Consider the following 57671-nt stretch of genomic DNA (forward strand, 5'->3'; position numbering starts at 1 on the left):
TAAAGTCCATATCCACAAAAGTGTCTATTTCCCTTAATAAATCACTTAAAAACATAACGGCACCTCTCAAAACACATATAACGAGGGGATTTTTATCTTTATAATCTTCCGTCAAAATACTTCCCAGTTCCTTTACTTTAGCTTTAAGCTCCTCTTCTGTAATAAGAATTTCTTTGATATCTTCTTTCATTTTTTACCTCTCACAATTTTTATAATGTATATTTAATATTTTTTTTGTATCCATATTTGCTTTATACTTATCGCTTATATCATAACCCAAAACAGCTATAATATTTTCTTCATCGGTCAGTAAAAGAATTTCGTCTCTTTTTTCTTTCGGGATTTTTTTATCAATAAAATATTTCTTTATACTTTTACTTCCCTTTAATCCTAAAGGAGAAAATACATCACCGCTTTTTCTATTCCTGATAGAAAGATTCCCTACTATTTTATCATAATCAATGTATTTATCATCACTGTTTTTGTCTGAATAATTTATTTTTTCCAATTTAATAATATATTTGTCATTATTAAATTCAAAACTTTCATTATTTTTGACAGGAAAATAAATATCTTTTTTCTCTTTATTATATTTTTCTTTATATGAAAAATATAATTTGTCATATCTTCTTCTGGCAACAATACCTCCTACCAAATTTACATCAAATGAAGTATTATCTTTATCTATTAAATCGATTATTTTGTTTATATGTTTTCCGCTTATATCTTTTTTTATGTTCATCTTTTCAAACATATTGAACAACACCTGTTTTTTTACCGCAATATGCAAAGATTTAAATTCATTCAATGTTATATATATATCATCTTCACTTTTAAATATCTCAACATTTGAAGATAAAGAACAGAGCAAATCGTCAACTTCCTTTGCAACAAGGGAAATATCATAAAAATGAGAATATGCCTTTGTATTTATCTCTTCCAAATGAGGAAGAATATTATGGCGAATGTTGTTTCTGCTATATTCGGTATTAAAATTTGTAATATCAGTAACATATCTCAAATTATTACATTTTATATAATCCATTATTTCCGATTTTGTTAAAGTCAACACTGGTCTTATTATATTCTTGTACCTTACGCCTATTCCCCTAAGTCCTTTTATTCCGCTTCCCCGCACCAAATTTAAAATAATACTTTCACAGTGATCCAGTAAATGATGGGCTGTTGCCGTTTTATCTATACCATTTTCTGCCATTATATTATCTATGAGTTCATATCTTTTTATTCTGCTTAATTCTTCAAGTCCTAAATCTGTATCTTCTTTTAAAGAAGGAATATCCACATGTTCAGAAAACAACTTGACATTATATAAAGAACATATTTCTTTTACAAATTTTTCATCATTAACGGCTTCCTGCCTAATATGATGATTTAAATGAAAAGCAAAAAGTTCAAAGTCAAGTTCTTCCTTTAACTTATTTAGTATATGAAAAAGACAGACAGAATCACTTCCGCCTGACAATGCAACAAGAACCTTATCATTTTTTTCTATTAGTTCATTGTCCAAAATAAAATTTTTTACTTTATTTCTTATATAGTCGGATCTGTTTTCCATATTATACATTTTAATAGACAGGATAACAATTATCAAGGTAAATAAACGAAATATTGTTTATTATAGTAAAATTATGATATACTATCATAAAATCTAAATTATAAATAAATTTATATAATTATAATTGCAAAAATGATTTTTTCTGTTAAAATAAAGAGCTGATGTTTTTATAAAAATTTTACAATAATTTTAAATATAATATAATTAAATTCCACACTTTGAAAAAATTATTTTAAATATAACTTTTATAATTTATAAAAAACAATTATTAATAAAAATTTAATATGCCAATAATAATTTAATAATAAAATTATTTTATTATATATAATATATGAAAAACTTTATAGAAATATCTAAATAATAAAGTTTTATAAAACTAATATTAATTTGAGGTTTAATATGGGTAAAATCATAGTAAAAAGAGCCGACGGAGAAATCATTAAAATAGATGAAAACGAGGCTTTGGGGGAACTTAGAAAAATAAGAAACAAAGAACAAAACAACAGAAAACGAAATGTAAGAAAAAAAAGACCTACTAATAACAGCAATCAAAAGCGACGACCTGACCCACCACAAAGAAGAAGACCAAACAGAGATTATATTGATAGGGAACAAATAGCAGATAATTCAAGAAAAAGAAAAAAAAGAAGAAAACAAAAAAAACCGTTGATAAAAAAATTAAAGAAAATAGCCGTTTTTGTATTAGTTGCTTTAATTATAGTATCAGCATTTGGATATTATCAGGTTAATCAAATCTTTGCAAAAATGAATACAGTCGAGTTTCCTACCAGTGACAGTGAACTCGGAATATCTCCTTATGTAAATGATTATTACAGAAAGGAAAATAAATATATAAAAAATTATGCTTTATTCGGAGTCGATTCAAGAGGTGAAGAAAGCGGAAGAACAGATTCACTCATGATTTGCTCCGTAAATACCAAAACCGGTGAAATCTCACTGACTTCGGTACTTAGGGATTCTTATATAAAAATTGCACAAGTCGACGATAAAGACTACGGTTTTGATAAAATAAATGCCGCTCATTCATTTGGAGGGCCAATAATGACGGTAAAAACATTAAACGAAAATTTCGATCTTAATATACATGACTATGTAGAAGTAAACTTTAAAGCAGTTGCTGATATAGTAGACGCCTTAGGCGGAATAACCGTAGATGTAAAAGAAGATGAAATTGAAAATTTAAACAAATATATAAGAGAAAACAACCGTCTGCTTAAGGGAAAAGCTTCTAAAGAACTTACAAAATCAGGAAAACAAACACTGGATGGTAAACAAGCTTTATCTTACTGCAGAATCAGATATGCAGGAAACGGAGACTACCAAAGAACGGCACGACAAAGAATCGTAATGGGTAAAATATACAATAAACTTAAAAAGAGTAGTCTACTTACACAAAAAAAAGCATTGGAATCGGTTCTTCCTCACATAACGACTTCTCTTAAGTCAAAAGATATGTGGCCTATAATATTTGCCTACCTAAAAAGTGAAAGCGGTCCTAAATCTCAATCTTTGACAAATGAAGATATTGTTAAATCTGGAACAATCAACGGAGGATGGTGCTTAATATTCGATGACCTCAAAAGCAATGTACAATATTTGCATAAGTTAATATATAAAAACGAATATACAGTATCACCTACAGTGGAAGAAAGAAATAATGCTTACGCAGAAAAAACCATGTATACAACAAAATATGCAATAGATTCAAAAGTATACACAAAATAATAATAAAAATAAAACAGCTTTTAAATAATATAAAGCTGTTTTATTTTAATTGAACTATTAAATAACATAATTATAATATTCTTCGGTAAATTAATTTATTTTACAACAAAAAAAGAGCATGAAATTCATGCTCTTTAAATTATTCTGTTGTATATGGTAACAATGCAGCATTTCTTGCAATATTAACTGCTTGTGTAACACCTCTTTGATGTTTTGCGCATGTACCTGTTACTCTTCTCGGTAAAATCTTGTATCTTTCAGATACATATTTTCTAAGAACTTTTATATCTTTATAATCAATGTGTTCTATTTTGTTTTCGCAGAAATAGCAAACTTTTTTTCTTCTTCTAAATCCGCCGTTAGATCCACCTTGTCTTTGCATAGCTTTTCTCCTTCTTTAATTATTTAATTAAAATGGCATATCGTCATCATCCATTTCGCTAAATCCATCCATTGGAACACCAAATTCGTTGTCCATACTAGAAGCGTTATTGCTTCTGGTCATACCGTCATTTTTTGATCCAAGGAACGTTACCTCTTCAGCAACCACTTCAGTTACATATCTTTTACTACCATCATTTGCATCGTAGCTTCTTGTTTGAATTCTACCTGCAACAGCCGTTTGTCTTCCTTTACTTAAATACTGACCGCAAAGTTCAGCGGTTTTACCCCAAGCTACAATCGGAATAAAATCAGTACCTCGTTCTCCGTCTCTCGACTTAAAAGTTCTGTCAACGGCTAATGTAAATGTGCTGACACTCGAACCGGATGTTAATACTCTGGTTTCGGGATCTCTTGTCAGACGTCCTATCAATACTACTTTATTTAGCATTTTTATCTCCTAATTAATATCTTTTTACGATAATGTCTCTTAAGATATCTTCTGTAATTCTGTAAACGTGGTTTAATTCATCAAGGCAAGCTTTATCAGCTTCGAAGTTAATTAAAGCATAGTATGCATCACGATATTTATTTCTAATTTTATACGCTAATTTTTTCATGCCCCATTCTTCAACTTCTTCAACTTTACCACCATTGTTTGTGATTACGTTTTGAATTTTTTCTATTATACCTTTTATTTCTTCTTCAGACATATCAGGTCTAACAGCTAAAAGTGTTTCATATTTTTTCATATCTTTCACCTCCTTATGGACTTATGGGGAAAATTTAATATTATATTTTCCCAAGGATGTGACTACTTTGTCACAGTTTGTTAATTATACCATTATAAAAGTATTTTTGTAAAGCCTTTTATATAGTTTAAACACAAAAAATTTCGCTTTTTACTTAATATGAATAAAAAAGAACAAATTATCTTGAATATTCAGAATATATTGAAAATAATAAGAGATTATGGTATTATACTTAAATATACTCTAATCTTCAATTAATATAAATGTAATATATAGGAGGAATTTTATTATGTCAGATGTTAAACAACCCGCAAGTGCATTATCATCACCTAGATTTTGCAACATGGGAACCTTTATGAGAATGGAAAAAGTAGATTCGGCGAAAGGATTGGATTTCGTTATTGCAGGCGCACCTTTCGATACCGCAAGCTCATTTAGATCAGGCTCCCGTTTTGGGCCGAATGCAATACGTAACATATCGGCAATGATGAAACCAAACAACGTATTAATGCAAGTTAATATAATGGAAAACTTAAAGGGTGGAGACATTGGCGACTTTCCTGTAATTCCGGGATATATACATCCAACTTATAAAGCAATAGAAGAAGGAATATCAAATATAATAAAAGAAGATGCTATACCGATAACTCTTGGAGGAGACCATTCCATTACACTTGCAGAGCTAAGAGCCGTAGCAAAAAAACATGGTCCGGTAGCATTGGTTCACTTTGACTCTCATTCAGACCTCTGTGATGAAGTATTCGGGGAAAAATACAACCACGGAACACCTTTCAGAAGAGCTTTGGAAGAAGGACTTATCGACCCTTCCCATTCAATTCAAATCGGAATGAGAGGCTCTTTATATGATCCGGATGAACATAAAATGGCTGCCGATCTCGGCATGTTATTAATCCCTGGACATAAAGTAAGAAAAAACTCATTGAAACAGTACTTGAAAGAGTCGGAGATAAACCTTGCTTCTTAACATTTGATATAGATTTTGTAGATCCTGCTTATGCACCTGGAACAGGCACACCAGAAGTAGGAGGATTCACATCTTGGGAAACTCTTGAAATGGTCAGAGGAATAAAAGACCTTAATTTTATAGGTATGGATTTGGTAGAAGTATTACCTGCATATGACCACGGAGAAATTACAGCATATTTAGGTGCAAATATAGTATTTGAATTCTTATCTATACTTGCTACCCAAAAGAAATAAAAACAAAGATAGATAGAGAGAATATATGGAAAACTACACAGCAAAAACAAAATACGATCCGGACATGCCATCCAATGAATTGGACAATATACATTTTTCAAAAGATAAATTCACAAAAAGCTTTATTAAACTAGCCATTTGCTCAATTATAGGTATTTTAGTATTTTTCGTATCTGTACCACATAACGGAGAGAGCGAAATAATATTCAGTATTATATATAATTGGCTTGTCGGTTTAATGGGTAATTTCGCATATTGGGTAATAACCCTTATTGTCGGCGGCAACTTATTCGCCCACATATACTTTAAATACATAAAAAAGGGAAAATGCCAATCAGCTTTTGCGGATGTATATCAAAACGATAACTTAATACATACATTTCTTTATACCATAGGATTTATATATGTATTTTTATATGCAATGAAAATGAATATACCTGGGTTCGTTGGTCCGGAGTTTATAGTCGGAGATGCAACCGGAGGAAGCGTTGTTCCGCCTATAGTACTAGGAGTACTCGGCATTATATTGGTAGGAGCAATATTTATGCCATTTCTGTTAAACTATGGAATACTAGAAATCGTAGGTGCATTACTGGAACCATTAATGAGACCTTTATTTAAAGTACCGGGTAAAGCGGCACTGGATGCCGTTGCATCTTTCGTAAGCTCATCTTCACTGGGGGTACTGATTACAAACCGCTTATGGAAGAAAAATGCATATACCGACAAAGAAATGGTAGCAATAATGACAGGATTCAGTGCGGTCAGCATCGGATTTGCATATCTTGTTATAAATACCGCAAACTTGGGACATTTGTTTTTAAAAATATATGCGATAAGTTTCGTGCTTGTATTTATAATGGAAATGATTATGGTCCGCATACCTCCTATATCAAGGAAGAAAAATACATACTTTAACGGAAGAGAGCAAACGGAAGAGGAAAGAAAAGAAGGAGCCAAGTTAAGTTTATCATTATTTAAAATAGGTTTTAACAGAGCAGTTAAAAGAGCAGGAATTTCAAACAGTATAAAAAAAGATATGAAATTAAGTTTAAAAGACAGCTTCTTAATTTTACCTCAAGTTTTAACCATGCTTTCTGCCATAGGCGTAAGCGCTCTAATTTTAGCCGAATACACCCCTTTGTTTCAATGGTTGGGGAATATATTTAAACCATTGCTTATGCTATGTCAAGTACCTGACATAAACTTGATAGCACCGTCAATTCCGGTTGGAATAGCCGAAATGTTTCTTCCTGTACTTGTTATGGGAACTAAAATAAGTATAATAAGTGAACCGGCAAGAGTATTTGTAACTCTTGTATCAATAGTACAGATTATTTTCTTCTCAGAAACCGCAACCGTTATGCTTGCCACAAAATCACCTATTAAATTTTGGGAAATAATAGTATGTTTCTTGGAAAGAACAGTTATTGCAATCCCTCTGGCAGCTCTTGTAATTCATTTCTTATTTTAATTTTAAAATAATTAAAAAATATACATTTATAAAAAAGACTTAAGAATATATTCTTAAGTCTTTTTTATTTACTCTAGAATAATGAAACAATCATTAAAATTTAATTAATAAGATATAAATAAATAAAAAATATGTTACAATAGGTATCATTTTGCTGAAAGCCAATATTATTTGATAATTTGATAAAAATAATGTAAATTTTAAGGTTATTTTTATAAAGGAAAGGTACAATATAAAATAATATAAATGGATAAAATAAACTGTATTTAAAATACTCAAAACTTACATAAACAACTATTGAGGGAAATTACATGAATAAACTATTACAAAAAATCAAAAAAACAGATATACGAATTATACTACTCATAATAATATTAATTTTGTCTTCGATGGCTTTTATAAAAATAACATTAACACCACTAGTATTAAAAAATGCCAGTATAGATACACAGATAAACTCTACAATAAATGCAGAAGACAATATAAAACATGTGTACTTCGGCTCAAAAAAAGACGTAAAAATAGATACCAGCAAAGTAAATACAAAAAAACTGGGTCAATACGATTTAACATATACTTATAAAGATAAAAATTATCAAATAAAAGTTAATGTCATAGATACCATACCTCCTGATTTTGATGTTAAAAGTTACAAAAGCGAAGTCGGTGCAGAAATAAATCCCAAAAAGCTCGTTAAAAACATAAAAGACGAAACACAAACAAAAGTATATTTTAAAATGCACTATTTATTCGATAAAGAAGGTAATTTTGATGTTTGTGTAATTGTTGAAGACGAAGGAGGAAACAAGACAGAAAAAAATACTACAGTAACCTTAGTAAAGGACGAAGAAGGCCCTAAGTTTATAGATACACAACCTATCAATATTGTTAAAAACGGCAATCTAAAGGCTGAAGAAAAAACCGAGGTAAAAGATAATTTTGACCCTTCACCGAGTGTATCTGCAGATATGAGCAATGTAGACATAAGCAAACCAGGCAAATACCAGATAACCTATACCGCTACAGACAGAGCAGGCAACATAACGGTACAAAAAAGAGAAGTTAATGTAGTAGAAAAGATCGGCAGTAAAAAAGAAAGCAAAGAAAAAATAGTATATTTGACTTTTGATGACGGGCCATCTGAAAATACCATAAAGATTCTAAAAATATTAGACAAATATGATGCAAAAGCAACCTTTTTTGTAACAGGAAATAACCATGAATATAACTACCTTTTAAAAAGAATGAGTAATGAAGGCCATACAATAGGGCTTCATACATACACTCACGACTACGCAAATATATATAAGTCTAAGGAGAATTATTTCAAAGACTTAAATAAAGTAGGTAATATGGTAAAAAGTTATGTAGGATATTTCCCACGATATATCAGATTCCCGGGAGGCTCATCGAATACAATAAGCAGAAGCTACAAAAAAGGTATTATGACAAAGTTATCAAAGGAAGTAATTAACAGAGGTTTTCAATATTATGACTGGAATTGTGATTCAACCGATGCATCCGGAAATAATGTAAGTACAAAGAAAATAGTAAAGAATGCAACTTCATGTAAAGAAAAAAATATCAATATACTATTTCATGATACTGATGCAAAAGATACAACAGTAAAGGCTTTGCCTAAAATAATAAAATATTATAAATCAAAAGGATATGATTTCAGAGCAATAGATGATTCATCTTATGCTCCCCACCACGGAATAAATAACTAAAAGACGAATATTAAATATTCGTCTTTTTTATTAAAGCATACTTGACATGGAGTTAACTTCAAAGAGTATCATTATGTGTGCAGTAAGTAATAATTATAAAAAACGCAGTATTACAAATATATATCAAATGTTTTTTATATAAAAACTTATAAGAAAATAATAAATAAAAAGGAAGGAAAAAATGGATAAAAAAGAATTCGAAAAAGAAAATATATTTGGAAAAGGAAATCCCAATGAAGCTTTCGCTGAATATTTCACAGGAAATAGTTATTTAAATCCTTTGGTAGACGCGAAAACCAGCCCTTTATTTTTAGCGAATGTAACATTTGAACCGGGATGCAGAAATAACTGGCATATACATCATGCAACAAAAGGAGGAGGACAGATACTTATTTGTACCGCAGGTTATGGTTGGTATCAAGAAGAAGGAAAAAGAGCAGAATCTTTAGAGCCCGGAAAAATAATTGTAATACCGCCAAATGTAAAACATTGGCACGGAGCAAAAAAAGATTCTTGGTTTTCTCACATATCTATAGAAGTACCCGGAGAAAAAACATCTAATGAATGGCTAAATAAGGTAGATGAAAAATTATATGGGAAATTATAATACTGCATCTAAAACAATATAATATTAAAAATAGCCAATAAGAATATAAATTACAAGAAACAATTAAACTTTAAAAGTATCAATAATATGTTAAAATAAATATAAATAAAACAAATTTAAATATATTGATAAAGAGGCAAAATATGAACCCCATTAAAGTACATGAAACCAAAATCCCTTTAGTAGTGGGAGGTATCTGCAGTATTATTTTTTTGATTATGTTTATACTTTCTCTTATAAGCGCTATAACCAATAAAGATACTGTACTTATAATAATAAGCATCCTGGTATTTGGAGGATTCACCTTACTGGGAATCTATTTGCTTTTTGATTATTTCAGACGTAGCCTGATATTATACAGCACCCATATAACATACACTCCTGCAATAGGAAAGACCAAAACGTTTTACTATAACGAAATAACTTCTGTAAAGTTTATGGCTAAAGGAACGACTCTTCAATACAGAATTTATTCAAATGAAAATATACTGGCGTCCTTTGAGCTCAACATGAAAAATGTTGAACTAGCCCTGGAATATTTTGAACAGAGAAATATTACAATTGAAAAAGCAGACGTTTTTAAATACGGAAATAAACTGGACAAAATCAAGGAAAATCTTCAACGAAACAAAGAAAATGAAGGAAATTACATAAAAAATACATGGAGCAAAGAAAGATTAAATAAAGAACATCGTATAATCAAAATCATAAGATACCTTATACCACCGTTAATAATCCTTTCTTTTTTCCTTTCTGCAAAAGTATCCTTTATATTATTAATTTCTTTATTATTAATTATTTGGATAATGTATATAATTCTATATCCAAAGCTGGCATTTGAAGTATCCGAAAAAGATAAAGCATCAAATTTAAGATTTCAATTCCCTTTTATATCATCGGCAATTATTGTAGTGATACTTTTAAAATCAACAGATGTCATAAATGAAACCAACAAAGAATTTTTCGGATATATAATTATATTTTCAATAATATTGATGATATCTTATTTTGTCATGCTTTTTATAAAAAGAAGAAAGGAAAATACAGGCAAAATACTTTTGGTATTGCTGGGAACTTTCATAATATCCATTTCTATTGTACGTCCCATAAACTACGTTTTAACAACAGGTGTAATAGGACACAAAACAGTTAAAATATCAGACAAATCCATTTACAATTCAAAAAACGGCACCGACTATACTTTGGAAGTAATCCTAAAAAACAATACTCGAGAATCAATGAATGTATCCAAATCTTTATATAATTCAGTGGATATAAATGACAATGTAAAAATATGCAAGAGAAGAAGCTTAATCGGATATGATTATTGCACACTTCATAAATAATTATATCATTTAGTAAAAATACATTTATACAGGCGAATATAAAAACAAACATAATATTAACAGGAGTTTATAAATATGGATATATTCAATATTTTTAGGAATAACAGAAATGAAGAAAATGCAATCAAAATGAGTAAATATTTAAAAAACCAATTTGAATTTTTAGGAATCAAAACTCCTCTTCGAAGAAAGTTGGAAAAAGAATACTTTAAAAGCATAAAAAATGAAAAATTTATAAATAAAGATTTTATAAAAAAATGTTATGACGAAAAATACAGAGAATTTCAATATCTTGCGATAGATTATTTAAAAGAAAAAATCAATTTTCTAGATAAAAACAATATACCCTTAATTAAAAAATTAATAACCACAAAATCATGGTGGGATACAACAGACAGCTTAGATGAGATAATCGGAACAATTGCACTTAAAGACAAAAGTACAAACGATATATTGTTAAAGTGGAGTAAAGATAAAAACATATGGCTTAGAAGAGTAAGCATAGATCATCAACTATTAAGAAAAGAAAAAACCGATACAGAACTGTTAGAAAAAATAATTGTAAATAATTTCGGCAGCAATGAATTTTTTATCAATAAAGCAATAGGTTGGGCTTTACGAGACTATTCAAAAACAAATAAAGAATGGGTCAGTAACTTTATAAAAAAATATAACAATAATCTTTCCTCTTTAAGCATACGAGAAGGAAGTAAATATTTATAATTTTAATTTATCTTTAATTTAACATTATTATCATAAAAAATAAAAACTTAAAGTAAAGGAGCAGTATATGAGAATTCTTGTTGTTGAGGATGAAAAGAATTTAAACCAACTAATCGTTAAAAGATTAAAGAGTGAAAAATATACCGTGGACAGTTGTTTTAACGGAGAAGATGCAGTATTTTACATAGAAAGTACACAGTACGACGTAGTAATTCTGGATATAATGATACCTAAAATAAACGGCTTTGACGTAATAAGAAAAATCAGAGATAAAGGAATCGAAACATATATTATAGCCCTAACGGCCATGGATTCCACAGAAGATATTGTAACAGGATTAAATCTTGGGGCAGATGATTATATGGTAAAACCTTTTTCTTTTAGCGAACTTATTGCAAGGATATATGCCGTAACAAGAAGAAATTCAAAGAATAAAACAAATGTATATAAAGTAGCAGACTTGGAAGTAGACTGTAATGCAAAAACAGTAAAGAGAGCAGGAAAAGAAATAGAACTTTCCAGCAGAGAATATGGGATACTGGTTTTTCTTATAAAAAACAAAGGTATGATTTTATCAAGAGAACAAATTGAACAAAATGTATGGAATTACGACTATGAAGGTACGTCAAATATGATAGACGTATATATTAGATATTTAAGAAAAAAAATGGATACGGGCTATGATAAAAAATTAATCCACACAAAAAGAAATATAGGATATGTATTAAAGGAAGAATAATGAAAAATTTATCATTAAAAACTAAACTTAATTTTTGGTATATATTTGTAATAGCTCTTATACTTATTTCAACTCTTGTATTTTTATCCATAAGTATGGGAGGATTTACGAATATAACATTAAAACAGACCTTACAGGAAGAAATAAACGAATGTGTGGAAGATATAAACGATGAAGGGTTTGAAGAAATATACGATGATGATTTTGAGTTTTATAAAGATGGAGTGGAAATAGCTATATACCAAAACGGTGATTTGTTTAGAGGTAATGTTCCTTCCGATATAGATTTAAAACATCTTTCTTATTCTGATGGATTTAACGAATATAAAGGAAATTCAAACAACTGGTATGTTTATGATAAGATGACAAATATTGACGAAGTTTTTATAAGGGGATATATGTCTATATCTACTATTGAAACTTTTAATACTTTTATCATAAAAATATTTATAATAATTATACCTATCCTTTTGATTATTTCAGCCTTGGTCGGATACTTTATAACAAAGAGAACTCTGTCCCCTATTGATAAAATAGTGGACACTGCAATCAATATATCAAACGGAAATGATTTATCAAGAAGAATTAATTTGAACGATGATTCCAAAAATGAAATAAACTTAATGGCAAAGACTTTTGATGAGATGTTTGAAAGACTTGAAACTTCATTCGAAAATGAGAAAAAATTTACTTCTGACGCTTCTCATGAACTTAGAACACCTGTTTCTGTTATATTAGCCTCTTGTGATTATGCTTTATACGAAGGTAGTGAAAAAGAACAAAAAGAGGCTTTGAATTTAATAAAAGAACAAGGAGAAAAACTTTCTTCTTTAATTTCTCAACTTCTTATGTTTACAAGATTTGATTTTAACAGAATTAAGATTCAAAAAGAAAAAATCAATTTAAAAGAGCTTGTAGAAAGCGTTTGTGAGGAAATGGAAATAAAGGCAAAAGAAAAAAACATAGTTCTAAACTCAAAAATAAATGAAAATATTAATATATGTTCGGATACAGTTTTATTAATGCGAGTATTTATTAATCTAATATCAAACGCCATAAAATACGGCAAAGATAACGGCTATGTAAATATAACATCTTATAAGGAAAATGATCATGTAGTTTGTATTGTTGAAGACAACGGAATCGGAATAAACAGTGAAAATATAAATAAAATATGGAATAGGTTCTATCAAGTTAATCCTTCAAGGGATAATGAAAACAGCCTCGGGCTTGGATTGTCGATGGTAAAAACAATAATAGAAAAACTGGATGGAAGTATATCAGTAAGCAGTAAAGAGAACGTTGGAACAAAATTTAAAATAATTTTAAAAAATTAAATTCTTTAATTTTACTTTAATTTTTCTTTTCTATTATCAAAGCATAAAAAGAAGGTATCGAAAAAACGGAGGAAAGAAAAATGAAAAAGAAAACAGTTTTGATTATGGTTACAATCATTGGTATAACATTAGTAGGTGCAAGCGTATTTGCAAAAGAAGTTGGTATGAACCATATGGTAAATCCACTTGAAAACAAAACAAATTTAACAAATGACAGTATTACAACAACAAGTGATACACAAACAAGTGAAATAACATCAGTACAAGTTGCTTCAGTTAGACAAGATGATGAAAGTAAAAATAAAATAGATGTTAATTTTAAGAAAAAAGTTATATGGGACAACAATATAAGCATAACAGTTACTGACGCAAATGGAAATAGTTATAACGCAAGAATAACAGATAAAGACGATGACGATATGGAATTTTATGTAGATAACATAAAAGACGGACAAAGCTACACAGTAACTATTCAAGGTATAAAAGCTTATAACGAAAACGCTTTTTCAAGCTTAAAAATTAATTTTGAAACAAAGAAACAAGAAAAATCAGTTAAATCTAACCTTAAAGTAAAAGACGTTGATTTTGACAGAGAAGACAGAGAAGTATCATTTGATTTTGATAAGTTAATAAAAGCAAAATCAAACGCATATATAGTAATTAAAGATTCAAATGGGAATACTTACTCAGATAAAAATTCATATCTAATATGTGATGAAGACGATATAGAATTATTCTTAGATAAAAATCTAACTCAAGGTAAAAAATATACATATAGCATCTACGGTGTAACACAAAGCGGAAGTAATTCTTACAAAACAATAACAGGAAGCTTCACAGCTTGGGACGACTAAAAAAATGATAATAAAAAAGACTTACTTATGTAAGTCTTTTTTAAATTATTGCATCCACAAAGTCGTCTACATTAAATTCTTCCAAATCCTCGAGGCTTTCTCCAAGCCCTACATACCACATAGGAGGTTTATCCTCTCCGGCAAGAGAAACAATAACGCCTCCCTTTGCGCTTCCGTCTAATTTTGTCATTATTATACCGTCAACTTTTGCACTTTCATTAAAGCTTTCCGCCTGAATAACACTGTTTTGTCCCGCCCCGGCATCAAGAACAAGAACAGTATATAAATTATATTCTCCTTTAAATTTATCACAAACCCTATAAATTTTATTAAGTTCATCCATGAGATTTTTTTTATTTTGGAGTCTACCTGCACTGTCCGCAAGGATTATATCCATATTTTTTGCTTTTGCAGAATCCAGGCAGTCGTAAATTACACTTGCAGGATCTTGACCTTGTTTACTCTTTACGATTGGAACATTAAGCCTTTCTGCCCAAGTGGATAGTTGTTCGCTGGCTGCCGCTCTAAATGTATCTGCCGCAGCTAAAATAACTTTATTGTCGTCCTTTAAAAATTTGTTTGCAAGCTTTGCTATTGTTGTTGTCTTTCCTGCACCGTTTACCCCTATAAAAAGTATTAAAGCAGGTTTTTTTATTTCTTTATCCCAAAGGTTTAAACTAAGTCTGTTTTTGATTTCTTCTTTGATTAAGTCGTAAAGTTTGTTTATATCTTTTACATCTTTTTTTGTTGCGTTTTCCTTTACGTTTTCTATTATTTCTTCACTAACACTAAAAGGAATATCACTTAAAATGAGAACTTCGATTAATTCTTCATATAAATCATCATCGATCTTGTTTGAAGAAAATACATCTTTTAATTTAGACAAAAGACTTTTTTTTGTTTTATCCAATCCTTTATTGTATTTTTCTTTTGACACTTATTTCACCGCCTTCATGTATATCTTTTAATTTAACACTTACGATTCTTGTAATACCTTCACTGCCCATAGTTGCACCGTAAAGAACATCCGCAATACCCATAGTTATTTTTCTGTGAGTTACTATAATAAATTGATTATCTTCTATTATGGATTTTAAATAATTACAGAATCTTGCAACATTTGCGTCATCCAGTGCCGCATCAATCTCGTCAAGAACGCAAAAAGGTGCAGGTTTTAATTTCAGTATCGCAAAAATCAAAGCTATTGCCGTCATTGATTTTTCTCCTCCGGATAATGACGAAATATTTTTCAGTTTAGTCTTTGGAGGAGAAGCCACGATATCTATACCGCTTTCCATTATATCTTCCGGATTTGTAAGAATAAGCTTTGCATTACCTCCGTTAAACAACTTTTTAAATACTATCTCAAACTCTTTATTTATGTTGTTAAACTCCCTTAAAAATCTTTCTTCTATTTTTGAGTTCATATCTCCTATGATATGTAGAAGTTCATCTTTTGAATTTTCAAGGTCATCTTTTTGTTCTTTCAGAAATTCAAACCTTTCTTTTACTTCTTTGTACTCTTCTATCGATTCAACATTTATATTACCGAGTTTTTTTATGGAAGATTTTAAATCTTTTACTTTAATTTCGGTTTCTAAAAGATTATCAATAGGCTTCTTAAATTCAACGGCTTGCGCATACGTCAAATTGTAATCTTCAATGATACCTTTTTGCAAATATTCCATTTCAAGAGATATTTTATCTTTGGTATTCTCGATTTTTTGAATTTTTTCGCTTAAAGAGAATCTTTCTTCCTGTAAGTCTTTCAGATTTAAATTAATATTTTCAAACTCATCGTTAGCCTGTTTCTTTTTATCTATTAAAAGAGTATACTTATCATCAAGATTTTTTTTCAAATTGTCATAATCTTCGTCCAATTCTTTTGCTTCATTGATTGCCTTGTTCAGTATACCGATATTAATCTCATTTTCTTCAATTTCATCCCCGGCAGCAGCAATAGATTCATTGATGCTTTTAATATTGTTTTTTATATCTTCAATATCAAAGTTATATTTTTTAAGTTTGGCTTCTTCTTTATATAAATCAATTTCCTGCTTATTTAATTCCGTTGCCTTATCCAGATACTTATCTTTGTATAGCCCCATTCCTATCTGAGAAATTTCATCCTTTTTACTTTCGATTTCTTCATAAAGGTTTTCAATTTCTTTCTTAGAATTTTCATTCATAATGAGTATCTTCTCATCAGATTTTTCTAAATCCTCAATCTTTTTTTTGTTGTCTTCGTATGCTTTGTACATCCTGTCAAGATTGTCTTCGGCATCTCTGTTTTTATCTTCTTCTTTACTTATAAGCAAAGTTAAATTATTTATCTCTTCAGCCTTTGTTTTTAACTCTTTATCTTTTTTTTCTAACTGATTATCAAAAGAATCTCCCTGCTTTAAAAATTGATTATAGTCCTCAACAGCTTTTTTTATTTTTTCCCTTAATTTATCTATCTCATTTTTTCTTGACAACAAGCCTTTGTCGTTATTTTTATTATGTCCACCGATTAAAGCTCCTCCCGGGAAAAGAACCTCACCGTCTAGAGTTGCTATCTTATATTTATGCCCGCTTGATTTGGCAAATATATTTGCATTCTCTAAAGTATCAAAAATCAAAAGAGTTCCCAGAGAGTTTTTAACTATATTTTCAAATTTACTTTCGTATTTTACCAAATTACTGGCAATACCTTCAAAACCCTTTGCTCTTTTAACAGCAGAATCAAGATTATATATTTCTCTAGGTTTTATTATATTATGAGGCAAAAAAGTTATTCTTCCCCATCTGTTTTCTTTCAATATTTTTATAGCCTTTGATGCAATTGATTCATTTTTTACAATTACATGTTCTATATTTGAAGCCAAAGACTTTTGAATCGCCTCCATATATTTTTCCGGAACGGTAATAATATCACCGAGAGTTCCGTAAATATCTTCTTTCAAATCATTTTGTTTTGCAAATTCAAAAAGCTTTTTTATCGCAAACTTATATCCTTCTTTGTTTTCTTCATAACCCGTAAGAATATCACGTTGCCCTTTTAAAAGTTTTACTTTATTATATTTTTCAAGAAGTTTCTCGCGAAAATCAGCCTTCGCCTCCTCTATCAAATACCTTTCTTCAAGTAGTTTATTATTTTCATCATCAAGCTTTTCCAGCTTTTCTTCATTTAAGGTATTGTCTATATTTTCAATCGAACTCTCCAATAAATCAATATCTTCTTTTAACGATACATTCTCTTCTTTCAATTTAGCGATAATAAATTTATTGTTTTCTATTCGGTTTATGCTGTCACTAAGAAGACTCTCTTTATCTTTAAGAAGTCTCTCTTTTATTTTTAAATTTATATTTTCTTTTTCTATCGCACTTTCCGTTTCGTCTGCCAACCCTTTTAATCTTTCCACTTCAGTTTTTAAAGCATCAAACTCTTTTGTCAAATTTTCATAAAGAATCTCTTGTTCCTTTGATTTTGTTTCAAGCTCATCCAAAGAATTAAAATTTATGCTTTTCTCTTTTTCAAGCTTAATAATACCTTCTTTTAATGATTGTATATTTTCCGCATGGTTGGCTATCTTACTTTTGTTTACTTCCACCTCTACTTTTGAATTTTCGTATGTGGATATAAAATCATGAATTTCTTTATTTGCTTTATTTATTTCTTCATCAAAAGAGTTGATTTCAACTTTAAGTTCACTGTACTTCTTATCAAGTACTGAGATGTTTTCCTCTTGCTCCCTTAAAGTATCTTTCATTACGGATTCATTATGCTCTGTTTCGGTCAATTCTTTTTTTAATTTATCCGTTTTATGTACAAATAAATTAAGTTCCAAGCCTTTTAAATCTTCACTTAATGCAATATATTCTTTTGCTTTTCTTGAATTCCTCTTAAGGGTAGGAATCCTCTTTTCCAACTCAGATATAATATCTAAAATTCTGTAAAGATTATTTTGTGTTTTGTCTAATTTCTTTAAAGCTTCGTTTTTTCTGGTCTTATATTTTACAATACCTACGGCTTCCTCTATCATTAATTTTCTTTCAACGGCAGAATTGTTCACAATGCTCTCTATTTTACCCTGAGATATAATTGAGTACCCTTCTCTTGAAAGTCCCGTATCCATGAATAACTCTTGAATATCTTTAAGCCTTACGGAATTCTTGTTTATATAATATTCACTTTCTCCCGAGCGATAAAGCCTCCTTGAAACATTAACTTCACTGTATTCACTTGGAAGAATTCCCGTAGTGTTGTCTATTGTTATACTTACAAAAGCATATCCAAGGGCTCTCTTTTCTTCGGTTCCGGAAAATATAACATCTTCCATCTTCCCGCCTCTTAAAGACTTCACTCTTTGTTCACCCAATACCCATCGTATTGCATCAACAATATTACTTTTACCGCTTCCGTTAGGACCTACGATTCCCGTTACTTTATTATCGAATATTATTTCTACTTTTTGTCCGAAAGATTTGAAACCGTAAATTTCAACTTTTTTTAAATACATTATTACCACCTAAATTAATTTAAGTTTTTTCAGTGTGTTTAAAGCAGCATGCTGCTCAGATTCCTTTTTATTTTTACCTTCACCTTCACCCATATCTTTATTGTTTATTATAACCTTTGAAGTAAAAACCTGATCGTGTTCCGGTCCTTTAATCTGAACCAATTCGTAAGAAAAATCTTTTATGCTTTTTGAATGTATATATTCCTGTAAGAGGGTTTTATAATCATATGTTAACTTACCTTTTATAGCCTTTTGTATAATATCAGAAAGCAAGTTCAAAGCTATTTGACTTACACTTTCATAATTACTATCCAAATAAATTGCGCCTAAAACCGCTTCAAAACAGTCGGCTATTATATTTTTTTTATATTTTCCACCACTGTGCATCTCTCCTTTTCCGAGAAGTATATATTCACCAAGATTAAGTTTTTCACTTGCAATATACAACGAATCGGCACAAACGATTAATGCTCTTTGCTTTGTAAGCACACCTTCTTTTTGATCCTTAAGAGTCTTATAAAGATATGCTCCCACACATAAATCCAAAACAGCATCTCCCAAAAACTCAAGTCTTTCATTATTTTCAAGAGATTTATTTTCATTGCTTTTAGAAGAATGCGTAAGAGCAACTTTTATTAAATCCTTATTTTTAAATTTATATCCTAACTTATTTTCTAATTTATCCAGATTTTTTATATCCATTTCCTACCTCATAAACCATGTAAAAAATTACAGAAAATTCCTTTAATTTTTTAAATAGTTTAAGGCTCCTAAAAGGAGCCTTATTCTTTTATTTATTTTTATAATGATTCCAAATAGTCAACAACGTCTTTAACCGTCTTCATATCTTCAAGCTTATCTTCTTCGATTTCAATGTTAAATTCATCTTCAAAATCAGCAATAAGCTCAATTAATGTTAACGAATCAACATCCAAGTCATCGGTAAAAGAAGTATCCATTGTAACGGCTTCTTCACTTACTTCCAATTGCTTAACGATAATATCTCTAACCCTTTCAAAAATCATTTTTTATTCCTCCATACACTAATACTTTTTATTATATATATACTTATATCATATATTCCTTATTTAGCATAGATATTTTTTATTTTTTCTAAAACTTCATTTTCTTCGAATTTAATAGCCTGTTTTATGGCATTTTTAAATGCAGTTTCGTCAGAATTTCCATGGGCTTTTATTATCCCCCCGTTAACACCAAGCAACGGAGCTCCTCCGTATCTTTTTGAAGACAATTTCGACATCTCCTCATTTAATACATTCTTTGCCAAAACATAACTTATTTTTGTTTTTGTATTCGTATAAAATACATCTTTTAGTATTGACTTCATTAAATTGCCCATACCCTCTATGGTTTTTAAAATTATATTACCGGTAAATCCGTCACAAACAACCACATCATTGTCGCTGTTCATTATTTCTGTTCCTTCTATATTTCCGACAAAATTTATTTCTTTGTTTTCTTTTAAAACCTGATGTATTTCTTTATATAATTTGTTTCCTTTTTCTTCTTCAGAACCTATATTTGCAAGTGCCACCTTTGGATTCTTAACTCCCATTACATTTTCCATATATATGCTGGACATAGTAGCAAACTGTTCTATATAATCACTGTTACAGTCGGCATTTGCACCGCAGTCCATCAACAAAATAGGCTTTTTTCTTGCCGGAAGCACAGCCCCCAAAGCAGGACGTTTAATCCCTTTGATTCTTCCTGTAACAAGAACACCTGCCGAAAGTACCGCACCCGTACTCCCTGCAGTAACCAAAACACTGTTTCTGTCTTCTTTTATTTTATTTGCTGCAACAACAAGAGAAGATTGTTTTTTCCTTCTTATCGCAAGTGCGCTTTCATCATGACAGGTTATTTCTTCCGGCGCATGAATGATACTTATTTTATCCATACTTAAATTATTTTCTTCAAATACTTTTCTTATTTTTTCTTCATGACCGACAAGAGTTATTTCTCTGTCAAATTCTTTTACCGCCAAAACAGCCCCTTTTACCATTGCATCAGGAGCAAAATCTCCACCAAAAGCATCTACGTATATCATATTATTTACCTCTTATTTATTATTATTAATAATGTTTATATAATTCATCAAAACATATAAATTATATCATAAAAAAAATGTCTTTTCTATAAAACCTTATCCATATAATACATTTTGTACACTTCATCATAATATGGATTATAATAAAAGATACTGTATCAAACAGTATCTTTTTTCAATTTATATCTTTTTAAATTTAGCAATTCCGGCCATAAATTTTTTAATGCCGATTTCGGGAAAAGCTGCCGTAATCTTTGCATCATCTCCGCTGCCTTCTATCCCAATAACCGTCCCGATACCCCAAGCATTATGTTCTATTTTATCTCCGGGACTCAAACTGATATCAGAAAAATTATTATTTTGTTTAAATAAGTTTTCGGTTTTTTTAGCCACATGCTTATAAGGATCGTACATCTTTTTCATGCCGGTATTTAAAAGCTCTTTTTCTTTGTTTTCAGATTTTATGACATCCGTTCCTTCTATAAGATCATTCGGTACTTCAAGAAGAAATCTGGAAGGATTTCTGTACTCGTTTCTACCATATACCCTTCTGGTTTCCGCTGATGACATATAAAGCTTTTTCCTCGCTCTGGTAATACCAACATAACAAAGTCTTCTTTCCTCTTCCATCTCGCTGTCTTCATTTACTGCTCTGTAGGTTGGAAACAAATTTTCTTCCATACCCGGCATAAATACTATATCAAATTCCAAGCCCTTTGCGTTATGAAGTGTCATAAGAAGAACTTTTGAGCTATTTTCATCATAAGAATCAACACCGGCTACAAGAGCTGCATTTTCAAGAAAAGCCTCCAATGTATTTTCTTCTTCATTATTCTCAAAATCCCCTGCCGCATTGACAAGCTCGTCCAAATTCTCAAGTCTGCCCGAAGCATTTTCCATTTTCCCCTCTTTCAACATCTGCTCATATCCGCTTAAATGAATTGTATTAATTACAATGTCCATAAGCCCATTGCTTTCAGCCAGTCTTCTTATCTCTTCCATAGTATCTCTGAAAAGCATGAGTTTTTCTTTAATGGCACCTTTAAATAAAGGAGAAGAATCTATATTTTTTATAACCTCATACATGGAAATTCCTTTCATAAAAGAATAGTCCTTTATCTTTTCAATACTTGCCGGTCCGATTCCCCTTTTTGGAGTATTGATTATTCTCATAAGTGCAATATCATCCTGAGGATTTACTATCATCTTTAAATACGCAAGTATATCTTTAATTTCCATACGATCATAGAACTTTGTTCCCGCAACAATCTGATACGGTATATTTCTTCTTATCAAACCTTCTTCTAAAATACGGGATTGTGCATTTGTTCGATAAAGTACTGCAATATCACTGAAAGGAATCCCGTTATATTCATTCAAACAAAATATTTCCCTGGAAATAAGAGAGGACTCTTCCAAATCACTGTTTGCATGAAGATACTTTATAGTTTCTCCTTCTTCATTATCCGTAAACAACGTTTTTCCCATTCTCTTTTTATTGTGTTCTATAACTCCATTTGCGGCATTTAATATATTTTTTGTACACCTGTAATTTTGTTCAAGTCTTATAATTTTCGCATCATCAAAATCATCCTCAAATTCTAATATATTTCTTATTGAAGCCCCTCTCCATCCATATATACTTTGGTCATCGTCACCGCAAACACATATATTTCTGTGTTCTTCTGCGAGTTTACTGACTATTGCATACTGGGATAAGTTTGTATCTTGATACTCGTCTACAAGAATATATTTAAATCTGTTTTTATATTTGTTTAAAACTTCGGGGCATTTTGCAAAAAGTATATTGATATTTAAAAGTAAATCATCAAAGTCCATTGCATTTGAACTTAACAGTCTTTTTTGATATTCACTATAAATTTGTGCAATCTTAGCTTCAGTATAAGCTTCATCAAAATCCCCGTGCTCGTCCATATAGTCATCACTGGTTTCAAGGTTATTCTTAAGAAGGGATATTTGAGATTTCACTCCTTCAACAGGAAACTCTTTATCTGAAATATCCAAATCCTTTAAAATTGATTTTACCAGCCTTTTGGTATCATCATCATCATATATAGAAAAATTATTTGTATACCCCAAATTATCTCCTTCCATTCTCAATATCCTTGCACATATCGAGTGAAAAGTACCCATCCATATATCTGAGGTAAAAGGAATCCCCATACTGTCAATTCTTTCTCTCATTTCTCCGGCTGCTTTATTCGTAAATGTAAGCGCCAAAATTTCCCAAGGCTTTGCATAGCCGTGCTCTATTATGTACGCTATTCTGTGTATTATCGTTCTCGTCTTACCGCTTCCCGCACCTGCAAGAATAAGTAAGGGACCGTCCACGCAAGTTACAGCCTCTTTTTGTTTGTCATTTAACATACTAAGTAAATCCATAATTATTCATTCTCCTTATAAGATACCAAAGGTAAGGTTATGATTACATCTGTACCTTTATTTTCCATACTTTCTATATTAATCGTTCCGTCTAAATTGTCCACTATCCATTTTGCAATCGAAAGACCTAAACCACTACCGTTTTTCCTTCTGCTTCTTGCTTTATCTACACGATAAAATCTGGTAAATACTCTTTTTACCTCTTCTCTTTTCATCCCAATCCCTTGATCTTTTACCTTTATAACAATATTATTTTTACTTAAATCAAGCTTAACTGCAATTATGATTTGTGTATCCTCATTTGAATATTCAATCGCATTATCCAAAAGAATCATAAGAAGTTGCGTAAACTTATCCTCATCTATATTTGCAATAATTTTATCGTAATAACAAGACATATAAATTCTTATCTTTTTCTTAGCTGCAATATACTCTATTTTTTCTATTGCATCCTTTATCAAATGAACAATATCCTTATCCATATTATTGAAAGGAATCTGACCCAAATCCGCTTTTGAAAGAATAAGCAAATCCCCTACCATTTTATCCATTCTGGTTATTTCGCTTTTAGCGTAGTTAATCCACATTTCCTGTGACTTAACGGTCTCATTTTCATTGGATTCCACAAGTTCTAGGTTCGTCTTTATTACTGCAATAGGAGTCCTGAGTTCATGTGATGCATCCGCAATAAAACGTTTTTGGTTTTCGATTGTTTCTTTAATAGGAACAAGAGCTTTATCTGCGGTAAAAAAACCACCTATTAAAGAAATTATAACCCCCAAAATTATCGTGAAAATTATTATAGAAAGAAACTTATTCAAGGTTTCACTTTCCAAGCTACCGTCTCTCGCAACTAAAATAAGCTGCATATTTCCAGAATTATCCGTAATCAAAGTAGTGCAGGCTCTAAAGGATATTTTACTGTCGGCATAATTTACAAATACATATTTCCCGTCTTGTTCTTTTACTTCTACATTCGATTCATCAGGATCGGAAAAATAAGACATCGCAATCTTACTTAATTTTTTATTGCTTATTTTTATTTTCCCATAAGAAAATACAGTGTTAAAATTATCATCCAACAATATTAACTTACACTTTTCATTATTTAATTTTTCTTTAAAATAATATAGTTCTTGATTATACGATAAATCTTTGTCTATATCTTTATAATTACTCTTGGAAAATCTTTTGGACTGATAAACAATATTCATCAACTCATTATCAACAGATGAAGAAAAAGAATAAGAAGAAAAGACATAAATAAAAGTAGTCATCGTAAGCAAGATGACCAGTAAAACAAAAGTATTCGTTAAAATAAGTTTATTTTTTATTTTATTTATCATTATCCTTTTCCTTAAGAGTATATCCCAGTCCTCTGTTGGTAATTATTTTTATATCGGCATCATTACCCAACTTTTTCCTTAAATAATGTATGTATATCTCAACGCTGTTATCTATTGCATAACTGTCAATACCCCATACTTTATCTAAAATATAATCTTTGGATAATACATTATCCTTATTTTTCATCAATGTTTCGAGTAAATTTGTTTCTTTTTTTGTCAGTGTTTCTTTTCTTTCCCCCACACTTAAAGATGCATTATTTACATTTAACTTTACATTGCCCATAACTATTGTATCTTCGGATATACTTCCCAAGTTTCTTCTCGACAATGCCCTTATCCTGGCTATCAATTCTTTTGTATCAAAAGGTTTTGTAAGATAATCGTCAGCCCCCAAGTCAAGACCTTTAACTCTGTCGTCTATATTATCGAGAGCAGTCAAAAGAAGAATCGGAGTGCTATTATGTTCTTCTCTCAATGTTTTCAGTATTGTAAGCCCATCCATTTCAGGAAGCATTATATCAAGAACGATAACATCATAGATCCCTTTTCTTGCAAGCATAAGCCCCGATACACCATCAGCCACGGTATCGGCCAATATTTTATTTTTTTCAAGAAGAGCTACCAAAGGAAGTGCCAATGTAACTTCATCTTCCACAATAAGTACTCTCATAATTTTAATTCCTTTCTGTTTTATATATTATAAGTCATAAGATAAAAATAAACAATTTTTTTTAATAATTTTAATTTTTTAAGGTAATTTTAAGGTTCACAGAATATAATTACACATTATAAGGAAAGAAGGAGTGTTTTATATGAAATGTCCTTATTGCTCTAGCAAAGAAATCGGTAAAATAGGCAGAAAAAAATACTTTTGCAGTAATTGTTTTTCTGAAATAGTTATAAATTCAAATAAATTTAAAGTAATATCTTTGAATGAAAAAGGGATAGCAAAAGTGGTTAAAACCTGCACAATAACCGATTAGCATAAATATTGAAACAGAAACGAATTTTTATCCCCTCAGTTTTCGTTTCCAAAATTAATTTAAGTTTGTTAAACTAAAAGAAAATCGTTCTGATAACAGAACGATTTTCTTTTTTATTCCTCCAAGAATCCAAATTCTTTATCTATTTTATTTAACTTTTCCAAATCAAACGGAGTAGTTTGATATACATGATAATTCAACCAATTTGAAAAAAGCATATTTCCGTGTGCCCTCCATTTTACTATAGGTCTTTTTGTATCATCATCATCCGGAAAGTAATGTTTTGGAACTTTCGGCTTTAAACCTTTTTTCTTATCCCTTTCATACTCTTCTTTTAAAGTATTGGGGTCATATTCACTGTGTCCGAATACAAATATTTTTCTTTGATCCTTGCTTACCAATAAGTAAGCTCCTGCTTCTTTACTTGTCGCAACAATTTCCAGATCTTGCTCTTTTTTTATGTCTTTAATAAGACACTGCGTGTGTCTGGAATGAGGAGCATAAAAAACATCATCAAAACCTCTGACAATAGGCCTTCTTCTTACTATTTTATGCTCAAATACCCCAAACATTTTTTCAGGCAAGTCTTTTTTATTTATTCCGTAATAATGGTTTAAAGCGGCTTGAGCCCCCCAACAAATAAACATAGTTGAAAAAACATTTTTATCCGCAAAATCAAATATTTGTTGAAGCTCCTCCCAGTAATTTACATCATCAAATTCCAATTTTTCTACAGGAGCACCCGTAATAATCATGCCATCGTATTTTTTATGTTTTATATCATCAAAGTTTTTATAAAATGCTCTCAAATGATTATGGGAAGTATTTTTACTGATATGTGATTTCATATTTATCAAATCAACTTTTACCTGTAAAGCAGTATTACTTATGAGTCTTAACAACTGTGTCTCGGTGACTATTTTTGTAGGCATCAAATTTACGATTGCAAGTTCAAGAGGTCTTATATCTTGGCTTTTCGCTCTCTCTTCATGCATAACAAAGATATTTTCTCTATCAAGCTGTTTAGACGCAGGCAAATCTTTAGGTATTATAACAGCCATAATTTATCCTCTTTTCTTTCCTAATATTAAAATTGTTATTTCTTTAATTTTTTCTTTACATATATTCCAAATACCGCACAAAGGATAACTTTGTATATTATCCCCAATACAGAAACAATACATATACTTCTTAATTAAATCAAACCAGTTCAAGGGCTTTCGCCAAATCTTCTTTAATGTCTTCTAAATCTTCTATACCGACAGACAATCTAATTAAATCGGGTTGTACCCCTGCCTCCATCAATTCCTTATCATTCATCTGACGATGAGTATGACTTGCAGGATGAAGCACTGATGTTCTCGCATCTGCAACATGAGTAACTATAGCAGCAAGGTTTAAATTATCCATCATTGTAACAGCAGCTTCTCTTCCACCTTTTAATCCAAAGGAGATTACCCCGCAGGTACCTTTCGGCATATATTTTTTTGCAAGTTCATGATACTTATTATCCTTAAGTCCTGCATAATTAACCCAAGCAACTTTTTCATGTGCAGATAAAAATTCAGCAATTGCCAAAGCATTTTCACAGTGTCTTTTCATTCTTAAGTGGAGTGTTTCTAAACCTATATTTAAAAGAAAAGCATTTTCAGGAGACTGAATTGAGCCAAGATCACGCATTAGCTGCGCGGTTGCCTTGGTTATATAAGCCTTCTTTCCAAATCTCTCGGTATAAACCAAACCATGATAGGTAAGATCCGGTGTCGTAAGTCCCGGAAATTTATCCTTATAAAGCTCCCAATCAAAATTCCCACTGTCAACTATTGCTCCCCCAACACTGGTAGCATGTCCATCCATATACTTCGTGGTTGAATGAGTTACGATATCTGCTCCCCACTCAAAAGGACGGCAGTTAATAGGTGTAGCAAATGTATTGTCTATAATAAGAGGTACACCGTGTTCATGAGCAGCTTTGGCAAACTTTTCAATATCCAATACCACAAGTGCCGGATTTGCAATAGTTTCACCGACAACTGCTTTTGTATTCTTCTTAAAGGCTTTATCAAGCTCTTCCTCACTTATATCAGGGTCTACAAAAGTACATTCAACGCCCATTTTCCTTATAGTATGAGCATAAAGGTTATATGTACCACCATAAACGGCAGATGAACAAATAATATGATCTCCCGCCTGAGCAATATTCATAACGGCATAAAAGTTTGCAGCCTGTCCGGAAGATGTAAGCATCGCAGCCTCTCCGCCTTCAAGCTCACAAATCTTCTGTGCTACCATATCATTTGTCGGGTTTTGAAGCCTTGTATAAAAATATCCTTCAGCCTCAAGGTCAAAAAGTTTCCCCATTTCCTCGCTTGAGCTGTATTTAAATGTAGTCGATTGTATTATCGGAAGAACTCTGGGCTCTCCGTTTTTAGGTTGATATCCACCTTGAACACACTTAGTTCCTTGTTTTTTATTTTTAATATCCATCTTTATATCTCCTAAATAAATTACGTTGGATTTAATGTTATCAAATATCTTGTTATAAGTAAATACATTAATAATCATTTAGAAATAGATTTTAACTATAACCAGTTATATATTAACACCTAATTCACTGATTCTTATAAATAACAGAAACCATTAAGATTTACAATACATGGTATTACCGAAAAATATAACAAAAAAACAAAAGAAGACACTTCATCTTTAAACCATATATAAATACACAATACGTATTTTATAAAAACATTGCTGTTATAATTAAAAAATAAAAGAGGCAAATGCCCCTTTTATTTTTCTCTTATTATATTTTTACTTGAAAAATAAGTTATAAGGAAGTACCCTCCGTATATTAAAACTATAACAACGGCAGTTACCGTAATAGAAGGAAGTATGTTCATATGCCCAAATGTCGATAAGATGATATCGGCAAATTGTAATCCGAATATAGAATGAATCACCGCTAACAATAAAGGCAACATAAAGAATATTCCTATCTGCATAAACAAAGCTCGGTTTATCATTTCGTTACTTGCACCTATTTTTCTTAGTATAGAATATCTTTCAATATTATCAGTACTTTCCGACAATTCCTTTAATGCAAGAATAGCTGCAGAAGTGATTAAAAATATTATTCCAAGGTAAATACCTATAAAGGTTACCGTGGCGCCAATCCCTTTTGAACTGGCATAATTATCGATTTTGCTTAATACTGTAACTTTTATCGACATATCTTTTACATCTTTAAATTTGCTGTTTTGCTCTACGTCCTCTTTAAGATTCTTTTCAAATGTTAATTTTTGTTCTTCATCTGCAACTTTGTAATTAGCATTAAAATAATTAATTTCCTTTTGTTTATATCCAAATGTAACATCATCGGGAACTATTATTATACCAAAATTAAGTCCCTGTATTGAATTCTCAACAAATCCATCATAACATTTATCGGATCCGGGTGTATACGTTTTTCCATTTAAAGTAATTTTAGTTCCGCTTTTAAGAGCTTTATCCCTTAAATTTTTTATGTTATCATAATTACATACAATGCCATATTCATTATTGTTAAGATGTACTTCTTCATTACCGAATAATCTTGCAACTTTATTATAGTCAGATACTTTCATTATTTCTTCTGCTGCATCTAAATCTCCTCTAGGGAAAAGCTCTTTAACTTCCGGAAGTATGTTTTTAAGCGTATCTTTTAATTTTACTTCTTCACTTGTATACCCACTGACTTCAACCACGTTATTAAAATTTTTATTTACATCATACCCCATATCTTTCAACATACTTCGTATGTCTTTCTTAGAAAAATCTGCTACACTGTTCGAATACCCGTCACTTTCATTTAAATTCATATTTTTATTTATACTGATATCAACGGGGTTATACTTTCTCAAATCCGACGTAATTGCATTATTCATAGCAAGTCCAGACGAGAGCATCCCTATTGTCGTAAACAACATCAAACATATCAAACTCATCGAAATAACCGTAGTATTTATTTTTGAATTGATTTGCTTTAACACAAACATATTAAGATTTTTATAATAAAGTCTCTTGTTTGATTGTACAAGCTTTAATACAAAACCTGACAAAGAGAAAAAGAACAGAAAAGTCGCAACAGCCCCTATGGCAATATATTTAAGAACTTCATTTTCCGTTAAATTCATTGCATTGGCTGTTACATTATAATACGAATATCCAAGCATAATAACAGAAATGACAAATATAAACACCGAAACAATCGGATTTCTTAATTTTATCTTTTCCGATTTCCTTCCCCCTGTCAATAAATCTATAAGCTTATACTTCGATACCACAAAAGTATTGAATATCATTACAAAAATATACACTATAGAAAAATACATAACAGTTTTTATCAACGCCTGAGAAGAAAATACAAATTTAAAATTACTCATATCCGCCTCAAACATCCCCGCAACTACCACAGACATGAATTGGGACACAAAAACTCCAAGTATCAATCCCACGAACAAAGATATTATTCCTATAAAAAGAGTTTCAAAAAACAATATTTTTGACAGTTGCCCCTTACCCATTCCGAGAGTAAGGTATACTCCGAATTCTTTTTTTCTTCTTTTTATTAAAAAATTATTTGCATACATTATCAAAAAACCAAGAACTATCGATATAAAAACGGATAATCCCGAAAGCATATTAATCATTAACTTTACGACATCACTTGAAGACTTTGAAAGGTTTATTATAGGAATTTGCGCATCCATTGAATTAAAGACATAAAACACCCCAATACCTAAAATCAAAGTCATAAAGTATATTGTATAATCTTTAATGCTTTTCTTTATATTTTTCATTGATAATTTAAATAACATCGTTAAGCTCACCTCCGAGAAGAGTAACAACTTCTATTATCTTATTAAAAAATTCTTTCCTGTCACTGTCTCCTTTTACAATCTCATTAAATATTTTTCCGTCTTTAATAAATAAAACCCTTTCGGCTTTGGAAGCGGTAAAAGCATCATGTGTAACCATCAATATTGTGGCACTGAGTTGCTTATTTAACAGGTCAAGACTTTGTAAAAGCATTTTAGCCGATTTAGAGTCAAGAGCTCCTGTCGGTTCATCCGCAAGAATAATCTTGGGATTTGTGATAATTGCCCTTGCACAGGCAACTCTTTGTTTTTGCCCTCCGGACATTTCATAAGGATACTTGTTAAGTACATCCGATATTCCAAGAGCCCTTGATATATTATTAACCCTCTTTTCTATTTCTCCGACTCTCATTTTTTGAATTGTAAGAGCGAGTGCAATATTTTCATAAGCGGTAAGAGTATCCAAAAGGTTAAAATCCTGAAATATAAATCCGAGTCTGTTTCTTCGAAATTCATTCAGTTGTTTCCCTTTTAAATTCGTTATATTTATATCTCCGATAAATATATCACCGCTTGTTACTTTATCTATAGTAGATATAACGTTTAATAATGTTGTTTTACCGCTTCCGCTTGATCCCATAATTGCCACAAATTCACCTTTATCAACATCAAAACTTATATCTTTTATAGCTTTTGTTAAATTTGATTTGTTACCATAATATTTTTCTATATTTTCAACTCTTAATACTTTTTCCATACTGTTCTCTCCTTTATAATTCTTCTGACTTTATGTTAAATTTTCCGCTGAACCCGTCACATATAATTCCTATATAAAACTCACCGTCATATGATTTAATGTCTATTTCTCCCTTTTCGGGCCCTTTTATATCAAATTTCTCCATAACTTTTACCTCTGAATTATTTTTTAGAACAAGCTTTGCTGCACCCTCTTTTACATCTACATCGTATTCCAGATGAATATTTTTATTTTTTCTGTTTACTTCAACCGAACCAAATAACACTTCCTGTTTAGTGCAATTATCATAAATACATTTATAATTACCCGTATTTGTATTCTTGTTTAGTACTCTTTCTCCGATAAGCTCATTATCATTTGTAAGAACATTGTTACCGATATTGTTTAATACATTGTTATACCGAGTAATAATCTTATCTTTATTCACACTGCAACCCGCAAGAATTAACGAAACGGAAAATATAAATGCTACAGCAACTTTCTTGTTCATACTATATCCCTCCTTTGATAATGCAATTATAGAAGAATATAATAAGTTCATCCATTGATTTAGATAACATAACCTTACAGTTTTGTAATATTTCAACATTATCAAGCTTTATTAAAAAACACTGCCCCCATATAAATAAAAGGCTCTATGGATTTTGACACATCAAAGAATACAGTTTTATATAACTGTTTACAGGTCAAAAATAGGTCAAACAAAAACAATAAAAAAGAGTTCTTATAATATACCCTCTACAATAAGGTTTATTTAACTATCACAAGAACGATAAAGAAAAGATTTTATTTTTTAATTCCTTTTCTTTGTTATTTATTAAAATATATACCTAAATTGCTTATAGGCTCGTTTATAAAGTTTATTATCTTGTACATTTCATCTTCTCGAAAGTATTTGTTTTTTATTTAATAGCGAGGCTAAATCTTTTATGTCATTTTCTTGCTCCATTAATTTAACTCTTAGCTTTTTGTATGGCTTCATTGTTAACGGCCTCCTATATGTTTGTTTTTTATTGTAGAGAGTGCTTAATTTTATATTTTTATATAATGAAATTATATATCACAACAAACAAAAAAGGAGTAAAAACTCCTTTTTAATCAATAATATTAGTATATGAACTTATCGGAAAAGTCAGCACAACAATGGTTTTTGCATTTTCTTGAGAAAGGACATCAATTTTATGATACAAGCTGTCACATAAAGTCTTGCATATATAAAGTCCCATACCAGTTGATTTATACATTTTCCTTCCGTTTTCTCCTGTAAACCCTTTATCAAATACTTTTGATATATCACTCTGTTTTATACCAATTCCGTTATCTTCTATACAAAGCTTTATACAATCTTTTTTCTTAATCGTATATATCCATATTTTGGCATTTTGCTTCTTTGAATATTTTATACTGTTTATAACTATTTGATTTATTATAAATTCCAGCCATTTTACATCAGAATTTACGGTTACATCCAGTTCATCCATTTTAAGACTTATCTTTTTTTGAATAAAATCTTTTTTGTTTCTTAAAACTGCTCTTTTAACGACATCCTCCAAGTTAACCTTTTGAATTATGTAATCCTTCTCTACATTCTTGCTTCGTGCATAATATAAAACTTGCTCAACCAAATTGTCTATTTTATTAAGTTCATCATCGATACTGTCTGTAACTTCATTTCTGTTATTTTCTATAATCATTTTCGACGTTGCAATCGGAGTTTTTATTTCATGACACCAAAGCTCGATGTAATCCTCTAAATCATCACTTTTTCTTTTATATTTGTTGATACTCTCCAACATCGATTTATCTACGGTATAAATAACATCCTTAAAAATTTCTCCTTCAATGAAGTTTACATTGCCTAAAAACTCACTTATAAGATACTTCTTATCCAATTTATTCAGGTTTTTATACATCCTGTCATAAAATCTTTTTCTTCTTAAGTAGTCATAAGTAAATGAAATTATCGGAACTATTATAATAAAGGAAAGAATATTTAATCTCAAAAGTAAATTAACTTTAAATATAAAAAGAAATACCGCTGATATCAAAAATAAAATCAAATATAAAACTATATTTACAGCTTTGTCTTTCAAATAATTTTTTAAACTCATGGTATGATATAGCCCTGACCTCTCTTGGTTTCTATAAATTTATTCACTCCTGCAATTTCAAGTTTTTTTCTGAGCCTGTTTATATTTACAGTTAATGTATTATCGTCGACAAATTCGTTATTATCCCATAAATAATCCATAAGCTCGTCCCTGGATACAATTCTAGACTTATTTTTTATCAAAAAATGTAATATTTTGAGCTCATTTTTACTTAAATCAATTTCTCTATCATTATAAGTAAATGTACTCTTTGAAATATTAACCGTTAAATCCATATAAGAAATACTTTGCGAAAAATCCTTATTTACCCTCTTAAGCAAAGCCTCTATTCTCGCTATTAGTATCCTTGGATTATAAGGTTTTGTTATATAATCATCTGCCCCGTAATTTATACATATCAATTCATCCATTTCCGAGGTTCTGCTAGTAAGCATAATTATTGGAATATCAGACTTCTTTCTCACTTCTTTACATATATATTCTCCGTCTATACCCGGCAGATTGATGTCTAAAAGAACAACGTCTGCTCCACTTTTTACAATTAAATCGACACTGTTTTTAAAATCCAATATTTCATTTACAGCATAACCGTTGTTGTTTAAATATAAAGTAAGTTCATTTCTGAGTTTTCTATCATCTTCTATAATCAATATATCGGGCATTTCTCTTCTCCGTATTCAATAATTATTTATATTTTATCATCGATTTTTTAATTATATCTTAAAATTAAGTTAATGAACAATTAAACTTTTAAATTTATAAAATGTATACTAAGTCGTTATTATATGTTAAAATATTTAAATATCAAAATGAAAGCGGGAAATCATGAAAAGTTTAAATAAAAAAGATATTATAATACTGGGAATAACACTGTTTTCAATGTTTTTCGGCGCAGGGAATCTGATTTTTCCTCCTTACTTGGGAAACAATGCAGGTGAAAATTTTATTCCCGCATTTCTGGGATTTGCGGTAAGTGCAATAGGATTACCGGTCTTGGCCGTTACGGCGGTAACAAAGTCAGGTGGGCTGAATAAACTGGCATCAAGAGTACATCCCGCCTTTTCTTATATATTTATCATAATACTGTATCTAGCAATAGGTCCATGCCTTGCAATACCAAGGACAGCCAGTACGTCGTTTGAAATGGCAATATTACCCTTCTATAAACCTCAAAGCATACTTCCAAGCATTATATATTCATTTATATTTTTTACCGTAGCTGTAATAATAGCTCAAAAACCGGAAAAGCTTACGGAATATCTTGGTAAAAAACTCACCCCATGCTTGATTACGCTAATTACTATCATATTTTTAGGTACGATGTTTTTTGCCGTTTCATCCATACCCGTATCAAGTACTGCATATAAAAGCCATTCTCTGATAAAAGGATTTTTAGACGGCTACCAAACAATGGATACATTGGCAGCATTGAATTTCGGTATAATAATTTCCATGAATATAATGGCAAAAGGAATAAAAGAAAAAAAATCCGTTATGAAATATACGATAAATGCCGGATGGATTGCAGGTATATTATTATTTATAATATATTTAATGTTGGGATTGACAGGACTGTTTACAGACATTAACAGACTAAACATGGAAAACGGAGCCCAGATATTAACGGTATCGGTATCATCAATATTTGGACATACAGGACTCATTATACTTGCAATCATATTTATCATTGCCTGTTTAAATACATGTATAGGTTTATTCAGCTGCTGCGGAAAATATTTCAGCGATATTGTACCTAAAATCAGTTATAGAAAATGGGTAATGATATTTGCAATAACATCTTTCTTCATCGCAAATATAGGACTTACACAGATACTTAAATATTCAGTGCCGATATTAAATATATTATATCCCACTTCGATAGTATTAATAGTATTGGCACTTATACATAATAAAATTAAAAATCTAAAATTTATATATCCTATAACAATATATGTGTGCATTTTATTTTCCGTTTTAATTGTTTTTAATCAAAACGGAATAAATACTCCTTTATCGAATATAATTATAAGCAAGATGCCGTTATACGAAATCGGATTCGGATGGGTAGTCCCTACACTTATTGCTTTTATATTGAGCTGTTTATTAAATAAAATTATAAATAAAAATTTAAAACAATAAAAAGTATCTCAAATGATCAATATAAATTAAACGAAAGCAAATCAAACAAATTTATATGTATTTTTTTCACAAAATGTGATAATATATATTTAGATGTATTAAGGAGGACAAAACTATGTCAAGTGGAAAATTTTTAGCAGGATTAACAATAGGCGTTATCGCAGGAATAGCGGCAAAATACGTTTACGATAATAAAGAAGAAATAATGGATATAGCATTAGATAACTATTATATTGCAAAAGACGAAATTTGTACTTTTGCACAACATTCTCTTGAAAAAGCAGAAAAATTATCTAAGCAAGCAAAGGAAAGTGCGGAACTTGCCATTGATGCGGCAAAAGATAAAATTGATGCTGTAAGCGACTATGCCGAAGAACAAATTGATGACCTAAAAGGAATGGTCAAAGAATCAAAAGAAAACAAAGAAGAAAATTTGGAAGATTTTGAATTAAAATTCGATGAAGAACTTCTGTAAACGGAGAAATAAATGAGTATTAATCTTAGTCCTTTAGATATTGCTTTAATTGCCGTCTGTATTGCATTGGTAATATTAATTATTTATCTTATTATAACGGTTAACAGATTATCAAAAACATTGAACGAAGCAAACAGATTACTAAAAGATGTACAAATTATAGCAGAAGAAAATACTAAGAATATAAATTCTATTGTTGAAAATGTAGAATATATTACAACAGATGCAAGAGAACTAACCAAAAAGGTGAATACTTCCGTAAAAGGAATAGAAACGGCATTAAAAACCCCTCTTGATGATCCAAACGGTATCATTGAAGGAACGATGAAAATAAAAAAATATTACTCTACAGCAAAAAACATAATGTTTGCGGCAATGGTTGTAAAAGATTTTCTGCATAAGAGAAAACATAAAAAATCCAAGAAAAAAATTAAATAATATTGTCGACATAAGGTTGTAGCTGAAATCTCGTTAGATTGCTGCGGCCTTTTTAAATATTATCATTAAATAAAAGCAAAAGGAGAAAGACAAATGAAAACGTATAAAACCAAGGACATACGAAATGTTGCACTACTTGGCCATGGAGGCTCAGGTAAGACCTTGCTTGCAGAAGCAATGGCTTTGAAGGCAGGTCTTATCGAAAGACTTGGGAAAACAGAAGACGGAACAACCATATCAGACTATGATATATGTGAGCAAAGCAAAAAAAGTTCTGTATCTACTTCACTGATTCCCATAGAACACGGCGGAGTCAAAATAAATGTTTTGGATATTCCGGGATATTTTGACTATATAGGAGAACAATGTTCTGCTCTTAGAGTTGCAGATACAGCCGTTATAGTTGTAGATGCGGTTAGCGGGGTTCAAGTAGGTACGGAAAAAGCCTACGAAATGGCCGTTGAAAGAGGAATTCCCGTTGCATTCGTAATCAACAAATTGGACAGGGAAAATGTTGATACTCACAAAGTTATGGAAGAATTAAGAGCATTAACTGGACCGAAGATAGTTCCTTTCCAAATTCCTATAAATGAAGGTGTCGGATTTAACAGTGTTGCGGACATATTCGATAACAAAGCATATACATATGAACAAGGGAAAATGACAATAACAGATGTACCCGAATCAACTATCGCGAAATCTTCAAAATATAAAGATATTATTTTTGAAATTGCCGCCACAACAGATGAAGCATTAATGGAAAAATACTTCGAAGACGAGGACGGGACACTCACAGAAGCAGAACTTCACTCAGGAGTGAAAACCGCAATAGCAAATGAAGAATTAATACCTGTATTTTGTGTAAGTGCATTAAATGATATAGCAATAGATAAATTTTTGGATGCAATCGTATATAACTTCCCTACACCAATTGAAGCAAAAGCAGCAAAAGTAGATCAAGACGGAAAACAAGCTCAGCGTCATTACGCGGACGATGAACCTCTAAGTATGTTTGTATTCAAAACCATTGCCGATCCGTTCGTAGGAAAGCTATCGCTGTTCAAAATAAAAAGCGGTATATTAAAACCGGGAATGGAATTAAATAACACAACACAAGATAAAAAAGAAAAAATCGCTAAAGTTTTTACGCTAATAGGTAAAAAACAAGAAGAAGTAATGGAAATGCATCCTGGAGATATAGGTGCGATTGCAAAACTTACTTATACAAAAACCTCTGATACATTGTGCGACCCTAAAGACAACATAAAATTCAACCCTATAAAGTTCCCTCAATCAATTATATTTACGGGTATAGAACCAAAATCAAGGGGAGATGAGGATAAACTATCTACGGGACTTGCAAAATTAAAAGAAGAAGATCCTACAATTGTAGTAAAAAGAAACGAAGAAACCCACCAGAATGTACTTTACGGAATGGGTGAAACACATCTAGAAGTAATAAAAGAAAAACTTAAAAATAAGTTTGGAATAGAAGTTATTCTTACTGCTCCGATAATTCCATACAGAGAAACCATAAAGAAAAAAGCAACTGCCGAAGGAAAGCATAAAAAACAATCTGGAGGAAGAGGTCAATTTGGTGTTGTAAATATTGATTTTGAACCTACATATAATCTTGAAGACGATTTGGTATTTGTAGATGCGGTAGTCGGAGGAGCCGTACCTAGGAACTTTATACCTGCGGTTGAAAAAGGTCTTAGAGAATGTATAAATCACGGTGTTCTTGCAGGTTATCCTGTTGTAGGACTTAAAGCGACGTTATTTGACGGAAAGTTCCACCCTGTCGATTCTGACGAAATGAGTTTCAAAATGGCTGCAAGCCTTGCTTATAAACAAGGACTATCAAATGCAGATCCTGTATTGCTTGAACCTATATACAAAGTAGAAATCACCATACCGGATGAATATACCGGAGATGTAATGGGAGATTTAAACAAGAAAAGAGGAAGAGTTCTCGGAATGGATCCTGTAGGAAACGGAAAAACAATGATTACGGCAGAAGTTCCACTAGGAGAAATGTTCAAGTATGCTACAGAACTTCGTTCAATGACACAAGCAAGAGGATCTTTCACTATGGATTTTGAAAGATATGATGAAGTGCCTCAAATGGCAAGTGCGAAAATCATTGAAGAAGCTAAAGCAAGAAAAGAATCTAAAAAATAATAATATAAAATAAAAAAAGAAACACCCTCAAAAGGTGTTTCTTTTTTAATAACATTAATACACATAAAATACGCTTATTAACACCTAATTTATTTCTTATATTTATCTTCCGTAAAAATACATGAAATAATAAGTCCTATAACCCAAAACGGAATTAATAGAATTGATAAAAAGGAATACTTTGAATTTTGAGCAAATAAAATTACAGGTGATAAAATAGGCAAAAGAAGCAAAGCAAAAATAATAAATATTTTACCAAGAGCTTTATTATATCCGCTTATATCTTTTACATTTGGCAGTTTTTTTACGTTTGATAAATATTGTATAGGATTATCTTTTGTCTTAATCATTGAAATTCCAATTATCATAAATATTAAAACTACTATCAAAACAATCCCCAAAGCAATTATATTATTCATATTTTCACCTTTTATCATATTGCATTTACTCAGTTTTATTTTTATAATATATTATTATATATTAAGGAGATTTATTTTGAAAGTATTATTGCATTCTTGTTGCGCACCTTGTTCCATTATGTGCATAGATACCCTAAGAAAAGAGAATATAGAGCCGACTTGTTTTTGGTATAATCCCAATATTCACCCTTTCCAAGAATACAAAAAAAGAAAAAAAACTTTAATCGACTATACACAAGACATAAATGTAAAACTGATAATAGAAAATGAATATGGACTTAGAGAATTTATAAATAACATATATCCAAACTTTGACAACAGATGTGCGGCATGTTACAAAATGCGACTTTTCGAAACGGCAAAATTCGCAAAAGAAAACGAGTTTGATGCTTTCACAACAACACTTTTGATAAGTCCGTATCAAGATCATGAATTAATATGTAAAATAGCAAAAGCCGCATCTCAAAAATATAAAGTAAATTTTTTATACAAAGACTTCAGACCGTATTTTAATGAAGGGCAGGAACAAGCTATAAAGCTAAACCTTTACAGACAAAACTACTGCGGCTGCATATTCAGCGAAGAAGAACGATTCTCAAAAAAAAGACGACGAGAACTTATAAAAAAACAAAAAGAACTCTTATAAAAGAGTTCTTTATTTATTTTCTTTCCTCAACATTCTGTACCCGACGCCGATATGTGTTTGTATATATTCCGGATGTTCAGTATCCTTTTCTATTTTTTTCCTAAGAGTAGCCATATAAACACGAAGTGATGCAACATCACTGTCAAAAGCGCTCCCCCAAATTTCATTTAAAATATATTTATGCGTAAGAACCTTACCTACGTTCCTACTTAAGATACAAATAAGCTTATATTCATTCGGAGTCAAATGAACCTCTTGTTCTCCTATATATACACATCCGCTCTCATAGTCTATCTTAAGTTCTCCGTTAATAAAAACGGGAGTTTCTTTTCTTGCATTATTTTGATTTTGGTAATCAATTCTTCTAAAAGCAACTCTGAGTCTTGCCAACAATTCATCGACACTGAAAGGCTTTGTCAAATAATCATCCGCCCCGGCATCAAGTGCTTCTATTTTATCCTTATCTTCACTTCTTGCACTGACAACTATTATAGGAACATTTGACCAACCTCTGACCTTCTTTATAATATCGAGCCCGTCCATATCAGGCAACCCCAAATCCAACAATATGACATCAGGATTTGAACTAATTATATCATCAAGCGCTTGTTTACCGTTTTTCGCTGTATGGAATTTATACTCCTTACTTTTCAATGTTGTCGATATAAGATTTTTTATTGCATTGTCATCTTCTACAACCAATATTAAACGATTATTCATGTAATACGACCTCCTGTGCTTTTAAAGAAAATGTAAATATTGTTCCTTTTGGATAATTATCATTAACCGTAAGGTCTCCGCCATGTGCTTTTATTATTGTTTTGCATAAATACAGTCCCAAACCTAGCCCTCTTCTGCTGTCCTCGGAATTTTTCCCTTCGGTATAAAACATTTTGAACAGATTTTTCTTACCCTCATCGCTTATTCCGTTTCCGTTATCCATGATACTCGTATAAACATAATTATTCTTCTTTTCTACTTTAATGCAAATATCAGAACCAGAATGAGTATACTTAATTGCATTATCCACTATATTTATTATTACCTGTATAATAAGGCGTGAATCCATTTTTGCCATAACCAAATCATCTTTTATATCAATACTTATATTATGCTCCACACTTTTTCTGTTGATATGTTTTAGTGCTTCAGAAATAACCTCCACCAAAAGTTCAGGCTGCATATTTAAATTCATTTTTCCGTCTTCTATTCTTGTTACCGATAATAAATTTTCGACCAAATTAATCAGCCACATTGAATCGTCATATATATTCTCATAAAGATTATGCTTCGTTTCCTCATTAAGATCCAACTCTTTCAATAAAACAGAAGCATTCCCGGAAATACTGGTAAGAGGTGTTCTTAAATCATGAGATATGGACCGTAAAAGATTCGCACGTAATTTTTCTTGATTTGCTTCCATAAGCGCTTTTGCATTTTTTTTCTCAAGATAATTATTTTCCAAAACCACACCGCACTCATTTACGAGAGACATAAGGAGGCTCCTGTCAAACATACTAAAGTCTTCATCTTTACTCATCGCAATACCGACAACACCGTAATTACCTTCCTTACCCCTTATTGATAAATAATAACAATTAGAACCACTCAGCGTATTTGTGGTAGCACCTGCGTGTTTGTTGTTTTTATATACCCAAAGGGCTACGGCTTGTTCATTTTGAGAAATATATTCGTTTATGTCTTCATCGTCATTACTTTTAAATATCAAGGGCTCAAGTAATCTATCATGCATTGATAAATAAATTACAGTGGTTCTATCGATAAATTTTACGATTTGATTCCCCATTTCACGTATAATTTCTTCTTTGCTCCTTGCCTGTTGCAATTTCTGATCAGTATCCAAAAGAACCTTGGTTCTGTAACCAAATCTTGCAGACTGTTTTGCCTGTTCCTTAATTCTGGAAGTCAAGGTACCGGTAATAAAAGCAGCCAAAAACATTATAAGAAATGTAACGGGATACCCTTGTTCATAAGCGTTAAAAGTAAATCTCGGCACTGTAAACAAAAAGTTAAAAATCAGAACACTTAAGAGAGAAGAAACTATTGGGTATATCTTTCTTGAAGTAACAAAAGCAGTTCCCAGAACTCCTAAAATATAGACGGTAATAATATTGGCTTCACTAAATCCCAAGTTATAAAACAATAAGCCCATTACCGTACATAACCCGAGAATAATCAGCGACTTCAATATATCGATAAAAGATATATCTATTTTGCTTTTTCCCATTCTCTCTCTTGCTTTTTTTCTCTGATCTGTATCATTATCCGGTATAATATATATATCCAAATTCGGATATAAAGCAGACAATTTATTCGTAAATGATGTATTTGAAGAAAAGAAAGAACTCTTTTTTCTACTTCTTCCTATAATTATTTTTGAAACATTCGAAAGCCTTGCAAATTCCGCTATTTGAAAAGCGACATCATCTCCGTACACAGTGGTTATATTTGCCCCAAGTTGCTCGGCGAGTTTAAAGTTTTCGTTTAATCTCTTTTCATCTTCATCGCTCATATCTTCCGAATCAGAAGTTTCCACATATAATGCCGTAAATGTTCCTTTAAAAGCATCTGCCATACGGGCAGCAGTTCTTATAACTTTTTTATTGCTAGGAGAAGAAGATAAACATATCAATATATGCTCATCTATATAATGTCCGTCTTTTGACGGATCTTTTATTCTTGATGATATTTTATTTACCCTGTCTGCACATCTCCTAAGTGCCACTTCTCTTAAAGCTGTCAAATTTTCTACAGTAAAAAAATTATCAAGAGCAGTAATTGCTCTTTCTTCCCTATAAATTTTTCCTTTATTTAAACGTTCTATTAAGTCTTCAGGTTCAATATCAACAAGCTCTACTTGATAAGCAAGGTCAAAAATTCTATCCGGGATTCTTTCTCTTACTTCTACACCTGTAATGGAAGCAACAATATCATTTAAACTTTCTATATGCTGAACATTTACTGTAGTATAAACATTGATTCCCGCATTCAGCAACTCTTCTATATCTTGATACCTTTTAATATGTCTACAACCCTTTGCGTTTGTATGAGCAAGTTCGTCTACCAATATTATTTCAGGATGACGCTTTAATGCTTCATCCAAGTTGAATTCCTTAAGCGTAATTTGATTGTACTGTATTTCCTTAACCGGTATGCTCTCCAGCCCTTCTTTCAAAGCCGAAGTTTCCGGTCTGGCATGAGGCTCTATATATCCGAGAACAACATCTTTACCGTCTTTTTTTGCTTTATGTGCTGCTTCTAGCATTGCATATGTTTTCCCGACGCCCGCAGCATATCCAAAAAATATCTTTAATTTCCCGATGCTGTTTTCCGGAGTCTCGGTCTTTATTTTTTCTAAAATTTTATCAGGATTTGGTCTCATTTTTATCTCCCAAATAATGTTAAATAGTGTTAATATCAATAATATTAACACTATTTTTATTTATTAAAAAGTATTTTTTATCGGAAACAATATTTTAAGGAAAAGCTTTTCCGCACTGTTTTCACTGTTATAATCAAAATATAATCTCTTATTGTTTTTATCTAAAACATTAAAGCTATTGTCATCATATTTTATACTTATATCCATATCGCTGAGAACCAATCTAAGAGCAAGTTCCCACTCAAATAGTGAATAAAGAGAATCTTTTTGATATTCTCCTAGCGCATAATCAAATTCTAGAGCCGAAATTTTTTCTTCCAAAAATATCTGCCATAATTTTTTCATCTGATTTATTGTAAGAGCATCGATAAACATTTCACCTTCATAAGGTTCATTAAGTTTCAAATATCTAAAGTAAGTGTCCTCACCTTCCTCTTCGATCCCTCTAAACGTTAAGTCTTTAAACTTTGCTCTTTCAACTGCCACAAAACTTTTCCTGTAATCCAAGTCAGAAATAAGCTTATAAAAATTATTAAGCAAGCAAATATCCGATATTTCTATTTTTACACAAATATCGGACATCTCATCAAAATCCTTACCGGAAATATTTTTCTTAAATAATGATATTTTGCCCTCATCGGTATCATAGACAGATACCAATGAGGCTGATTCATTATCATTTATTGTTCCGTAAATTGATATAGGGTATTTATTTGAAATAACACCTAAACTTATACCAAACTCATTAAAGAAGTTTTTCACAACATAACAAGATTTTTCATAATAAATCCAAAGAGAGTTTTCTTTTTCTATTTTATATACCTTTGGATTCATCGAAAGGTCATAACTTAACATATATAGGCTTGCGATAAATAAAGACTCTTCACTTACTTCTTTATCGTCAAAATTAAACTTAAATTCTTCCTTATAAGCCGTAATCTTATTATGCATAGCTTTATCTCCTTAAATCTATTTTAATATGCCGTCCAACATTAAATTAACTTTCAATACGTTAACTCTTTCTTCACCGAATATACCTAGGAAACGACCTGTTGTACATTTATCAATAATACTTCTTACTTCATTTTCAGTCATATCATTGTTTTTTGCAAGTCTTTTTACCTGGTATTCTGCCGCATCGGGTGAAATTTCAGGGTCAAGCCCACTTCCGGAATTAGTTAATAAATCTTCGGGAATTGGAGTATTTCCCATTTCTTTATGATTTGCTTTAATCTTATCAACTCTTTCCTGTATTGTCTTTTCAAAATCTTCGCTCGCAGGAGAAAGATTTGAAGGTCCTGAATAAAGAAGAGTATTTCCGTCTTTATCTTTAAATGTTGTCATATTCAAATTCATTATACGACCCCACATATGATCTTCATCTTCATATTGTTGAGCCATTAATTCGCTTCCGTATTTTACTCCGTTAACTTCAATAATGCTTCCGTTTGCTTTATTGTGGAATAAAGCCTGACAAACACCTGTCATAAACAAAGTATATATAATACCGCAAAGCACTGTTGTTATCACAACAAATATAAACGATTTTTTTATTAGACTTTTCATGTATTTCTTATTCTCCTTCCTATACTAAGCCAAGAGCGACGATTATAATATCGATTATTTTAATACATACAAATGGTGCAATAATACCACCAAGTCCGTAAATAAGCAAGTTTCTGCTAAGTAATTTACCTGACGAAACTTCTCTGTACTTAACACCTTTTAATGCCAAAGGAATTAAGGCTATAATGATAAGTGCATTATATATTATTGCCGAAAATACGGCTGAATTTGCACTATGTAGATTCATTATATTAAGAGCCTGAAGTCCGGGATATAATCCTAAGAACAATGCCGGTATTATGGCAAAGTATTTCGCAATATCATTTGCAATACTGAATGTTGTCAAACTACCTCTTGTCATAAGAAGTTGTTTACCGATTCTTACTACATCTATAAGTTTTGTAGGAGAAGAATCCAAGTCAACCATATTTCCGGCTTCTTTTGCGGCTTGTGTACCTGAATTCATAGCTACCGCAACATCCGCCTGTGCAAGGGCAGGAGCATCATTTGTACCGTCCCCAGTCATTGCAACAAGATGTCCTTTCTTTTGGAAATCTCTTATCATTTCAAGTTTTCCTTCAGGAGTTGCTTCAGCCAAGAAATCGTCAACACCTGCTTCTGCTGCAATTGCTGCTGCAGTAAGAGGATTATCACCGGTTATCATAATCGTTTTGATACCCATTTTTCTAAGATCCGCAAATTTTTCTTTAACACCTTGTTTAATAATATCTTTTAAGTATATTACTCCAAGAACTCTTTCATTTTTAGCTACAACAAGAGGAGTCCCCCCTTGATTAGCTATTCTATTTACGGCTTCTTCCACTTCAATACTAAAACTTCCGCCTTTTTCCTGTACATATTGTTTGATAGTATCGGCAGCACCTTTTCTGATTTCTACACCGTCCATGTTAACACCGCTCATACGCGTTTTTGCGGTAAATGGAACGAATTCCATATTTAATTCCTCAAGGTTTCTTCCCCTAAGTCCAAACTCTTCTTTTGCAAGCACTACTATACTTCTTCCTTCAGGAGTCTCATCTGCAAGAGATGAAAGCTGAGCGGCATCAGCAAGTTCTTTTATATCTACACCCTCTGCAGGAATAAATTGACTTGCTTTTCTGTTTCCTAGAGTAATCGTACCTGTTTTATCAAGCATCAATATATCTACATCTCCGGCAGCTTCTATTGCTCTACCGCTCATAGCAAGTACATTCGCACTGTTAAGTCTGCTCATACCTGCAATACCTATTGCAGAAAGCAAAGCACCTATTGTTGTCGGAGCAAGACAAACCAATAACGCAATAAGAGATGTTATAGATGTAGGATTAGCAACTCCTTGCTGATTTGCTGAGAATAAAGAATATCCATATAGAGCCAAAGTAACCAATATGAATATAATTGATAGAGCAACCAAGAAAACTTCAAGGGCAATTTCGTTTGGTGTTTTCTTTCTTGATGCACCTTCAACCATGGCTATCATCTTATCAAGGAAACTTTCTCCTTTTTCGCTTGTTACTTCAACAACAATCCAGTCTGATATTACTGTTGTACCTCCGGTAACGGCACTTCTGTCCCCACCGCTTTCTCTTATTACAGGAGCGGATTCACCTGTTATGGCACTTTCATCAACAGAAGCGGCACCGTCTATTACTTCACCATCAGCAGGGATTTGTTCTCCTGCCTTAACTATTACGATATCACCTTTTTGCAAATTTGCAGAAGATATTTCACTCACTTCTTCTTTTCTATCAACAGAAGGTATTTTATATGCCTTCACATCTTGTTTTGCAGCTCTTAGAGAATCAGCTTGAGCCTTTCCTCTTCCTTCTGCTATCGCTTCTGCAAAGTTAGCAAATATTACGGTAAACCAAAGTATTATTGCAATTCCAAAGATATATCCCGATGGGGCATCTTTTATTCCCATCAAAGCTGCAATAAACAATATTGTTGTCAAAATCGCTGATATGTATACCAAAAACATTACCGGATTTTTAACTTGTGTTTTGGGAGCGAGCTTAACAAAAGAATCTTTTACCGCACGAAGCACCATTTTTTTATCTTTTAAAGCACTTGTGTATTCATTACTTTTCATAATTTAATTGTAATCTCCTTCATAACAAACTATACAATCATTTCAAAGAACTCTGCTATTGGTCCAAGAGATAATGCAGGGAAGAAACTCAATGCTCCGACAATCAATACCATTAATATTAATAGGAATACAAACATTGCATTTGATGTTGAAAGTGTTCCTGATGTCACAGCAATTTTCTTTTTCTTTGCAAGACTACCTGCTATCGCCAAACATGCAGTCATTTGAACGAAACGTGCAAATAACATTACTAATCCTAAATTAACGTTTAATGCAGGTGTATTTGCATTAAAGCCGGCAAATGCAGAACCGTTATTACCGCCACAAGAAGAGAAAGCATATATAACTTCGCTCAAGCCGTGAGCCCCTGCATTATTTAAGCTATCCGCCGTTTCCGGAAGGATTGTCGCAATGAAGCTTCCTACCAATATTGCAATTGGTGTAGCAAGACATACAAGTACAGACATCCTCATTTCAAAAGGCTCTATTTTCTTTCCTAAAAATTCCGGTGTTCTACCAACCATAAGTCCTGCAACAAACACCGTAAGTATTGCAAAACCTAACATACCGTATAAACCACATCCTACACCACCAAAGATAACTTCTCCAAGTTGCATTTGCAACATTGGAATCATTCCACCGATTGGAGTATAGCTATCATGCATTGAGTTTACCGAACCGTTTGAAGCTGCGGTTGTAAACGAAGCCCATGTTGCAGACGTAGCAATACCAAATCTGGTTTCCTTCCCTTCCATGTTACCCATTTGTCCATCAACAGTAGTACTTACTGCAGGATTATTGGTAAATGCAGGAGTAGAAGAATGTTCACTGTAGGCGGTTATGCCTAAACCTATTGCAAGTAATATAAACATTGCCACAAATATAGCAATACCTTGTTTTTTATTTTTAATATCCCTGCCAAATGCAAAACATAATGCAACAGGAATTAACAATAACGACAACATTTCCAACATATTAGAGAATGGAGTCGGATTTTCCAACGGATGAGCTGAGTTAACACCGTAATATCCACCACCGTTGGTTCCCAACTGCTTTATCGCAACTTGACTTGCAGCCATTCCTAACGGAACAACTTGTTTTGTTACAACTTCGGCATCTTTTACTTGCTCACCGTCCACATAAACTTTATTATCTTGAATTTTTGCATTTTCTATAATTTCGCCTTCAGTAGTTACCGCTACTGGTTCAAGCAGATTAACCTCTTCATGTCCTTTCATTGTTTGTACAACACCTTGCGATGCAATACCTATTGTTACAACAATTGAAAGAGGTATTAATACATATAAAGTACTTCTTGTTACATCTACAAAGAAGTTACCTATACCTTTGCTTTTAACTCTCATTAGACCTCTTACCAAAGCATACAAAACTGCCATACCAGTTGCGGCAGATGTAAAGTTTTGAACAGTTAAGCCCAATGCTTGAGCTAAATAACTAAGTTGAGATTCACCGCTGTATGCTTGCCAGTTTGTATTGGTTACGAAACTTGCCGCAGTATTAAACGATAAATGCCAACTCATACCTTCTATTCCTTCCGGATTCAAAGGTAAAAAAGCCTGTGCACATTGGATTACAAATAAAAACAATAATCCAAAAGCGCTGAATGCTAGCGCACTCACAGCATACTTTTTAAATCCCATTTCTTCATCTTTATTTATTTTTAGCATTTTATAAATAAAGTTTTCGACAGGAAGCATGATTTTTGTTAAAAAAACTTTTTCACCATTCATGGCTTTACTTATGTATTTACCTAGCGGAATGGCCAATGCCACCAATATCACTAAATAAAGCACATACTGTAAAATAGAATTACTCATTCGTCTTTACCTCCTAATAGTAAAACAGCATAGTATATAAGCATTGCTACTGCTATTAAACCACTTATTAAAATAAGAAATGTCATTTTTTATTCCTCCTTTTACTTAATCAAGTGTAACACTGCATATATTAAAACGGTATTAAGGAGATATAAAGACACATTAAGATTATATAAAGATTTTTTAATGTACAATTCATCGTAATATGTTTCAGAATTTTTTTACTATCATTAGACTAAAATAAAAAAATAGAATATGAATTATCCGATCTTGGATATTCAATAAAACCCATAATACAATCTATTTATGATTGGGGTACTGACTATGAAGAAATTTTAAATAAAAGCAATATTTATAACAAATAAAAAAGACGGCTTTAGCCGTCTTTTTTGATATTACTATTAATAGCTTGCAACATCCGTAACTTCAAAAGTATCGAAATCCAAATCTTCACTAAATAATGTTGCAAGAGCCATAGCACTGTCGATTGAAGTTACTATACTTACTCCGCATTCAACCGCACATCTTCTTATCTTAAACCCATCTGTTTCAGAATCTGATGAACTTTGAGGTGTATTTATAATCAAATCAATCTTATGGTTTTTAATTACATCGAGAATGCCAAGCTCTTTATTCTCACCTTCATGACCGATTTTATATACTTCGGTAACATTTTTCACACCGTGTTCTTCCATATATTTTTTCGTGTTTCCTGTTGCAAAGAATTCATATCCTATATCTGACATTTTCTTAAGAGATCCGATAAGCTCTTCTTTACTTTCGTCATTCAAAGAAATCAAAAGCTTTCTTTTTCTTCTACTCAAGTCGAAACCTGCAGCAAGAAATCCTTTATATAAAGCTTCAAGATAATTTTTGCTCACTCCTAAAACTTCACCTGTAGAACGCATTTCAGGTCCAAGGCTTACTTCAACATTCGGAAGTTTTTCCGTAGAAAATACCGGTACTTTAATTCCGTAGTTTTTACTGTCTTCATGAACATAACTTCCATATCCCATTTCTTTGATACAAGGTCCGAACATAGATTTTACAGCCATTTCAAGAATAGGCACATTTGTAATTTTAGTTATATAAGGTACTGTTCTGCTTGAACGAGGATTTACTTCAATAACATAAAGCTCATCTTTAAATACAATAAATTGAATATTTATCATACCTCTTACATCAAGTTCAAGAGCTATTTTTCGTGTATACTCATATAGAGTTTCTTTAATCTTATCACTTACGTTTATTGTAGGATATATTGTTACACTGTCTCCTGAATGAACACCCGCTCTGTCAAGATGCTCCATAATACCGGGAACAAATACTTCTTCTCCGTCACAAACTGCATCAACCTCAAGTTCAAGTCCATATAAGTATTTATCGATAAGAACAGGGTTTTTAGGATCTTCTTTGATGGCATTTGTAAGATATTTAACAAGACTTTCTTCATCATGACAAATCATCATACCTCTTCCGCCAAGAACATATGAAGGTCTTACAAGTACAGGATATTCTATTCTGTTTGCGGTTTCGATACCTTCCTCTACCGTAAACACTCCCTTTCCGGTAGGCTGTTTTACACCAAGCTTTGTAAGCATTGCTTCAAATCTTTCTCTGTCTTCCGCCTTATCTATGCTGTCAGGTGAAGTTCCTAAAATAGGAATATTCTCTCTTACACACATTTCTGCAAGTTTGATAGCCGTTTGTCCACCGAATTGTAAAATAACCCCATCAGGTTTTTCTTTGTTGTAAATATTAAGAACATCTTCATCTGTAAGAGGCTCAAAATAAAGTTTATCCGAAATATCAAAATCCGTACTTACGGTTTCAGGATTGTTGTTTACAACAATCGTTTCTATGCCCATTTCTCTTAACGCATACACACAATGAACAGAACTGTAATCAAATTCTATCCCCTGCCCTATTCGTATAGGACCTGAACCTATAACCATAACTTTCTTTTTATCACTTACAACCACTTCATCTTCGGTATCATATGTAGAGTAATAATAAGGAGTATATGCTTCAAATTCTCCCGCACATGTATCAACCATCTTATAAACAGGATGAATATTCCACATTTGTCTCATTTCATATATATCTTTTTCTCTAACACCCATTAAGAAGCTTATACCTTTGTCCGAAAATCCTTTTTTCTTTAAATCAAGCAATTCGTCTCTTGTCAAAGTTTCTAAGGTAAGAGTCTTTACATGTTCTTCCCTCTTTACTATCTCATTTATTTTATTAACAAAGAATAAATCAATCCCTGTGATTTTACTTACTTGAGCAACCGAATATTTTAATCTTAACATTTGTGCCAAAACAAATATTCTTTCATCATCGGCTTTAAATACTTTGTGTCTGAGTTCTTTTATAGGTATATCACTTACTTTATCATGAACCAAAGTATGCTTTTTAATTTCAAGAGAACGTATTGCTTTTAAGAAAGCTTCTTCAAAAGTTCTGCCTATTGACATTACTTCTCCGGTAGCCATCATTTTTGTTCCAAGATCCCTTTTGGCACTTAAGAATTTATCAAACGGCCATTTTGGAACTTTTATTACAACATAATCTATTGCAGGCTCAAAGCAGGCAAAAGTTTCTTTTGTAACCGCATTTCTAATTTCTTCCAAATGATAACCAAGAGCGATTTTGGCAGATACTTTTGCAATAGGATAACCTACGGCTTTTGAAGCAAGAGCCGAAGAACGTGAAACCCTTGGGTTAATTTCTATTATCGCATATTCCATACTGTCTGGATGAAGTGCAAACTGAACATTACACCCACCTTCTATTCCAACCGCTTCGATAATATCTAAAGCCGCAGAACGAAGCATTTGACATTCTTTATCAGATAAAGTCTGTGTAGGAGCAACAACTATACTGTCTCCCGTATGAATACCTACCGGGTCAATATTTTCCATGTTACATATAGTAATACATGTTCCGTTTGAATCCCTCATTACTTCATATTCAATTTCTTTCCAGTTCTTGATACTCTTTTCAATAAGAATTTGAGTTGTCATTGACAAAGCAAGACCGCTTTCTGCAATTTTTAACAACTCTTCTTCATTGTTTACGATACCTCCACCTGTACCTCCAAGAGTATACGCAGGTCTTACTACCACAGGATAACCTATTTCAAGTGCTGCTTTTTTCGCATCTTCAAGAGTATTTACTATTCTGCTTTCTATAATAGGCTGACCTATTTCTCTCATAAGCTTTCTGAATTCATCTCTGTCTTCACCCTTCATAATACCTTCAACACTTGTACCGATAACTTTGATTCCATATTTATCAAGAATCCCTTTATTATGAAGTTCCATAGTCATATTAAGTGCGGTTTGTCCGCCCATTCCGCCTATTATCGCATCGGGATGTTCTTTTTCTATAATCTTTACTACCGATTCCAATGTAATAGGTTCTATGTATACTTTATCGGCAGTTTGTTTATCTGTCATAATAGTAGCAGGATTAGAGTTTATAAGTACAACTTCAAAACCTTCCTCTTTTATGGCTTCGCAAGCTTGTGTTCCGGAATAATCGAATTCTGCTGCTTGACCTATAATAATAGGACCTGAACCTATAACCAATACTTTACTTATATCATTTCTTTTTGGCATAATAATCCTCCTATTCTATTACCCTTAAAATTTCATCCAATACATTCCCGTTATCTGTCGGTCCGGGACAAGCTTCAGGATGGAATTGAACGGTATATATTTTTTTGTCTCTTACTCGCATACCTTCAATACTTCCGTCATTTACATGCGTATATGTAACTTCAACATCTTTCGGCAATTTATCTACAACATAGCCATGATTTTGACTTGTAATAAAAACTCTGTTTGTAGCTAAATTCTTAACTGAATGATTTCCACCTCTGTGTCCGAATTTTAATTTCTTTGTTGTTCCACCAAGAGCCAAAGATGCTAACTGATGACCAAGACAAATACCAAGTATAGGAAGTTTTCCTATAAGTTTTTTGATTTCTTCTACACATCCAGGTAAATCTGCAGGATTCCCGGGACCGTTTGATAAAAATACAGCATCAGGTTTTAATTTTAAAATATCTTCAGCTTTTGTATCAAAAGGAACTATAGTTAAATTAACTCCTCTTTCTTTAAACATATTGATAATATTTGCCTTTATACCATAATCGATAGCTACAATATTTTTACCGTCTTTTTTACCTTCCACTTTATATATATCAGAAGTGGATACGCTAAATACACTTTTTGAATTATCGTATTCATCTAAAATTTCTATAAGCTTTGTCTTTGGCATCATATGAGTAGTAATCATTCCCCGCATAACACCTTCACTTCTTAACACTCTTGTAAGCATTCTTGTATCGATACCGCTTAAAGCGGTTATATCTTCACTTTCCAAATAGTCAGGAAGCGTCATTTCATTATTAAAATTATTAGGAGTATAACATACTTCTTTAACTATAAATCCTCTTGCTTTACAAGAGTCTGATTGTTCATAATCAAAGTTAATTCCGTAGTTTCCTATCAACGGATAAGTCATTGTTACTATTTGCCCGTAATATGAAGGGTCAGTAAGAATTTCTTGATAGCCGGTCATTGATGTATTAAATACAACTTCGCCTATTATTTTATCTTCTATTCTTCCGAAAAGTTCACCTTCAAAGGTCATTCCGTTTTCCAGTTGTAAATATCCTTTCATTTTTTACCTCTTCTTAATTATTTTGTTTTTTTAAAATCTCTGCTACCTGGTTTAACAAGCTCTATCTTTCCTTCCTTGCAAAGAGGACATTCCTCACTATCATAAGATACGATATCAAGTCTTATTGCAGAATAAATAGGAAGAGGGAAATCTAAATCCTTGCCGGTTCTGTTTACTATAGAGGCAACACCGACAACCTCAGCTCCCATTTCTTCCAATACTTTAACTGTTTCCATAGTGCTTTTACCTGTGGTTATAACATCTTCGCTGATTAACACTTTATCACCTTTACCAACGCTAAAACCTCTTCTAAGCTCCATATTACCGTCTTTTCTTTCTGTAAAAATACTTTCTATTCCAAGCTGTCTTCCAAGTTCATATGAAACTATTACACCACCCATAGCAGGTCCGCATATCTTTGTAATACCTAAATCTTTTACCTGTTTAGCAACATCTTCCAAAACTTCCGCCGCTTTATCAGGGAACCTCAAAAGCTTTGCACATTGTACATATTGATTTGAATGTCTTCCTGAAGAAAGCAAAAAGTGCCCCTCCAAAAATGCTTCGGTTTCTTTTAAAATTTCTTTAACTCTTTGTTCACTCATTGCAATATCCTTTACCTTTCTGATTTTATTTTAAACTATTCCTATTAATTCACTTACATTATTTATATTGTTTCTTGTAAGATATTCTTCTAAGTCGTCGATTATTTCCGGCATTACAGTCGGATTCGCAAAAGTTGCACTGCCTACTCCGATAAGTGTCGCTCCGGCCATTATAAATTCAAGTGCATCCATATAATTACTTATACCGCCATAAGCAAGTATAGGTATATTGGTATTTTTCGCAACCTGATGAACCATTCTCAGTGCAATAGGCTTGATGGCAGAACCCGAAAGCCCCGCATATATATTATCAAATACAGCTTTTTTCTTGTTTATATCTATAGCCATAGCCAAAAAAGTATTGGTTAGACTAAGAGCATCCGCTCCGGCCTCTTCCACAGCTTTTGCAACATCAACAATACTCGGAGCGTTTGGAGAAAGCTTTACTATAATAGGATGAATGGATTCTTCCTTTACCTTTTTCGTAATATCATATGCACTTTGTCCATTCATACAAAAGGCCATACCGCCTTCTTTTACATTTGGACATGAAATATTAAGCTCTATAAAATCCAATTCTTCTTTATTTAGCATTTCGATACCGCTCAAAAAGTCTTCCGTACTGTGGGCACCAAAATTTACAATAACTCTGGAATAAGATTTATTCATATAAGGAAGTTCTTTTATTATAAAACTTCTTACCCCAGGGTTTTCAAGACCTATACTGTTTATAACTCCGCTTGGGGTTTCCCATATTCTTACCCCGGTATTACCCGGCTGGGGTTTTAATGTCAATCCCTTTGAGCAAATGCCTCCAAGTCTGTTTATATCAAAAAACTCTGAATACTCCCGTCCAAACCCAAAAGTTCCGCTTGCGGCAACCAGAGGATTTTTAAATTCTTTTCCTAAAAAGTTTACCTTTAATTTATCCATTCTAATAAACCTCGCTTCCCGCAAATACAGGTCCGTCTTTACAAACTTTTCTGTTTCCGTGTGAGGTTGAAATATTACATCCAAGACATGCGCCCACACCACAGGCCATTCTGTTCTCCAAGGAAACAATTATTTCTCTTCCCGCTTTCTTTGCCAAATCATAAGCGCTTCTCATCATAATATCCGGTCCACATGTGAAATACAAATCATCTTTTGTAAAATCCACTTTATGCGTTATAATTCCACCCACATCAACAATAACTTCATCTGCTATATCTTCAAATTCTTTAACCAAATAATCTTCTTTCGTAAAACCCAAGTATACTCTGATATTTTTATTTGGATACTTTCTTTTAATCTGCTTGACAAGGTAATACAAAGGAGCTGTGCCTATTCCCCCTCCTATTACGGTGATGTCTTTTTCTATATTTTCTATATCAAAGCCATTTCCTCGCGGACCAAACAAATCAATATCCATATCTTGTTTTAACGAAGCAAGATATTTTGTGCCTTCTCCTTTAACTTGGTAAAGAAAAGTTATACCTTCATCATCAATGTCATGAATACTGATCGGCTTTGCCAAAAAAGTATTTTTGGGTTTTAACATATAAAACTGACCTTCTTTTCCTTCAAACTTACCTTTAAGTTTTAACATATAAATGTCATCTTTTATTTTCTTATTAAACAATACTATAGCCATTTTCCTATATCCTCTTGCATATCTTTAACGGCTTTAACCGTTATATCGGTAAAGCTCTCATCTTCTATTTTTCCCTTATGAGCAGAAATAATACCTCTCGATGAATTAACTACACCGCAAATATCATCTTTAAAAATCTCTGCAATATCTTTTCCTGTACCTCCTTGGGCGCCGTAACCAGGAATAAGGAAAAAAGCTTTTGGCATGTACTTCTTTACTTCGATAAATTCCTTTGGATAAGTCAAACCTACAACGGCTCCTACACTGCTGTAACCGCACTCTCCGACAAAGTCACTTCCCCATTTATCTACATAACCAGCCATTTTCTCGTAAACTTTGTCTCCGTCTTTTACTTCCAAGTCTTGAATCTGATGACCGTTTGGATTAGATGTTTTTACCAAAACGAAAAGACCTTTGTTTCCGTCTTTCATATAGTCAAAGTATGGGCTTATTGCATCAAGCCCCATATATGTGTTTATTGTAATAAAGTCAGCTTCAAAATCTCCGCTGAAATGACCGTCAGCATACATTGCTGCAGTTGAAGAAATATCTCCTCTTTTTATATCTGCGATTACAATACCGTCATTTTCCCTTATATATTTAAGTGTCTTCTGATATGCATTAAGCCCGTCCATTCCAAGAGCTTCATAACAAGCAATTTGAACTTTGTAGCAAGCAACAATATCTTTTGTAGCATCGATTATCGCTTTGTTAAACAAGAAATATTTTTCTCCCAAGGTTATATCCATATTACTTATATATTCGGGTAAAAAAGCTTCTTTCGTATCAAGACCCAAACATACAGCCATATTTTTCTTGCTTCTTTCATATAATTTATCTATCAGCTTCATATTTCTTCTCTCCTTCAACAAAAGTCATTAATACTTTACCTTTGATTTTCTCTTTATCAAAAGGTGTATTGTTCGATTTGGAAACAAACTCGTCTTTGTTTATTTCCCCTTCATAATCAAGATCTACTACAACCAAGTCAGCATCGTAACCTTCTTTAATAAGCCCTTTGTTAAGCCCTATTTTCTTTGCAGGGTTTAGACTTATCATTTCACTTAGCTTGTTGATGCTAATTTTGTTATCATTAAATACTTTGTAATACATAGAAAAAGCAACTTCAATATTATCAATCCCCGGAGCTCCTTTTTCTTTGTCTTCTTTAGAATGAGGTGCATGGTCAGTAGCAAGAACATCAATTTTATTTTCTTTTATTCCTTCAATTAAAGCCATTCTATCTTCTAAAGTTGCAAAAGAAGGATTAACTCTATAATCAAGGCTATCTGCAAAAAGGTGATGAGGTCCAACTTCACAAGTTACCCCAAGACCTTTATCTTTTGCATCACATATAAGCTCTAAAGATTTCTTTGTACTTATATGGCATACATGAAGATTTCCTCCAACTTTTTCAAGCAGCTTCATATCTCTCTCAATTATCTCTTCTTCGGGCTGGCAATGTGTAAGTAAATGGAAATTATATTCTGTAGATTTTTTTAACGCTCTTTCCATAAATTCATCACTGAATATGGTTTTTCCGTCATTTGAAAATAAATTTGTGTATTTTTTGTTTTCTTCTATATTGACAAACTCTTTGTCTTCAAGATCCTTGCCGATTGCACTAATTTGAATTACCTTATTTAAACCTGCTTTTTGTGATTTTTCTTTTACATATTCAAGAACTTCTTTATTGTCACAAACAGGCTTTGTATTTGCCATAGTGCAAACAACACTATACCCGCCTTTTAAACTTGCTTTCATTCCGCTTTCGATATCTTCTTTATAAGTATATCCCGGATCTCTGAAATGTGAATGCATATCTATAAATGCAGGAAGCAACGCCTTTCCTTTCAAATCAATAATATCTGCATCCGCACACTGTATATCCTTTCCTGTTTTTACTATCTTTCCGTTTTCGATTAAAACATCTTCTTTTGATGTTTTAATAGCATCAATTACAATTCCGTTTTTAAAAATAACTTTCATTTGTTTTACCTTATTTATGCTCTACCAATGTGGT

General features: G+C 31.8%; 51 protein-coding genes and 1 pseudogene (2 of these 52 cut by a window edge). 17 read left to right on the plus strand and 35 right to left on the minus strand.

The window, feature by feature from the left end:
• Together hpt and tilS are read right to left on the minus strand one after the other, a co-directional pair.
• Positions 1-190, minus strand: the beginning of a protein-coding gene (gene hpt / locus QZ357_RS06605) for a hypoxanthine phosphoribosyltransferase (RefSeq protein ID WP_290773486.1). 344 nt of this gene lie to the left of the window's left edge; the window shows 190 of its 534 coding nt (coding positions 1-190); it begins with the start codon at positions 188-190; its stop codon lies beyond the left edge, outside the window.
• Between the two features lie 3 nt (positions 191-193).
• The gene (gene tilS, locus QZ357_RS06610) at positions 194-1576 is read right to left on the minus strand and encodes a tRNA lysidine(34) synthetase TilS (RefSeq protein WP_290773489.1); all 1383 of its coding nucleotides are present in this window, start codon (positions 1574-1576) and stop codon (positions 194-196) included.
• A 399-nt stretch (positions 1577-1975) separates the two neighbouring features.
• Between tilS and QZ357_RS06615 the strand changes: the two genes are divergently transcribed.
• Entirely contained in the window at positions 1976-3322 is a 1347-nt protein-coding gene (locus tag QZ357_RS06615; RefSeq protein ID WP_290773491.1) for an LCP family protein, read from the plus strand.
• A 139-nt stretch (positions 3323-3461) separates the two neighbouring features.
• Here the strand turns inward: QZ357_RS06615 and rpsR are convergent, their stop codons facing one another.
• From rpsR to rpsF, 3 genes are read right to left on the minus strand one after another with little or no spacing between them, the layout of a single operon-like run.
• Positions 3462-3704 (minus strand): 30S ribosomal protein S18, encoded by a 243-nt coding sequence (rpsR, locus tag QZ357_RS06620; protein WP_290773493.1) that lies wholly within the window; start codon positions 3702-3704, stop codon positions 3462-3464.
• A 27-nt stretch (positions 3705-3731) separates the two neighbouring features.
• Positions 3732-4154, minus strand: coding sequence for a single-stranded DNA-binding protein (gene ssb / locus QZ357_RS06625; protein ID WP_290773496.1), 423 nt, complete (start codon positions 4152-4154; stop codon positions 3732-3734).
• A 13-nt stretch (positions 4155-4167) separates the two neighbouring features.
• Entirely contained in the window at positions 4168-4455 is a 288-nt protein-coding gene (gene rpsF, locus QZ357_RS06630) for a 30S ribosomal protein S6 (RefSeq protein ID WP_290773499.1), read from the minus strand.
• A 361-nt stretch (positions 4456-4816) separates the two neighbouring features.
• Here rpsF and speB point away from each other — a divergent pair.
• From speB to QZ357_RS06675, 9 genes and pseudogenes are all read left to right on the plus strand, one after another.
• Positions 4817-5676, plus strand: a pseudogene (gene speB, locus QZ357_RS06635) (agmatinase).
• Between the two features lie 25 nt (positions 5677-5701).
• Positions 5702-7150: a YjiH family protein gene (locus QZ357_RS06640; RefSeq protein ID WP_290773501.1), complete on the plus strand. Its 1449-nt coding sequence runs from the start codon at positions 5702-5704 to the stop codon at positions 7148-7150.
• A 311-nt stretch (positions 7151-7461) separates the two neighbouring features.
• Positions 7462-8880: a polysaccharide deacetylase gene (locus tag QZ357_RS06645; RefSeq protein WP_290773504.1), complete on the plus strand. Its 1419-nt coding sequence runs from the start codon at positions 7462-7464 to the stop codon at positions 8878-8880.
• A gap of 181 nt (positions 8881-9061) precedes the next feature.
• Entirely contained in the window at positions 9062-9487 is a 426-nt protein-coding gene (locus QZ357_RS06650) for a cupin domain-containing protein (RefSeq protein ID WP_290773506.1), read from the plus strand.
• Between the two features lie 143 nt (positions 9488-9630).
• On the plus strand, positions 9631-10833 hold the full coding sequence (locus tag QZ357_RS06655; RefSeq protein ID WP_290773509.1) for a hypothetical protein: 1203 nt from the start codon (positions 9631-9633) through the stop codon (positions 10831-10833).
• Positions 10834-10908: 75 nt separating this feature from the next.
• Entirely contained in the window at positions 10909-11556 is a 648-nt protein-coding gene (locus QZ357_RS06660; protein WP_290773512.1) for a DNA alkylation repair protein, read from the plus strand.
• Positions 11557-11623: 67 nt separating this feature from the next.
• Positions 11624-12295, plus strand: coding sequence for a response regulator transcription factor (locus tag QZ357_RS06665; RefSeq protein ID WP_290773515.1), 672 nt, complete (start codon positions 11624-11626; stop codon positions 12293-12295).
• Positions 12295-13632 (plus strand): HAMP domain-containing sensor histidine kinase, encoded by a 1338-nt coding sequence (locus QZ357_RS06670; protein WP_290773518.1) that lies wholly within the window; start codon positions 12295-12297, stop codon positions 13630-13632. The genes QZ357_RS06665 and QZ357_RS06670 overlap by 1 nt, the downstream gene beginning before the upstream one ends.
• Before the next feature lie 80 nt (positions 13633-13712).
• Positions 13713-14486 carry a hypothetical protein gene (locus QZ357_RS06675; RefSeq protein ID WP_290773521.1) on the plus strand — a complete coding sequence of 258 codons (774 nt, stop codon included), beginning with the start codon at positions 13713-13715 and terminating at the stop codon, positions 14484-14486.
• 40 nt (positions 14487-14526) lie between these two features.
• Here QZ357_RS06675 and ftsY read toward each other — a convergent pair whose 3' ends face one another.
• The 8 genes from ftsY to QZ357_RS06715 form a co-directional block, all read right to left on the minus strand.
• Positions 14527-15423 (minus strand): signal recognition particle-docking protein FtsY, encoded by an 897-nt coding sequence (gene ftsY / locus QZ357_RS06680; RefSeq protein WP_290773524.1) that lies wholly within the window; start codon positions 15421-15423, stop codon positions 14527-14529.
• A complete protein-coding gene (gene smc / locus QZ357_RS06685; protein WP_290773527.1) occupies positions 15401-18988 on the minus strand; it encodes a chromosome segregation protein SMC in 3588 nt (1195 codons plus the stop codon). Before smc ends, ftsY begins: the two co-directional genes overlap by 23 nt.
• A gap of 9 nt (positions 18989-18997) precedes the next feature.
• Positions 18998-19690, minus strand: coding sequence for a ribonuclease III (gene rnc, locus QZ357_RS06690; RefSeq protein ID WP_290773530.1), 693 nt, complete (start codon positions 19688-19690; stop codon positions 18998-19000).
• 98 nt (positions 19691-19788) lie between these two features.
• The gene (acpP, locus tag QZ357_RS06695; protein WP_290773533.1) at positions 19789-20013 is read right to left on the minus strand and encodes an acyl carrier protein; all 225 of its coding nucleotides are present in this window, start codon (positions 20011-20013) and stop codon (positions 19789-19791) included.
• 59 nt (positions 20014-20072) lie between these two features.
• Positions 20073-21059, minus strand: a complete 987-nt coding sequence (gene plsX, locus QZ357_RS06700; protein WP_290773536.1) for a phosphate acyltransferase PlsX — start codon at positions 21057-21059, stop codon at positions 20073-20075.
• Between the two features lie 180 nt (positions 21060-21239).
• Positions 21240-23462, minus strand: coding sequence for a DNA helicase PcrA (gene pcrA, locus QZ357_RS06705; protein ID WP_290773538.1), 2223 nt, complete (start codon positions 23460-23462; stop codon positions 21240-21242).
• Between the two features lie 2 nt (positions 23463-23464).
• Positions 23465-24808: an ATP-binding protein gene (locus tag QZ357_RS06710; protein WP_290773541.1), complete on the minus strand. Its 1344-nt coding sequence runs from the start codon at positions 24806-24808 to the stop codon at positions 23465-23467.
• A complete protein-coding gene (locus QZ357_RS06715; protein ID WP_290773544.1) occupies positions 24798-25481 on the minus strand; it encodes a response regulator transcription factor in 684 nt (227 codons plus the stop codon). Before QZ357_RS06715 ends, QZ357_RS06710 begins: the two co-directional genes overlap by 11 nt.
• A 142-nt stretch (positions 25482-25623) precedes the next feature.
• Here QZ357_RS06715 and QZ357_RS06720 point away from each other — a divergent pair, with 142 nt between their 5' ends.
• Positions 25624-25794, plus strand: a complete 171-nt coding sequence (locus QZ357_RS06720) for a hypothetical protein (protein ID WP_290773546.1) — start codon at positions 25624-25626, stop codon at positions 25792-25794.
• 113 nt (positions 25795-25907) lie between these two features.
• Here the strand turns inward: QZ357_RS06720 and metA are convergent, their stop codons facing one another.
• The 7 genes from metA to QZ357_RS06755 all read right to left on the minus strand — a co-directional run bounded on the left by metA (position 25908) and on the right by QZ357_RS06755 (position 34180).
• Positions 25908-26855, minus strand: coding sequence for a homoserine O-succinyltransferase (gene metA, locus QZ357_RS06725; protein ID WP_290773548.1), 948 nt, complete (start codon positions 26853-26855; stop codon positions 25908-25910).
• Between the two features lie 139 nt (positions 26856-26994).
• Positions 26995-28281, minus strand: coding sequence for an aminotransferase class I/II-fold pyridoxal phosphate-dependent enzyme (locus QZ357_RS06730; RefSeq protein ID WP_290773550.1), 1287 nt, complete (start codon positions 28279-28281; stop codon positions 26995-26997).
• A gap of 302 nt (positions 28282-28583) precedes the next feature.
• Positions 28584-30650 (minus strand): ABC transporter permease, encoded by a 2067-nt coding sequence (locus QZ357_RS06735; protein WP_290773560.1) that lies wholly within the window; start codon positions 30648-30650, stop codon positions 28584-28586.
• A complete protein-coding gene (locus QZ357_RS06740; protein ID WP_290773564.1) occupies positions 30640-31407 on the minus strand; it encodes an ABC transporter ATP-binding protein in 768 nt (255 codons plus the stop codon). Before QZ357_RS06740 ends, QZ357_RS06735 begins: the two co-directional genes overlap by 11 nt.
• 13 nt (positions 31408-31420) lie before the next feature.
• Positions 31421-31897 (minus strand): hypothetical protein, encoded by a 477-nt coding sequence (locus QZ357_RS06745; protein WP_290773567.1) that lies wholly within the window; start codon positions 31895-31897, stop codon positions 31421-31423.
• A 604-nt stretch (positions 31898-32501) separates the two neighbouring features.
• A complete protein-coding gene (locus tag QZ357_RS06750; RefSeq protein ID WP_290773570.1) occupies positions 32502-33518 on the minus strand; it encodes a sensor histidine kinase in 1017 nt (338 codons plus the stop codon).
• The gene (locus tag QZ357_RS06755) at positions 33515-34180 is read right to left on the minus strand and encodes a response regulator transcription factor (RefSeq protein WP_290773573.1); all 666 of its coding nucleotides are present in this window, start codon (positions 34178-34180) and stop codon (positions 33515-33517) included. Before QZ357_RS06755 ends, QZ357_RS06750 begins: the two co-directional genes overlap by 4 nt.
• Before the next feature lie 163 nt (positions 34181-34343).
• Between QZ357_RS06755 and brnQ the strand changes: the two genes are divergently transcribed.
• The 4 genes from brnQ to fusA all read left to right on the plus strand — a co-directional run bounded on the left by brnQ (position 34344) and on the right by fusA (position 38751).
• Positions 34344-35657, plus strand: a complete 1314-nt coding sequence (gene brnQ / locus QZ357_RS06760) for a branched-chain amino acid transport system II carrier protein (RefSeq protein WP_290773575.1) — start codon at positions 34344-34346, stop codon at positions 35655-35657.
• Between the two features lie 115 nt (positions 35658-35772).
• Positions 35773-36132 carry a hypothetical protein gene (locus QZ357_RS06765; RefSeq protein ID WP_290773578.1) on the plus strand — a complete coding sequence of 120 codons (360 nt, stop codon included), beginning with the start codon at positions 35773-35775 and terminating at the stop codon, positions 36130-36132.
• Positions 36133-36144: 12 nt separating this feature from the next.
• A complete protein-coding gene (locus QZ357_RS06770; RefSeq protein WP_290773581.1) occupies positions 36145-36570 on the plus strand; it encodes a DUF948 domain-containing protein in 426 nt (141 codons plus the stop codon).
• Positions 36571-36663: 93 nt separating this feature from the next.
• The gene (gene fusA / locus QZ357_RS06775) at positions 36664-38751 is read left to right on the plus strand and encodes an elongation factor G (RefSeq protein WP_290773583.1); all 2088 of its coding nucleotides are present in this window, start codon (positions 36664-36666) and stop codon (positions 38749-38751) included.
• Between the two features lie 89 nt (positions 38752-38840).
• Here fusA and QZ357_RS06780 read toward each other — a convergent pair whose 3' ends face one another.
• The gene (locus tag QZ357_RS06780) at positions 38841-39170 is read right to left on the minus strand and encodes a hypothetical protein (RefSeq protein ID WP_290773586.1); all 330 of its coding nucleotides are present in this window, start codon (positions 39168-39170) and stop codon (positions 38841-38843) included.
• Positions 39171-39246: 76 nt separating this feature from the next.
• Between QZ357_RS06780 and QZ357_RS06785 the strand changes: the two genes are divergently transcribed.
• Entirely contained in the window at positions 39247-39816 is a 570-nt protein-coding gene (locus QZ357_RS06785) for an epoxyqueuosine reductase QueH (protein WP_290773589.1), read from the plus strand.
• 9 nt (positions 39817-39825) lie between these two features.
• Here the strand turns inward: QZ357_RS06785 and QZ357_RS06790 are convergent, their stop codons facing one another.
• The 6 genes from QZ357_RS06790 to kdpA form a co-directional block, all read right to left on the minus strand.
• Complete coding sequence (locus tag QZ357_RS06790) at positions 39826-40536, minus strand: response regulator transcription factor (protein ID WP_290773591.1); 711 nt, start codon at positions 40534-40536, stop codon at positions 39826-39828.
• Complete coding sequence (locus QZ357_RS06795) at positions 40529-43219, minus strand: sensor histidine kinase KdpD (protein WP_290773593.1); 2691 nt, start codon at positions 43217-43219, stop codon at positions 40529-40531. Before QZ357_RS06795 ends, QZ357_RS06790 begins: the two co-directional genes overlap by 8 nt.
• A 63-nt stretch (positions 43220-43282) precedes the next feature.
• Positions 43283-44170: a hypothetical protein gene (locus tag QZ357_RS06800; protein WP_290773595.1), complete on the minus strand. Its 888-nt coding sequence runs from the start codon at positions 44168-44170 to the stop codon at positions 43283-43285.
• Positions 44171-44188: 18 nt separating this feature from the next.
• Complete coding sequence (locus QZ357_RS06805; RefSeq protein ID WP_290773597.1) at positions 44189-44785, minus strand: potassium-transporting ATPase subunit C; 597 nt, start codon at positions 44783-44785, stop codon at positions 44189-44191.
• Between the two features lie 19 nt (positions 44786-44804).
• The gene (gene kdpB / locus QZ357_RS06810; RefSeq protein ID WP_290773601.1) at positions 44805-46877 is read right to left on the minus strand and encodes a potassium-transporting ATPase subunit KdpB; all 2073 of its coding nucleotides are present in this window, start codon (positions 46875-46877) and stop codon (positions 44805-44807) included.
• 29 nt (positions 46878-46906) lie between these two features.
• Entirely contained in the window at positions 46907-48715 is a 1809-nt protein-coding gene (kdpA, locus tag QZ357_RS06815; RefSeq protein WP_290773605.1) for a potassium-transporting ATPase subunit KdpA, read from the minus strand.
• Positions 48716-48963: 248 nt separating this feature from the next.
• On the opposite strand from kdpA, the gene QZ357_RS06820 reads away from it, so the two are divergent.
• A complete protein-coding gene (locus tag QZ357_RS06820) occupies positions 48964-49080 on the plus strand; it encodes a winged helix-turn-helix transcriptional regulator (RefSeq protein WP_290773894.1) in 117 nt (38 codons plus the stop codon).
• A gap of 36 nt (positions 49081-49116) precedes the next feature.
• Here QZ357_RS06820 and carB read toward each other — a convergent pair whose 3' ends face one another.
• The 8 genes in view from carB to QZ357_RS06860 are tightly spaced (at most 30 nt apart) and all read right to left on the minus strand, a layout consistent with a single transcriptional unit that may run on beyond the window.
• Positions 49117-52341, minus strand: a complete 3225-nt coding sequence (gene carB / locus QZ357_RS06825; protein ID WP_290773607.1) for a carbamoyl-phosphate synthase large subunit — start codon at positions 52339-52341, stop codon at positions 49117-49119.
• A 10-nt stretch (positions 52342-52351) separates the two neighbouring features.
• Positions 52352-53410 carry a carbamoyl phosphate synthase small subunit gene (locus tag QZ357_RS06830; RefSeq protein ID WP_290773610.1) on the minus strand — a complete coding sequence of 353 codons (1059 nt, stop codon included), beginning with the start codon at positions 53408-53410 and terminating at the stop codon, positions 52352-52354.
• 17 nt (positions 53411-53427) lie between these two features.
• Entirely contained in the window at positions 53428-54015 is a 588-nt protein-coding gene (pyrE, locus tag QZ357_RS06835) for an orotate phosphoribosyltransferase (protein ID WP_290773613.1), read from the minus strand.
• 30 nt (positions 54016-54045) lie between these two features.
• Positions 54046-54948, minus strand: a complete 903-nt coding sequence (locus tag QZ357_RS06840) for a dihydroorotate dehydrogenase (protein WP_290773616.1) — start codon at positions 54946-54948, stop codon at positions 54046-54048.
• Between the two features lies 1 nt (position 54949).
• On the minus strand, positions 54950-55648 hold the full coding sequence (locus QZ357_RS06845; RefSeq protein ID WP_290773619.1) for a dihydroorotate dehydrogenase electron transfer subunit: 699 nt from the start codon (positions 55646-55648) through the stop codon (positions 54950-54952).
• Positions 55639-56499: an orotidine-5'-phosphate decarboxylase gene (pyrF, locus tag QZ357_RS06850; protein ID WP_290773622.1), complete on the minus strand. Its 861-nt coding sequence runs from the start codon at positions 56497-56499 to the stop codon at positions 55639-55641. The genes QZ357_RS06845 and pyrF overlap by 10 nt, the downstream gene beginning before the upstream one ends.
• The gene (locus tag QZ357_RS06855; protein ID WP_290773626.1) at positions 56483-57637 is read right to left on the minus strand and encodes a dihydroorotase; all 1155 of its coding nucleotides are present in this window, start codon (positions 57635-57637) and stop codon (positions 56483-56485) included. Before QZ357_RS06855 ends, pyrF begins: the two co-directional genes overlap by 17 nt.
• A gap of 10 nt (positions 57638-57647) precedes the next feature.
• Positions 57648-57671, minus strand: partial view of an aspartate carbamoyltransferase regulatory subunit gene (locus QZ357_RS06860; RefSeq protein ID WP_290773629.1) — the 3' end only. 411 nt of this gene lie beyond the right edge of the window; 24 of the gene's 435 nt are visible here — the last part of the coding sequence; its start codon lies beyond the right edge, outside the window; the stop codon is at positions 57648-57650.

Source organism: Anaerofustis sp. (genome assembly GCF_019420015.1).
GTDB lineage: Bacteria > Bacillota > Clostridia > Eubacteriales > Anaerofustaceae > Anaerofustis.

Coding starts and splice junctions, on each gene's coding strand:
- tilS (WP_290773489.1), bottom strand. CDS start 1,576: ATGGAAAACAGATCCGACTATATAAGAAATAAAGTAAAAAATTTTATT.
- QZ357_RS06615 (WP_290773491.1), top strand. CDS start 1,976: ATGGGTAAAATCATAGTAAAAAGAGCCGACGGAGAAATCATTAAAATA.
- rpsR (WP_290773493.1), bottom strand. CDS start 3,704: ATGCAAAGACAAGGTGGATCTAACGGCGGATTTAGAAGAAGAAAAAAA.
- ssb (WP_290773496.1), bottom strand. CDS start 4,154: ATGCTAAATAAAGTAGTATTGATAGGACGTCTGACAAGAGATCCCGAA.
- rpsF (WP_290773499.1), bottom strand. CDS start 4,455: ATGAAAAAATATGAAACACTTTTAGCTGTTAGACCTGATATGTCTGAA.
- QZ357_RS06640 (WP_290773501.1), top strand. CDS start 5,702: ATGGAAAACTACACAGCAAAAACAAAATACGATCCGGACATGCCATCC.
- QZ357_RS06645 (WP_290773504.1), top strand. CDS start 7,462: ATGAATAAACTATTACAAAAAATCAAAAAAACAGATATACGAATTATA.
- QZ357_RS06650 (WP_290773506.1), top strand. CDS start 9,062: ATGGATAAAAAAGAATTCGAAAAAGAAAATATATTTGGAAAAGGAAAT.
- QZ357_RS06655 (WP_290773509.1), top strand. CDS start 9,631: ATGAACCCCATTAAAGTACATGAAACCAAAATCCCTTTAGTAGTGGGA.
- QZ357_RS06660 (WP_290773512.1), top strand. CDS start 10,909: ATGGATATATTCAATATTTTTAGGAATAACAGAAATGAAGAAAATGCA.
- QZ357_RS06665 (WP_290773515.1), top strand. CDS start 11,624: ATGAGAATTCTTGTTGTTGAGGATGAAAAGAATTTAAACCAACTAATC.
- QZ357_RS06670 (WP_290773518.1), top strand. CDS start 12,295: ATGAAAAATTTATCATTAAAAACTAAACTTAATTTTTGGTATATATTT.
- QZ357_RS06675 (WP_290773521.1), top strand. CDS start 13,713: ATGAAAAAGAAAACAGTTTTGATTATGGTTACAATCATTGGTATAACA.
- smc (WP_290773527.1), bottom strand. CDS start 18,988: ATGTATTTAAAAAAAGTTGAAATTTACGGTTTCAAATCTTTCGGACAA.
- rnc (WP_290773530.1), bottom strand. CDS start 19,690: ATGGATATAAAAAATCTGGATAAATTAGAAAATAAGTTAGGATATAAA.
- acpP (WP_290773533.1), bottom strand. CDS start 20,013: ATGATTTTTGAAAGGGTTAGAGATATTATCGTTAAGCAATTGGAAGTA.
- plsX (WP_290773536.1), bottom strand. CDS start 21,059: ATGATATACGTAGATGCTTTTGGTGGAGATTTTGCTCCTGATGCAATG.
- pcrA (WP_290773538.1), bottom strand. CDS start 23,462: ATGGATTTACTTAGTATGTTAAATGACAAACAAAAAGAGGCTGTAACT.
- QZ357_RS06710 (WP_290773541.1), bottom strand. CDS start 24,808: ATGATAAATAAAATAAAAAATAAACTTATTTTAACGAATACTTTTGTT.
- QZ357_RS06715 (WP_290773544.1), bottom strand. CDS start 25,481: ATGAGAGTACTTATTGTGGAAGATGAAGTTACATTGGCACTTCCTTTG.
- QZ357_RS06720 (WP_290773546.1), top strand. CDS start 25,624: ATGAAATGTCCTTATTGCTCTAGCAAAGAAATCGGTAAAATAGGCAGA.
- metA (WP_290773548.1), bottom strand. CDS start 26,855: ATGGCTGTTATAATACCTAAAGATTTGCCTGCGTCTAAACAGCTTGAT.
- QZ357_RS06730 (WP_290773550.1), bottom strand. CDS start 28,281: ATGGATATTAAAAATAAAAAACAAGGAACTAAGTGTGTTCAAGGTGGA.
- QZ357_RS06735 (WP_290773560.1), bottom strand. CDS start 30,650: ATGTTATTTAAATTATCAATGAAAAATATAAAGAAAAGCATTAAAGAT.
- QZ357_RS06740 (WP_290773564.1), bottom strand. CDS start 31,407: ATGGAAAAAGTATTAAGAGTTGAAAATATAGAAAAATATTATGGTAAC.
- QZ357_RS06745 (WP_290773567.1), bottom strand. CDS start 31,897: ATGAACAAGAAAGTTGCTGTAGCATTTATATTTTCCGTTTCGTTAATT.
- QZ357_RS06750 (WP_290773570.1), bottom strand. CDS start 33,518: ATGAGTTTAAAAAATTATTTGAAAGACAAAGCTGTAAATATAGTTTTA.
- QZ357_RS06755 (WP_290773573.1), bottom strand. CDS start 34,180: ATGCCCGATATATTGATTATAGAAGATGATAGAAAACTCAGAAATGAA.
- brnQ (WP_290773575.1), top strand. CDS start 34,344: ATGAAAAGTTTAAATAAAAAAGATATTATAATACTGGGAATAACACTG.
- QZ357_RS06765 (WP_290773578.1), top strand. CDS start 35,773: ATGTCAAGTGGAAAATTTTTAGCAGGATTAACAATAGGCGTTATCGCA.
- QZ357_RS06770 (WP_290773581.1), top strand. CDS start 36,145: ATGAGTATTAATCTTAGTCCTTTAGATATTGCTTTAATTGCCGTCTGT.
- fusA (WP_290773583.1), top strand. CDS start 36,664: ATGAAAACGTATAAAACCAAGGACATACGAAATGTTGCACTACTTGGC.
- QZ357_RS06780 (WP_290773586.1), bottom strand. CDS start 39,170: ATGAATAATATAATTGCTTTGGGGATTGTTTTGATAGTAGTTTTAATA.
- QZ357_RS06790 (WP_290773591.1), bottom strand. CDS start 40,536: ATGAATAATCGTTTAATATTGGTTGTAGAAGATGACAATGCAATAAAA.
- QZ357_RS06795 (WP_290773593.1), bottom strand. CDS start 43,219: ATGAGACCAAATCCTGATAAAATTTTAGAAAAAATAAAGACCGAGACT.
- QZ357_RS06800 (WP_290773595.1), bottom strand. CDS start 44,170: ATGCATAATAAGATTACGGCTTATAAGGAAGAATTTAAGTTTAATTTT.
- QZ357_RS06805 (WP_290773597.1), bottom strand. CDS start 44,785: ATGAAAAGTCTAATAAAAAAATCGTTTATATTTGTTGTGATAACAACA.
- kdpB (WP_290773601.1), bottom strand. CDS start 46,877: ATGAAAAGTAATGAATACACAAGTGCTTTAAAAGATAAAAAAATGGTG.
- kdpA (WP_290773605.1), bottom strand. CDS start 48,715: ATGAGTAATTCTATTTTACAGTATGTGCTTTATTTAGTGATATTGGTG.
- carB (WP_290773607.1), bottom strand. CDS start 52,341: ATGCCAAAAAGAAATGATATAAGTAAAGTATTGGTTATAGGTTCAGGT.
- QZ357_RS06830 (WP_290773610.1), bottom strand. CDS start 53,410: ATGAAAGGATATTTACAACTGGAAAACGGAATGACCTTTGAAGGTGAA.
- pyrE (WP_290773613.1), bottom strand. CDS start 54,015: ATGAGTGAACAAAGAGTTAAAGAAATTTTAAAAGAAACCGAAGCATTT.
- QZ357_RS06840 (WP_290773616.1), bottom strand. CDS start 54,948: ATGGATAAATTAAAGGTAAACTTTTTAGGAAAAGAATTTAAAAATCCT.
- QZ357_RS06845 (WP_290773619.1), bottom strand. CDS start 55,648: ATGGCTATAGTATTGTTTAATAAGAAAATAAAAGATGACATTTATATG.
- pyrF (WP_290773622.1), bottom strand. CDS start 56,499: ATGAAGCTGATAGATAAATTATATGAAAGAAGCAAGAAAAATATGGCT.
- QZ357_RS06855 (WP_290773626.1), bottom strand. CDS start 57,637: ATGAAAGTTATTTTTAAAAACGGAATTGTAATTGATGCTATTAAAACA.